Annotated in this window: 35 protein-coding genes; 18 read left to right on the top strand and 17 right to left on the bottom strand. The window is 67.5% G+C overall.

The window, feature by feature from the left end; translation table 11 throughout:
- The first annotated feature begins 156 nt into the window (after nt 1-156).
- On the top strand, nt 157-1,428 hold the full coding sequence (gene pyrC, locus AC1RSI_RS15980; RefSeq protein WP_154726212.1) for a dihydroorotase: 1,272 nt from the start codon (nt 157-159) through the stop codon (nt 1,426-1,428).
- A 191-nt stretch (nt 1,429-1,619) separates the two neighbouring features.
- On the opposite strand, the gene ubiM is transcribed toward pyrC, so the two are convergent.
- The gene (ubiM, locus tag AC1RSI_RS15975; protein ID WP_154726211.1) at nt 1,620-2,801 is read right to left on the bottom strand and encodes a 5-demethoxyubiquinol-8 5-hydroxylase UbiM; all 1,182 of its coding nucleotides are present in this window, start codon (nt 2,799-2,801) and stop codon (nt 1,620-1,622) included.
- A gap of 69 nt (nt 2,802-2,870) precedes the next feature.
- Nucleotides 2,871-3,803 carry a glycerophosphodiester phosphodiesterase family protein gene (locus tag AC1RSI_RS15970; RefSeq protein ID WP_008262939.1) on the bottom strand — a complete coding sequence of 311 codons (933 nt, stop codon included), beginning with the start codon at nt 3,801-3,803 and terminating at the stop codon, nt 2,871-2,873.
- Nucleotides 3,804-3,930: 127 nt separating this feature from the next.
- On the opposite strand from AC1RSI_RS15970, the gene plsY reads away from it, so the two are divergent.
- The 3 genes from plsY (at nt 3,931) to topA (ending at nt 8,402) form a co-directional block, all read left to right on the top strand.
- Nucleotides 3,931-4,569, top strand: coding sequence for a glycerol-3-phosphate 1-O-acyltransferase PlsY (gene plsY / locus AC1RSI_RS15965; RefSeq protein WP_035308749.1), 639 nt, complete (start codon nt 3,931-3,933; stop codon nt 4,567-4,569).
- Complete coding sequence (gene dprA, locus AC1RSI_RS15960) at nt 4,566-5,636, top strand: DNA-processing protein DprA (RefSeq protein WP_008263412.1); 1,071 nt, start codon at nt 4,566-4,568, stop codon at nt 5,634-5,636. The genes plsY and dprA overlap by 4 nt, the downstream gene beginning before the upstream one ends.
- 138 nt (nt 5,637-5,774) lie before the next feature.
- Complete coding sequence (topA, locus tag AC1RSI_RS15955; RefSeq protein ID WP_154726210.1) at nt 5,775-8,402, top strand: type I DNA topoisomerase; 2,628 nt, start codon at nt 5,775-5,777, stop codon at nt 8,400-8,402.
- A 148-nt stretch (nt 8,403-8,550) separates the two neighbouring features.
- Here the strand turns inward: topA and AC1RSI_RS15950 are convergent, their stop codons facing one another.
- The 7 genes from AC1RSI_RS15950 to AC1RSI_RS15920 all read right to left on the bottom strand — a co-directional run bounded on the left by AC1RSI_RS15950 (nt 8,551) and on the right by AC1RSI_RS15920 (nt 20,609).
- On the bottom strand, nt 8,551-11,754 hold the full coding sequence (locus AC1RSI_RS15950; protein ID WP_154726209.1) for a discoidin domain-containing protein: 3,204 nt from the start codon (nt 11,752-11,754) through the stop codon (nt 8,551-8,553).
- A 152-nt stretch (nt 11,755-11,906) separates the two neighbouring features.
- Nucleotides 11,907-12,722, bottom strand: a complete 816-nt coding sequence (locus tag AC1RSI_RS15945; protein ID WP_154726208.1) for a carbohydrate ABC transporter permease — start codon at nt 12,720-12,722, stop codon at nt 11,907-11,909.
- Complete coding sequence (locus tag AC1RSI_RS15940; RefSeq protein ID WP_035308754.1) at nt 12,719-13,651, bottom strand: carbohydrate ABC transporter permease; 933 nt, start codon at nt 13,649-13,651, stop codon at nt 12,719-12,721. The genes AC1RSI_RS15945 and AC1RSI_RS15940 overlap by 4 nt, the downstream gene beginning before the upstream one ends.
- Complete coding sequence (locus AC1RSI_RS15935; protein ID WP_008263473.1) at nt 13,648-14,916, bottom strand: sugar ABC transporter substrate-binding protein; 1,269 nt, start codon at nt 14,914-14,916, stop codon at nt 13,648-13,650. Before AC1RSI_RS15935 ends, AC1RSI_RS15940 begins: the two co-directional genes overlap by 4 nt.
- Nucleotides 14,913-16,397 carry a glucoamylase family protein gene (locus AC1RSI_RS15930; RefSeq protein WP_035308757.1) on the bottom strand — a complete coding sequence of 495 codons (1,485 nt, stop codon included), beginning with the start codon at nt 16,395-16,397 and terminating at the stop codon, nt 14,913-14,915. Before AC1RSI_RS15930 ends, AC1RSI_RS15935 begins: the two co-directional genes overlap by 4 nt.
- A 77-nt stretch (nt 16,398-16,474) precedes the next feature.
- On the bottom strand, nt 16,475-19,495 hold the full coding sequence (locus tag AC1RSI_RS15925; RefSeq protein WP_291753017.1) for a TonB-dependent receptor: 3,021 nt from the start codon (nt 19,493-19,495) through the stop codon (nt 16,475-16,477).
- A gap of 28 nt (nt 19,496-19,523) precedes the next feature.
- On the bottom strand, nt 19,524-20,609 hold the full coding sequence (locus AC1RSI_RS15920; protein WP_230307637.1) for a LacI family DNA-binding transcriptional regulator: 1,086 nt from the start codon (nt 20,607-20,609) through the stop codon (nt 19,524-19,526).
- Between the two features lie 300 nt (nt 20,610-20,909).
- Between AC1RSI_RS15920 and AC1RSI_RS15915 the strand changes: the two genes are divergently transcribed.
- The 3 genes from AC1RSI_RS15915 (at nt 20,910) to AC1RSI_RS15905 (ending at nt 25,071) form a co-directional block, all read left to right on the top strand.
- A complete protein-coding gene (locus AC1RSI_RS15915) occupies nt 20,910-23,555 on the top strand; it encodes a TSCPD domain-containing protein (protein ID WP_154726264.1) in 2,646 nt (881 codons plus the stop codon).
- Nucleotides 23,556-23,610: 55 nt separating this feature from the next.
- Nucleotides 23,611-24,105, top strand: a complete 495-nt coding sequence (locus tag AC1RSI_RS15910; RefSeq protein ID WP_154726265.1) for a pentapeptide repeat-containing protein — start codon at nt 23,611-23,613, stop codon at nt 24,103-24,105.
- 147 nt (nt 24,106-24,252) lie between these two features.
- Nucleotides 24,253-25,071 carry a pentapeptide repeat-containing protein gene (locus AC1RSI_RS15905; RefSeq protein WP_154726275.1) on the top strand — a complete coding sequence of 273 codons (819 nt, stop codon included), beginning with the start codon at nt 24,253-24,255 and terminating at the stop codon, nt 25,069-25,071.
- Nucleotides 25,072-25,131: 60 nt separating this feature from the next.
- Here the strand turns inward: AC1RSI_RS15905 and aspS are convergent, their stop codons facing one another.
- The gene (gene aspS / locus AC1RSI_RS15900) at nt 25,132-26,964 is read right to left on the bottom strand and encodes an aspartate--tRNA ligase (RefSeq protein ID WP_154726266.1); all 1,833 of its coding nucleotides are present in this window, start codon (nt 26,962-26,964) and stop codon (nt 25,132-25,134) included.
- A gap of 160 nt (nt 26,965-27,124) precedes the next feature.
- Here aspS and AC1RSI_RS15895 point away from each other — a divergent pair, with 160 nt between their 5' ends.
- The 4 genes from AC1RSI_RS15895 to AC1RSI_RS15880 all read left to right on the top strand — a co-directional run bounded on the left by AC1RSI_RS15895 (nt 27,125) and on the right by AC1RSI_RS15880 (nt 31,986).
- Nucleotides 27,125-27,412, top strand: coding sequence for a YciI family protein (locus AC1RSI_RS15895; protein WP_154726267.1), 288 nt, complete (start codon nt 27,125-27,127; stop codon nt 27,410-27,412).
- An 85-nt stretch (nt 27,413-27,497) separates the two neighbouring features.
- Entirely contained in the window at nt 27,498-28,190 is a 693-nt protein-coding gene (locus tag AC1RSI_RS15890) for a P-loop NTPase family protein (RefSeq protein ID WP_050771611.1), read from the top strand.
- Between the two features lie 77 nt (nt 28,191-28,267).
- Nucleotides 28,268-30,484: an RNA degradosome polyphosphate kinase gene (locus AC1RSI_RS15885; RefSeq protein ID WP_154726268.1), complete on the top strand. Its 2,217-nt coding sequence runs from the start codon at nt 28,268-28,270 to the stop codon at nt 30,482-30,484.
- On the top strand, nt 30,484-31,986 hold the full coding sequence (locus AC1RSI_RS15880; protein ID WP_008261530.1) for a Ppx/GppA phosphatase family protein: 1,503 nt from the start codon (nt 30,484-30,486) through the stop codon (nt 31,984-31,986). The genes AC1RSI_RS15885 and AC1RSI_RS15880 overlap by 1 nt, the downstream gene beginning before the upstream one ends.
- Nucleotides 31,987-32,031: 45 nt before the next feature.
- Here the strand turns inward: AC1RSI_RS15880 and rnd are convergent, their stop codons facing one another.
- Nucleotides 32,032-33,183, bottom strand: a complete 1,152-nt coding sequence (gene rnd, locus AC1RSI_RS15875; protein ID WP_154726269.1) for a ribonuclease D — start codon at nt 33,181-33,183, stop codon at nt 32,032-32,034.
- Between the two features lie 79 nt (nt 33,184-33,262).
- Here rnd and purM point away from each other — a divergent pair, with 79 nt between their 5' ends.
- Nucleotides 33,263-34,300 (top strand): phosphoribosylformylglycinamidine cyclo-ligase, encoded by a 1,038-nt coding sequence (purM, locus tag AC1RSI_RS15870; RefSeq protein WP_154726270.1) that lies wholly within the window; start codon nt 33,263-33,265, stop codon nt 34,298-34,300.
- 68 nt (nt 34,301-34,368) lie between these two features.
- On the opposite strand, the gene AC1RSI_RS15865 is transcribed toward purM, so the two are convergent.
- On the bottom strand, nt 34,369-35,970 hold the full coding sequence (locus AC1RSI_RS15865; protein WP_154726271.1) for a S10 family peptidase: 1,602 nt from the start codon (nt 35,968-35,970) through the stop codon (nt 34,369-34,371).
- A gap of 144 nt (nt 35,971-36,114) precedes the next feature.
- Between AC1RSI_RS15865 and purN the strand changes: the two genes are divergently transcribed.
- Nucleotides 36,115-36,717 carry a phosphoribosylglycinamide formyltransferase gene (gene purN / locus AC1RSI_RS15860; RefSeq protein WP_230307638.1) on the top strand — a complete coding sequence of 201 codons (603 nt, stop codon included), beginning with the start codon at nt 36,115-36,117 and terminating at the stop codon, nt 36,715-36,717.
- Nucleotides 36,718-36,736: 19 nt separating this feature from the next.
- Here the strand turns inward: purN and AC1RSI_RS15855 are convergent, their stop codons facing one another.
- A complete protein-coding gene (locus tag AC1RSI_RS15855) occupies nt 36,737-37,402 on the bottom strand; it encodes a TetR/AcrR family transcriptional regulator (protein WP_196066376.1) in 666 nt (221 codons plus the stop codon).
- A 134-nt stretch (nt 37,403-37,536) separates the two neighbouring features.
- On the opposite strand from AC1RSI_RS15855, the gene AC1RSI_RS15850 reads away from it, so the two are divergent.
- A complete protein-coding gene (locus AC1RSI_RS15850; protein ID WP_008264123.1) occupies nt 37,537-38,346 on the top strand; it encodes an SDR family oxidoreductase in 810 nt (269 codons plus the stop codon).
- A 127-nt stretch (nt 38,347-38,473) separates the two neighbouring features.
- On the top strand, nt 38,474-40,525 hold the full coding sequence (locus AC1RSI_RS15845; protein WP_035307890.1) for a M13 family metallopeptidase: 2,052 nt from the start codon (nt 38,474-38,476) through the stop codon (nt 40,523-40,525).
- 93 nt (nt 40,526-40,618) lie between these two features.
- Here the strand turns inward: AC1RSI_RS15845 and AC1RSI_RS15840 are convergent, their stop codons facing one another.
- From AC1RSI_RS15840 to AC1RSI_RS15825, 4 genes are all read right to left on the bottom strand, one after another.
- Nucleotides 40,619-40,819, bottom strand: a complete 201-nt coding sequence (locus AC1RSI_RS15840; protein WP_008260739.1) for a YMGG-like glycine zipper-containing protein — start codon at nt 40,817-40,819, stop codon at nt 40,619-40,621.
- A gap of 165 nt (nt 40,820-40,984) precedes the next feature.
- The gene (ndk, locus tag AC1RSI_RS15835; RefSeq protein ID WP_008262562.1) at nt 40,985-41,404 is read right to left on the bottom strand and encodes a nucleoside-diphosphate kinase; all 420 of its coding nucleotides are present in this window, start codon (nt 41,402-41,404) and stop codon (nt 40,985-40,987) included.
- A gap of 77 nt (nt 41,405-41,481) precedes the next feature.
- Nucleotides 41,482-41,889 (bottom strand): type II toxin-antitoxin system VapC family toxin, encoded by a 408-nt coding sequence (locus AC1RSI_RS15830; protein WP_008260634.1) that lies wholly within the window; start codon nt 41,887-41,889, stop codon nt 41,482-41,484.
- Nucleotides 41,890-41,966: 77 nt separating this feature from the next.
- Nucleotides 41,967-42,257 (bottom strand): type II toxin-antitoxin system Phd/YefM family antitoxin, encoded by a 291-nt coding sequence (locus AC1RSI_RS15825; RefSeq protein WP_008258831.1) that lies wholly within the window; start codon nt 42,255-42,257, stop codon nt 41,967-41,969.
- Nucleotides 42,258-42,304: 47 nt separating this feature from the next.
- Between AC1RSI_RS15825 and abc-f the strand changes: the two genes are divergently transcribed.
- The 3 genes from abc-f to AC1RSI_RS15810 all read left to right on the top strand — a co-directional run bounded on the left by abc-f (nt 42,305) and on the right by AC1RSI_RS15810 (nt 46,031).
- Nucleotides 42,305-44,194 carry a ribosomal protection-like ABC-F family protein gene (gene abc-f / locus AC1RSI_RS15820; protein WP_154726273.1) on the top strand — a complete coding sequence of 630 codons (1,890 nt, stop codon included), beginning with the start codon at nt 42,305-42,307 and terminating at the stop codon, nt 44,192-44,194.
- Nucleotides 44,194-44,436 (top strand): DUF2164 domain-containing protein, encoded by a 243-nt coding sequence (locus tag AC1RSI_RS15815; protein WP_035307885.1) that lies wholly within the window; start codon nt 44,194-44,196, stop codon nt 44,434-44,436. Before abc-f ends, AC1RSI_RS15815 begins: the two co-directional genes overlap by 1 nt.
- Before the next feature lie 152 nt (nt 44,437-44,588).
- Nucleotides 44,589-46,031, top strand: a complete 1,443-nt coding sequence (locus AC1RSI_RS15810) for a PAS domain S-box protein (protein WP_230307639.1) — start codon at nt 44,589-44,591, stop codon at nt 46,029-46,031.
- Nucleotides 46,032-46,650: the final 619 nt, after the last annotated feature.

The raw sequence follows: 46,650 nt of genomic DNA, 5'->3' as shown, positions 1-46,650 counted from the left end.
CCCCCCCCCCCCCCCCCCCCCCCCCCCCCCCCCCCCCCCCCCCCCCCCCCCCCCCCCCCCCCCCCCCCCCCCCCCCGCCCCAGACACCCTGTTCGCGGCAGGCCCCCTCCACCACCCTTCGGGCGGTCCCCCTCCCCCAACGGGGGAGGATTTCCGATGAACACGCTCGCCATCACCAACGCCCGCCTGTTGGACCCGGCCACGGACTATGACGGTCCCGGCGGCGTGCTGATCGAGAACGGCCGCATCGTGCGGGTCGTTCACGGCGTATCGCTCATCGACGCCGACCAGACCATCGACGCGGACGGCCACTGCCTCGCGCCCGGCCTGATCGACATTCGGGTCAAGACCGGCGAACCGGGCGCCGAGCCCAAGGAGACGCTGAAGTCCGCCAGCCTGGCCGCCGCAGCCGGGGGCGTGACCACCATCGTGGTCCAGCCCGACACCGACCCCGCCGTCGACGACCCGGCCATGGTCGACTTCATCCAGCGGCGCGGCGCGGCCCTGAACCTGGTCAATGTCCGTGCGGCGGGCGCGGCGACCAAGGCCCTGGACGGCCAGCGGATGGCCGAGATCGGCCTGATGGACGAGGCCGGCGCCCTGTATTTCACCGACGGCGACAAGGTGATCGTCAACAGCCGCACCCTGCAAAGGGTGATGAGCTACGCCGCCGCCTTCAACGCCCTGATCGCCTGCCGTCCATCCGATCCCTGGCTGACCGAAGGCGCCGTCGCAGCCTCGGGCGAACTGGCCACGCGTCTGGGCCTGTCCGGCAGTCCGGCCATAGCCGAGCGGATCGGGCTGGAGCGCGACCTGGCCCTGGTCGAACAGACGGGCGCCCGGTTCCTGGTCGACCAGATCTCGACCGAAGGCGCGCTGGAGACCCTGGCCCGGGCCCGCGCCAAGGGGCTGGAGGTCGCCGTCAGCGTCTCGATCAACCACCTGTGCTTCAACGAGGTGGATATCGGCGACTATCGCACCTTCTACCGGCTGGACCCGCCGCTGCGCTCCGAGGCCGATCGTCAGGCCCTGATCGAGGCGGTGCGCGAGGGGCTGATCGACGTCATCACCTCGGCCCACGCCCCCGCCCCGGCCGAGGACAAGCGCCGTCCCTTCGCCGAGGCCGCGCCCGGCGCCGTCGGCCTGGAGACCCTGCTGCCCGCCGCCTTGACCCTGCACCATGAGGACGGGCTGGACCTGCTGGACGTGCTGCGTCCCCTGACCCAGGGACCGGCGGCCCTGCTGGGCCTGGACGCCGGGGTGCTGGCCGAAGGCGCGCCCGCCGACCTGGTTCTGTTCGATCCCGGCGCGCCGATCATCGTCGATGCGGACAAGCTGCGTTCGAAGTCGAAGAACTCGCCGTTCGACGGGCGCAGGCTGCAGGGCAAGGTGATCGGGACCTGGGTGGGCGGCCGGAAGGTCTTCTGACCCACCCTTCCCTCTCCTATCGGGAGAGGGCTTGAGCGCACGAGAGCGTCAGCGATCGTCCTTGCGCGACCCGAAGGGCGGCGCGAAGCAACCAAAGGTGAGGAGTAAGGTGGTGCGAGTTGGCCCTCAGCCGGTCCCTCATCCGGCCCTGCGGGCCACCTTCTCCCCACGGGAGAAGGAAGAATAATGGCTCACGCCGTCAGCATCCGTTTCACCACCCGTTTGAACGGCGCCGTCGCCTGCCCGGCGCGCAGCGCCACTCCGCGCGCCAGACGGGCCGGGGGCGTCTCCTCGGTGAACAGGCGGACCAGGGCGTTGGTGCCCTGGTACAGGGGCCAGCTGGCGAGGCGGTGGTCGCGTTCATAACGGGCCAGCAGGCGTTCCGAGCCGATGTCCCCGCCGCGCGCCGATCTCACCACCTTGGCCAGCGTATCCTGTCCGCGCAGACCCAGGTTGAAGCCGTGGGCCGTGACCGGGTGCATGCCCACGGCGGCGTCGCCGATCAGGGCGAACCCCTCGCCGGCGAACCGGCGGCTCCAGGTCGTGGCCAGCGGATAGGCGTGACGCGTGTCGATCAGTTCCAACCCGGTCAGCCGCCCCTTCAGCCGCCGCTCCATCTCGACTGAAAAGGCTTCGGGCGACAGGCGCATCAGGTCGGCGATGGCGGGGGCGGCCAGGGTCAGGACGACGGAGGAGACCCGCTCCTCGACGTCCGCGACCGGCAGCAGGGCCACGGTCTGGCGATGGTCGAACCATTCGGTGGCGACATGGCGGTGCGTCTGGTCGTGCCGCATCCGGCAGACCATCATCGAGCGGCCCAGCCGGTTCATCTCGACCCCGACGCCCAGTTGGTCGCGCACGCCCGAAAAGCGCGAATCCGCCGCCACGATCAGCTTCGCCCGGATCGCCGTCCCGTCGTCCAGCACGACCCGCCCGCGCGGGGCGGCGCCCTGGACGGCGCAGTTCGACACCCGCCGCCCGGCCATCAGGGTCACGCCCGGCTGGCCCTCCACGACCTCGAACAGGGCGCGGCGGATCAGGTGATTGGGGATCAGGACGCCCAGCCGGTCGGCGCCGCCGGCGTCGAAGGTCAGGGCGAAGGGCGAGCCGCCGTCCAGCACCCGCGCCTCGCGCAGGTCCGAAATCTCTTCCGCCGGCACCTGGTCCCAGGCGTCCAGGCTCTTCAACAGACGGATGGAGTTGTGGGTCAGGGCGATCTCGCGCCCGTCGAAGGCCGGGTCGCGCAAGGCCGCCTCGGCCTGTCCCTCGATCAGAGCAACCGTCAGCCCCGCTCCGGCCAGGGACCGGGTGAAGGCCAGGCCCGCCGGTCCGGCCCCGACCACGGCCACGTCGAACATCAGATCATCGCGCATGCTGAACTCCTGATCTTCCTCCTGCCCTAACTGCGCCGCCAGGCCCTTGATTCAGCGCAAATCGTCGCGTCAGCGCGGGCGGCGGCAGGTCGCGGCCTTGGCGACCTCCGCCCCCAGCACCGACTGGACCACCAGGGGCGTGTCGGTGGCGATCACGGTGACGCCCTGGCGGACCAGGTCGCGATATTCGGAGACGTCGCCGTCGGCGGCGTAACGGTCGTCGCGGCGACGGCCCTCGGCGCCCAGGGTGCCGAACTGGACCTCGACACCCGCCTGACGCAGGGCCGACCACAGGGCGGGGCGTTCCTCGCGCGTGCCGGTCCAGGCCAGGATCTGCGACGCGTTCAGCCCGTCCAGATCCTCGACGCCGTCCAGACCGGCCGAGATCATCATCTCCGGCGCCAGGGCCGCGACGGCGCGGGCGTCGGCGTCACTATAGGTGATCAGTATGACCCGGTTCTGCGCGCCCGAACGCCGCACCTGGTCGATCACGGCGCGCGCCAGATCGACCGTGGTTGCGCCGTCCGCCGGCTTCAGATCCAGACTGGCGATGGCGCCCACGCGCCCGGCGGCGTCCAGCGCCTCGGCCAACGTCGGGGGCGCGGCGTCGGTCAGGGCGCCGTTCGAGGCCTTCAGCCGGGCGGCCTTGACCTGGGCCAGGGTCAGGTCGGCGACGCGGCCCCGCCCGGTCGTGGTCCGGTCCATGGTCTCGTCGTGCATCAGGACCAGATGGCCGTCCCTGGTCAGGACCGCGTCCAGTTCGAGGACAGCGCCCGGAATGGCCCGTCCGGTCGCCTCGATGGCGGCGATGGAGTTCTCGGGCTGGTCCATGGCCGAGACCGCCCGGTGCGCCGAGATGGCCACGCCGCCGTCCCTCACGCAGTCGAAATAGGCGGCCATGGCCGGTCCGCCCATCGGCGGCGGGCTAACCGGCGCGGCGCCGACGCAAGCCGAGGTGGACAGCAGCAGAATCAGGGCGGCGGCGGCGGGGATTCGGGTCATGGCGCACTCCGGCAAGGCGGGCGGACCTGACCCTGCGGCAATCATTGGGTCAAGAGGTCGGATCGCCCTTGCTCCGCAAGGCGCGCCGACGCATTTTGCCACAGCATTCCGTGGGGAGAGAATCAACGTGCAGGATCTGGCAGGCCCCGCGATCGGGACCTTGGCGCTGGTCGCGCTGGGCGGCTATCTGCTCGGCTCGATTCCGTTCGGCGTCGTGATCACCCGCGCCGCCGGCGCCGGCGACGTGCGCAACATCGGGTCCGGCAATATCGGCGCGACCAATGTGCTGCGGACGGGCCGCAAGGACCTGGCCCTGGCCACCCTGCTGCTGGACGCCGGCAAGGGGGCGGTCGCCCTGTTGATCGCGCGCGCCCTGTTCGACAGCGAGGTCGCGGGCGCCATCGCCGGCGGCGCGGCCTTCCTGGGCCACCTGTTTCCCGTCTGGCTGAAGTTCAAGGGCGGCAAGGGCGTGGCCACCTTCTATGGTCTGCTGCTGGCCGCCGCCTGGCCCCTGGGCCTGATGGCCGGAGCGGTCTGGCTGATCAGCGCCTTCGTCTTCCGCTATTCGTCGCTGGCGGCCCTGATCTCCTCGGCGACCGCGCCCCTGCTGGCCCTGCTGCCGCTCGCCGCCGTCGGCCTGCCGGTGGGCATGCCGATCCTGTGCCTGACCGTCTTCGCCGCCGTGCTGATCTGGGTTCGCCACCATCAGAACATCGCCCGGCTGCTGAAGGGCGAGGAACCGCGTATCGGGGCCAAGAAGGCGTGAGCCTGTCGGCGGACGAACGGTTCGCCCGGCTGCGGCTCGCCCGCACCGACCGCATCGGTCCCGTCGCCTTTTCCCAGCTGCTGGGCCGCTACGGCTCGGCCATTCGCGTGCTGGAGGTCCTGCCCGATCTGGTCCGCAAGTCCGGTGCTGCCTCCATTCCCCCGCCCGTCGCCAAGATCGAGCGCGAACTGACCGATGGTGAGCGGGTCGGCGCCCGCCTGCTGGTGCTGGGCGATCCCGACTATCCCGAGATGCTGGCGGCGCTGGATCCGCCCCCGCCGATCCTGTGGACCCGGGGTCGGGTCGAACTGCTGAACGCGCCCTGCGTCGCCATCGTCGGCGCGCGCATCGCCTCGGCCGGCGGACAGCGGATCGCGCGCGGCCTGGCGCTGCAACTGGGTCAGGCCGGCCATGTCGTCGTCTCGGGCATGGCGCGCGGCATCGACGCCGCCGCCCACGAAGGCGCCTTGGCGACCGGGACCGTCGCGGTTCTGGGCGGCGGTGTGGACGACATCTATCCGCCCGAACACGCCGACCTCTACGCCCGGCTGGTCGATCAGGGCTGCGTCGTGTCCGAAAGCCCGGTCGGCGCTCGCGCCCAGGCGAGAGACTTCCCCCGCCGCAACCGCATCATCTCCGGCCTGTCGCGCGGCGTCGTGGTGGTCGAGGCCGAGATCAAGTCCGGCTCATTGATCACCGCCCGGCTGGCGGCGGAACAGGGGCGCGACGTCTTCGCCGTGCCCGGCTCGCCGCTGGACCCGCGCGCCAAGGGTCCCAACGAACTGCTGCGCCAGGGGGCCATCCTGTGCGAGGGGATCGAGGATATCGAGCGCGCCTTCAACACCCTGCGCACCCTGCGCGCGCCGCCGTCGGAACCCATGGACTATGGCGAGGTGGACGACGCCTTCCTGGACCGGGTCGCCGCCCTGCTGTCCCCCACCCCGACGCCGCGCGACGAGATCGCGCGCGCCCTGAACGCCCCCATGGGCCAGGTCGCCGCCGCCCTGCTGGAACTGAGCCTGGCGGGCCGTGCGGAGCTGCTGCCGGGCGGTCTCGCGTCCATATAGTGAAGTCTCTTCCGGATTCGTCTTCGATCCGTGATAGTCACCCGATATTCCGCAAGTTTACGGGCGTCCGGCGGCCGGTGCATTGACACATGGCTCCGCTCCAACCACGTTCGCGCCCCTTCCCGAGACCGAACACGCATGAACCTCGTTATCGTCGAGAGCCCCGCAAAGGCCAAGACCATCAATAAATACCTCGGCTCCGGCTATGAGGTTCTGGCGTCCTACGGCCACGTCCGCGACCTGCCGTCGAAGGACGGCTCGGTCCTGCCCGACGACGACTTCTCCATGCACTGGGAGGCCGACGCCAAGGGCGCCAAGCGGCTGTCCGAAATCGCCGAGGCCGCCAAGCGCGCCGACCGCGTCATCCTGGCGACCGACCCCGACCGCGAAGGGGAAGCCATCAGCTGGCACGTGTTGGAGGTGCTGAACAAGAAGAAGGCACTGAAGGACACGCACGTCGAGCGCGTCACCTTCAACGCCATCACCAAATCCGCCGTCCTCGAGGCCATGGCCAATCCGCGCCAGATCGACATGGAGTTGGTCGAGGCCTATCTGGCCCGCCGGGCGCTGGACTATCTGGTCGGCTTCACCCTGTCGCCGGTCCTGTGGCGCAAGCTGCCGGGCGCGCGCTCGGCCGGGCGGGTCCAATCCGTCGCCCTGCGCATCGTCGTCGATCGCGAGATGGAGATCGAGAAGTTCAAGGCGCAGGAATACTGGTCCATCGAGGTCGATCTGAACGCCGACAGCCCGCCCTTCACCGCCCGTCTGGTCAAGCACGCCGGCAAGCGAGTGCAGCGTCTGGACATCAAGGACGAGGCGACCGCCGCCGCTGCGCGCGCGGCCATCGACGCCGGCGACTTCACCATCAACTCGGTCGAGAAGAAGCCCGTCCGCCGCAACCCGGCCCCGCCCTTCACCACCTCGACCCTGCAACAGGAAGCCTCGCGCAAGCTGGGCTTCAGCGCCCAGCGCACCATGCAGGCGGCGCAGAAACTGTATGAGGGCGTGGACGAGACCGGCGGCCTGATCACCTATATGCGGACCGACGGCGTCCAGACCACGCCCGAGGGCATCGCCCAGGCGCGAGAGGTCATCGCCAAGGAGTTCGGCCCGGCCTTCGTTCCTCAGGAACCGCGCTATTACAAGACCAAGGCCAAGAATGCTCAGGAAGCGCACGAAGCGATCCGGCCGACAAACATCGCCCGTCATCCGGACAGCCTGCGCCTCGAATCCGATCTTCAGCGTCTGTACGAGCTGATCTGGAAGCGGATGGTCGCCTCGCAGATGGAGGCGGCCCGGATGGACCGCACCACGGTGGAGATCGAAACCTCGGACGGCCTGACCGGCCTGCGGGCCACCGGCCAGGTGGTGACGTTTGACGGCTTCCTGGCCGTCTATGAGGAAGGCCGCGACGAGAAGCAGAAGGGCGCGGAAGAGGACGAGGGCGACGACACCAGCCGCCTGCCCGCGCTGAAGGAAGGCGCCAAGGCCAAGGTTGACGCCATCCGCACCGACCAGCATTTCACCGAACCGCCCCCGCGCTATTCGGAAGCCACCCTGGTCAAGAAGCTGGAAGAGCTGGGCATCGGCCGGCCGTCGACCTACGCCTCGACCCTGTCGACCCTGCGCGACCGCGAATATGTGCGGGTGGACAAGAACCGCTTCTATCCCGAGGACAAGGGACGGCTGGTCACGGCCTTCCTGGAACAGTTCTTCGCCAAGTGGGTCGAATACGATTTCACTGCGGCGCTCGAGACGCGTCTGGACGAGGTGTCGGCCGGCCAGTTGGACTGGAAGGTGCTGCTGCGCGAGTTCTGGTCGGACTTCCACGCCGCGACCCAGGCCGCCGGCGAACTGCGCACCACGGCCATTCTGGATGCGCTGAACGAGTCGCTGGGCGCCCATATCTTCCCGGCCAAGGAAGACGGGTCCGACCCGCGCGAATGCCCCCTGTGCCATCAGGGCCAGCTCAGCTTGAAGACCAGCCGGTTCGGCGCCTTCATCGGCTGCGAACGGTACCCTGACTGCAAATACACCCGTCCTGTCGCCAGCCCTTCGGCTGAAGACGGATCGGCGGAAAGCGGCGACCGCGAACTGGGGATTGACCCGGAGACGGGCCAGCCGGTGCAGCTGAAGATCGGCCGGTTCGGACCCTATGTCGAAATCACGCCGCCCGAGGGCGACAAGCCCAAACGCTCGTCCCTGCCCAAGGGCTGGTCGCCCGCCTCGCTGACGCTGGACCAGGCCCTGCGCCTGCTGGCGCTGCCGCGCGAGGTCGGGGTTCACCCCGAGGACGGCAAGATGATCACGGCGGGCCTGGGCCGTTACGGACCCTTCGTCCTGCACGCCGGCACCTATGCGAACGTCTCGGACATCGACGAGGTGTTCGAGGTCGGCCTGAACCGCGCCGTCGCCCTGCTGGCCGAGAAGCGCGCCGGTCGTCCGGGTCGCGGCGCCGCCACGGCCCCGCTGAAAGACCTGGGCGCCCACCCGGAGACGGGCGAGCCGATCCACGTCATGGCCGGCCGCTTCGGTCCGTACGTCAAGTCGGGCAAGATCAACGCCACCCTGCCCAAGGGTACGGCGCCCGAAGACCTGACCCTGGAAGACGCCCTGCCCCTGCTCGCCGCCAAGGCCGGCGCGGCGCCGAAGAAGAAGGCCCCGGCGGCCAAGAAGGCGGCCGCGCCCAAGAAGGCTGCGGCTGCGAAGAAGCCGGCGGCCAAGAAGGCGCCGGCGAAGAAGACCAAGGCGAAGGCGGAAGACTGACTTCCTTCTCCCCTTGCGGGAGAAGGTGGCCGAGCGAAGCGAGGTCGGATGAGGGGTCGGTCAGTGCATGACCGGCCCTTTTCCGTTGGAGATGGGGCAGCCCCTCATCCGGCCCTGCGGGCCACCTTCTCCCGCAAGGGGAGAAGGATCAGTTGAGGGTGATCCGCCGCGCGCCCACGGGGATCGCCAGTTCGTCGCCGGTCCACTGCGCGGCCCGCCCGTCGATACGGACCCGCTCGGGCCGCCCCTCCCCCGCCGGCCATTGCAGCACATAGCCCCCCGGCGGCGTCGCGCCCTCGCCCAGGGTCAACACATAGGCCGCCCCCTGTTTGCGATAGGCGTAGGTCAGCGAGCCATAGGCGGTGCGCAGATCCTTCACCCCCACGCCCTCCTTCGTATCCAGCCAGGCCTGAGGCACGCCCGCCGCCAGCACCAGGGCGTGGTCGCGGTCCCGTTCGTAGGCGAACAGGTCGAGGGCCGAGCGGATATAGTCGGAGCTGATCCAGGCGTGCGGCATGTCGCCGATGAAGCGGGGCTCGCGCTTGTCGCGCCCCACCACCTCGGCCCAGCCGTTCCAGGCCTCGGGCCGACGGTCGGCCATCAGGAAGTCCAGCACCGCCAGGGCCCGGTCCTTCTGGCCCAGCCGCACATAGGCGCCGACCAGCCGCCATTCGTAGGGGGTATAGTCCTTCCAGGCCGTGCGATTGGTCAGACGGTTCTGGAAGTTTTCCCAATAGCGGTCGAAGGTTCGCGCCATGAGTTCGGGCGGGAGATTATCCTGCTCGCCCGACGGCGACAGGGCGATCGTGGTCGAGGTGGCGTCGAAATCGCCCCGGTCGGCGGCGCCCGCGATCCAGTCGATGTCGTGATGTTCGGCCGTCGCGACGATGGAGGCGCGAATGTCGGCGGCGAACTGATCCCGCGCGGCGGCGTAGCGGGCGGCGGCCTCGGCGTCGCCCAGGGTCTGGGCGATGAAGACCGCGTCCTTGTAGCCCAAGAGGCCCCAGAAATCGTCCCAATAGGAATAGGCCGCCTTGTCCGAATAGCCCTCGTGGCTGATCGTCGGCGGCAGCAGGCCGTACAGATGGCGCTGGTCGGGGGTCTGGAACTCAGGCGTGCGGGTGGAGGCGCGCAGCTCGTCCATATAGGCGACGGCCTTCTGCACCTGAGGCCAGACCTGGCGCAGCAGGGCCTCGTCGCCGGTGTAGCGGTATGTCTCGGCGGCCAGGAAGACGAACTCGCCGTGACTGTCGTTCTCGGGCACCGGATCGGCGCCGCGTGCGTCGACGCAGCACGGGACCTTGCCGTTCTCGAACACATAGGGGGCGTACCAGCGCAGATAGTCAGCCGAATGCTCGGCCATGCCCAGCCGGTTCAGCCCCTCGGCCATCATGGCCCCGTCGCGGATCCAGGAGCGGTTGTAGCTGCGGGTGCCGGGCTGGAGGATCGGCCCCTGACGCGACATCAGCATATGGGCCAGGGACGACTTCAACGCGTCCTCGATCCGCTGGGCGGCGGGCGGCAGGGTCAGGTCCACCCGGTCCAGCTTCTCGCGCCATTCCGCCGCCAGCGCCCGCTCGGCCTGATCCAGCGCGGCGACGCCCTGCCCCGCCTGCGGCGTCTCGCCCGCCAGCGGCGACAAGAAGCCGAAGGTGCGTGTCTCGCCGGGCTGGAGCATCACCTCATACAGCAGGGCGCCGGCCGGCAGGTCCGTGGGGTCGGAGACCATGACCGGTTCGCCGGCGGGCCGTCGCGCCGACGGTAGAATCAATGATTGAGGATCTACCCCTGCATCGAAGCTCGAGGCCGCGACGGCGTCCGGCGCGGTCAGGGGCTGGACCCGAACGTCGTCGTTCAGCGTCAGGCTCGCGCCGTCCCAGGCGATCCGCTCGACCGGCGCCACGCCGCCCGGAATGGCCAGGAACTGTACGGGTCCATTCACCTGCAAGGGTCGCGCCGTCAGGGCCAGGGTCAGGGTGCGGGGCCGATTGGAGGTGTTGGTCAGGTCATAGCGGCCCCACAGACGCGCCTGGTCCGGCGCGCCGTCGGCGAAGCTGGTGATCTTCAGCGTCCAGTCGTCGGCGGTCCAGGTCACGGACGGTATGGGCAGGTCGCCGTCCTTCAGCCCCTGTTCGACATTGACGTCGGCCCAGGTGATCAGCCGCCCGTTGTCGATGACGAAGGGTTCGATGCTGGGGCCGGCGCGGCGCAGTTCGATGGCGCCGTCCTCGCCGATCAGGCCGCTCTCGCCACCGCCGTCGACGCCGACCAGGGTCCAGTAGGGCTGTTCCCCGAAAAAGCCGCGTGGATAGAGGCCGCGACGGTTCTCCTTGGCCACCGCCTCCACAAAGGCCGTGGCGTCCTCGCCGAAGGCCAGGGGTTCGACCTCGATCTCAGTCAGCGCATAGGTCGTCGCCTGCCCTGCCCCCAGCCGCTGTCCGGCGCCGGACGAGCCGACCACGTCCGACGCGGGGACCGGCTTCAGCGGCTCCAGCCGCAGCCAGCGGGCGGTCGCCTCCGGCGTGCGCAGCCAGTCGACGCCGCCGTTCCCGCCCGTGACCGTCGCCAGCTCGCGCCAGTCCCGTCCGTCCGTCGAGGCGGAAATCCGATAGTCCGCCGCCGCCCCCCGCTCGCCCCAGCGCAGGGTCAGGCCGCCGAACTCGCGCTCGTATCCCAGGTCGAGGGTCAGGGCCGAGGGTTCGCCCACCGGCGGGGTCCAGGCCGTCTTCGGGTCCAGATCGACGGCGTTGGCGGCGGTCGTCTGCGGCCGGCCGTCGCCGGCGACCGGCTGCGGCGGCGCGACGGGATCGACCGGCAGGGCGCGCTGGCTCAGTTGGTCGATCTCGACGGCGCCCTTGCCGCCCTCGGCCGCCACCACGACGAACTCGACCCGTTCGGCGCGGCGCAGCACCGTCTCCGGGCTGGGGCCCCAGGCCTTGGACACCTGGCGGCGCTTGATCACGAACTTCGTCCAGCCGTCGGGGAAGTCGTAGCGGGCCGTCTGTTTCCACCAGACGTTCTCGGCTGAGGCGTCGGTCAGCTTGACCTCGAAGGTGTTGACCGGCCCGGCGCCGCGCACCCAGAAGCTGATCTCGTAATTGTCGGGCAGGTCGAACGGCAGGGGCCTGCTTAGCACCGCATAGCCGGCCTTGCCGTCGAAGTCGTAGTCGAGCCGCACGGCGCGGCCGTCATGCCCGGCGACGGCGGAGACGGCGGCGTGGACGTCGGTGGAGGCGCTGGCCTCCCACCGCGACGCGTCGTCCATGCTGTCGAGGACGCGCGTGTCCTGCGCGACGGCGGGGGCGGCCATGAGGGCGGCGCTGAGCGCGAGGATGGAGGTCAGGATACGCATTCGGATTACTCCAGTTTCCTCTGTTGCCGTCATCCTCGGGCTTGTCCCGAGGATCCATACGCCCGGTGTCGAAGGCGTGCGTCCCGTCCTCGACGGAGTCTATGGATCCTAGGCACAAGGCCCAGGATGACGGCGGTGGAGGGCTACAAGGATCACCCCTTCACGCTGCCCGCGAGCATGCCGCGGATGTAGTAGCGTTGCAGGGCGAGGAAGAGGATCAGGACGGGCGCGACTGTGACGACTGCGCCCGCCATCATCAGTTCGATGTCCTGCACGTGTTCGCGCGACAGGGCCGCCAGGGCGACCGGCAGGGTGTAGTTCGACTGGTCCGTCAGGATGATCAGCGGCCACAGGAAGTCGTTCCAGCTGCCCAGGAAGACGAACAGGCCCAGGGTGACGATGATCGGCTGCAGCGTCGGCAGGACGATGCGGCGGAAGATCTGGCCTTCGCTCGCGCCGTCGATGCGGGCCGCCTCCAGCATTTCGTCGGGAATGCTCAGCGCATACTGGCGCACCAGGAACAGGCCGAAGATCGAGGCCAGCCAGGGCGCCAGCGCCCCGGCATAAGTGTTCACCAGCCCCATCCCCTTCAGCATCAGAAACAGCGGAAGGGTGCCGATCTGGGCCGGCACCACCAGGGCGGCGACCAGCAGCTGGAACAGGCGTTCGCGTCCGGTGAACTTCAGCTTGGCGAAGGCGTAGCCGGCCGGGACGGTGAAGCTGAGCGCCAGGATCGTCGCCAGGGTCGCCAGGGCGAAGCTGTTCCACAGATAGCGGCCCATGCCCTGGTTCAGGAACAGGTCCTGATAGTGCTCCAGCGTCCAGCGCGACGGGACCAGGGGCGGCGGGAAGGTCGCCGCCTCGCCGGTGGGCATGAAGCTGACCGACGCCATCCAGATCAGCGGGAACAGGACGACGAGGGCGATCAGGGCGATGGCAAGGTTGAGCAGGACGGCGCGGAGTTTCACTGGTACGCCCCTACCCGCTTGGCCACCGCCAGTTGCACCAGGGTGATGGCCAGGATGCACAGGAACAGCACGAAGGCGACCGCGCTGGCGGAGCCCAGGTTCCACCATTTGAAGCCTTCCTCGTACATGAAATACAGCACCGTCACCGTGCTCTGGGCCGGGCCGCCCTGCGTCATCACATAGGGTTCGGCGAACAGCTGGAAGAAGCTGGCGACGGAGATGATCGAGACCAGCAGCATGGTCGGCGCGATGGCCGGCAGGGTCACATGGCGGAACTGTTTCCACGGCCCGGCGCCGTCGATGCGGGCGGCCTCGTACAGATCGTCCGGCACGGTCTGGAGCACGGCCAGGAAGATCAGCATATTATAGCCGAAGATCTTCCAGACCACGAACATCAGGATGGCGGGGATGGAGGTCGAGGGCTGGCCCAGCCAGTCCACCGCCGGCAGGCCGATGCTCTCCAGCCCCCAGTTGATGACGCCGTAGCGGGTGTGCAGCAGATAGCGCCAGACCACGGCGGTGGCGACCAGGGTGGTGACATAGGGGGCGAAGAACATGACCCGCCAGATCGGCCGCCACTTCACCACCCGCGCATTCAGGATCACCGCCGCGGCCAGCGAGGCCGCAATGGACAGGGGCACGCCCAGGACCGCGAAGGTCAGGGTGTTCTTCATCGCCCCCCAGAACAGGGGATTGGTCATCAGCCGCTCGTAGTTCTGCAGGCCGACGAAACGCAGATTATCGAGGTTCGCCAGGGCGTAGATGTCGAAGTCGGTCAGGCTGAGCAGCAGGGCCGCGATCACCGGAAAGGCGAAGAACAGGCCGATGGCGATCATCGCAGGGGCGACGAAGGCCCAGGCTGCGCGCTCTCTGGCCGCGCGTCCACGCGACGGCTTCACGCGGGCCAATGTCGGATCGGCGACGGTCATACGGCCCTGCCCTGCTCCATCATCCAGCGGCGCTTCTCCAGCAGCCGGTCCGCCCGACGGTCGATCTCCGCTGCCGCAGTCTCGGGGGTATATTCGCCGCGCACCATGCGTTCGGCGACGATCTGCATCTCGGTCACGATCCGCTCCCACTCCGGAACCTTGGGCACGGCCTTGGCCCGCTCCAGCTGGCCGCGGAAGGGCGCCAGCATGGGGTCGCGCTCCACCTGGGCGATGTCCCAGGCGCTTTTCCGCGCCGGCAGATCGCCGACGATGGTGTTGAACCGGGCCTGGACGGCCGGCTCGGACAGATAGCGGACCAGGGCCCAGGCCGCCTCCTGATGCGGCGAGGACTTGAACACCGCCAGGCTGGACCCGCCCGGCGCCGAGGCGCCCAGGCCGTTCGGTCCCGGCACGCCGGCCGTGGCCCAGCTGGATTGAAACGACGCCGGCAAGCGGCTGCGGAAATCGCCCACGCTCCACGGGCCGGAGAAATAGAAGCTGAAATAGCCGCGCGCGAACTCGGTCCAGACGTTGGAGATCTGCGCCGCCGAAGCCAGGGGCGCCAGGCCCTCGGCGAACAGGCTGCGATAGAAGGCCAGGGCCGAGATGAAGCCGGGGTTGGAGAAGTTGCCGCGCGTATTGCGGTCACGCAGCAAGGGCTCCTCGGTCTGAAGGCCGAAGGTCAGAAGCTGCTCGAACTCGTTTAGGGGCAGCAGAATGGCGTAGTTGTCGCCGCCCGCCACGCGCTTGATCCCGTGCATGGCCCGCTTCCACTCGGCCCAGTCCCGGGGCGGGGCGCCGAAGCCGGCGCGGGCCAGAAGGTCGGTGCGATAAAACAGAAGCCGCGTATCGACGTACCAGGGCGTGGTCATGCCCCGGCCGGCCACCTCGTTGGTCTCCAGCACCGCCTCGAACTGATCGGTCAGCAGGTCGGCGGCGGCCGGCGGGGTCGGCGACAGGGCGCCGATGGCGGTCAGTTCCGACACCCAGGTGTTGCCGATCTGGCTGACGTCCGGCAGCGAGGCGCCGGCGTAGGCGGTCAGCAGTTTCTCGTGCGCCGCCGTCCAAGGCAGGGGCTGGACCGCGACGCGGACGCCGGGGTTGCGCCGCTCGAACTCGGGCATCAGCTGGCCCACCGTCCCGCCCTCATTGCCCATGGCCCAGAAGCGCAGCACCGTCTCGCCGTCACGACGCGGCGTGCAGGCCGCCGCCGCCCCGCCCGCCAGCAGCGCCAGGGCGCCCCGCCTGTGCGGGCCAGAGGTCATGCGTTCAGCCAGCCGCCGGTGAAGCCCGCCGTCTCCAGGGCCTTACGGATGTGCGGCTCGCCGCGCATGTAGCGCCAGATGAAGTCGGAGCGATGGTTCTCGGTCATGCCGACAATGGGGCCCTGGTCGATGCCCAGATAGTCGTCGGCGACCCAGCCCACGCCGTCAATGATCTTGCCGTGCTGCAAGGGCCCGTCGCGCTGGGTCAGGGTTGGGTTGAAGCTGTCGAGGAAGCCCCACTCAGTATAGATCCCCGCGCCGAACCGGCTCTTCATCGCCTTGATGCAGGGCACGACGATCTCGGGCGCGAAGGCGATGGAGCTGGCCGCCGCCGTGGGTGCGATGGTGCCGTCGTCGCGCTCGCCGGGACCGCGCGCCGAATAGCTGAAGAACTCGCGCTCGACCCCGTTGATCGTCTGCTTGAAATCGCCCGGCCCGTCGCAGGCCGTCAGGCCCCAGGTCTCGGACGAATAGCCGGCCCACTGGCCCGGATTGTCGTGGGCGTATTTCTGCTGGGCGTAGACGGCGCGGCGGCTGTTTTCGAAATAGTCCAGATACTCGCCCATCTGGGCCGTCTGGCCCCGCATCCAGGCGTCCTGGATGCCGCGGAAGTCGACGTACATATGGCTGTACTGGTGGCCGAAGATCGGCGCGAAATTCAGGTGCCAGCTGCCCCAGCGGTCGGTCCAGCTCTGGTCATAGCTTGCGGCCCACTCATGCCAGACGTTGACCGAGACCGAATGGGTCGGGCTGCCGATGGCCAGGAGCAGCAGCAGCATCCCCTCGTTATAGACATGCCAGTCGGACGGGATGAAGCCGCTCTCCGGATGCCAGCCCATGGTGATCCGGTTGTCGCGCACGACGGCCCAGTCCCATTCGATCCGCTCGTACAGGGCCTGGACCCGGCTGCGGATCTCGACCTCGTCCGGATGGTCGCCGTCGAAATAGCGGGCGGCGAACAACATGCCGGCGATCAGCAGGGCCGTATCGACGGTCGACAGCTCGTTGGTCCGGTAGCGAAGCCCGGTCTCCATATCCAGGAAATGATAGAAGAAGCCCTTGTGCCCCGCCGTGCCGGTCGGCTCCGGTCCCTGGGGCAGGCTGTAGAAATAGCGGACGGTGGTCAGGGTGCGTTCGCGCGCCTCGTCCCGGCTCATCCAGCGCCGCTCGACGCCGATGGGCCAGCAGGTCAGGGCGAAACCGACCGCAGCGATGGAGCAGAAGGACGGCGTGGGCCAGCGATCGGGCGTCAGGCCGGTGCGCCGGTCCGTGACCTTCTCGAACCAGCGGAAGGTGCGTTCCTGAAGCTCGTCGATCTCGCGGTCCAGCCGCAGGGGGCGCCGTTGCGTGCCGTTGACCGCGCCGCTTCCCTGCTGAGCCGCCTGCTCCTGTTGCGCCGCCGCCGGCCCCGCGACGACGCCGCCCACCGCCAGGGCCGCAGCCCCCGCAGTGGTTCGCATCAGGAAGTTCCGGCGGTTCATGGGCACGCTCACTGGGTCTGTATCAAGAAGAAGGCCGCCTCCCGCGCAAGCGGAAGGCGGCCCAGGCTCAGGGGGAGTTAGAAGGAGTAGCGCAGACCGACCTGGAAACTGCGGGTCGGCAGGTAAACCTCGGTGCCCGCGCCGTAGCGCGCGCTATTGAAGCCTGTGTCGAAGGATTTGTAGTTGGTGAAGTTGAAGATGTTGATCGCGTCGGCGATCAACTCAACCCGCTGTCCGCCGAAGACGTCGAAGCCCTTGGTCAGGCGAAGATCGATCTGGCGGTAGGCGAAATTCAGCCCCGGCAGGAAGGCGCGCTTTTCCGGATTGCCCGCGTTCCAGCAGATATTGGGGCCGGTGCTCGGCGCACTGGGGCAGTCGTTGATGTTATAGGGCAGGCCCGAACCTAGGGTGACGATGCCCGACAACAGGAAGTCGGCGGGTAGGCCCAGGGTGCCGGACGCCACAATCCGGTGACGTTCATCCGTAGACGAACGATATTCAGGCGACAGCTCTGGCGTGTTGTAGTCGAAGTCAAATGCGCCGTAGCCGTTGTCGCGGCTGCCGTTCTGGGTCGCATCCATGTAGGTATAGGCGAGGTTGAAGCCCCAGCGATCTGCAGAGTTATACGGCTTGTCAGCGGTCAGATAGATCGCCTTGTAATCCCGCTCCTTGTCCGTGTTCTGGAAGAAGATCGTGTTGCGGAACTGAGAATAGCCGACCGAAGTCGGGCTAGGCCCGTTAAATCGGCCACCTGTCTCGGTCAGTGCGTTGGCGATGTACCAGGCCGACTCTCCCTCGGTATGACCGGCGGCGAAGGTCAAAGCGGTCTGCCAGCGTCCAAACTTCTGACGCACGCCGATATTGAATTGGTCGGTGCGAGGCGGCTCGAAATCGTTCTTGACCAAGAAGACTTCCCCAGCTCCGGGGCTGGCGGCCAGCAGAGGATCCAGGCCTTCAGGGGTCAGATACGCAGGGTTCCAGGCGATCGTTTCCTGTCCGCCGGCTGGACCACCGGTGTTGGAGAAGTAGATGGTCTTGTTGAACTGGAACGGCTTGAATCGTTCATCAAAGGCGAAGTTGAAGCCAATACGGTCGTAATAGCGGCCGGCGCCGCCGAAGATCACCGTCTGCTCGTCGCCAAACACGTCATACGAGAAGCCGAAGCGCGGTTGGAACGCCCCCTTGAAAGCCTTGCGATCGCCGTCCGACACGTAGTCCGACGGGTTGAAATAGGAGGGGAAATCGTAGTTCGGCAGGTTCTGGATCGCCGCCAGCATGTCCCGAATGGAGTCAGGCGTACGGTAGTCATTGTTAACGGCGTTGTCTTCGTAGTCCCAACGGATGCCGAGGTTGATTTCCAGCTTGTCCGTAATCTGCCAGTCGTCCTGTATATATAGACCCAGGACGTTGTTATCGACATCGGCCGGCGGGACGGCGACGCCCAGGTTCACGGCGACGGGGACCGTTCGGCTGCCGTTGATCTCGGAGCGGCCCTCGATGTCGTAGATGAAGGTCGGATTGCGTCCGAAATCCTTCTGTACGAAGTAGTTCTGCATCGAATATTTCGCACCCATCTTGATGGTGTGCATACCCATCCATTCCAGGTCCGGAATAGTCAGGTCGTTGCGGATCGTCGTGCTCTTCTGCTCCAGGAATTGGGCGTCAGCCCGCCCGCCAGCCGTGAAGACCGTGGAGTCGCGGTTATTGACGTTGTACTGGAATCCAAGCGTGCTTGGATCATCCTGATCGTCGGGAACATCATCGCGGAAGATGACGTACTCTCGGCCATAGTCCGAGCCATTGATCACAGACTGTTCGTAGCTCGACTTCAGATAATCAATCGAGAACTCGTTCAGGAAGTGCGTGCCTTGGAACTGGTGGCGCAGATTGAAGGCCTGGGTTTCCCCATTGTTGCGGGCCGCACGGCTGGGCGCGTTCTGGCCGCCGGCGCCGCGGATGTCCTCTTCCGTCTTGTACTCGGTGCTGAGTTCGACGCGCTGACGATCATCGACCTGCCACGACAGCTTGCCGAAGAAGACGTCCTGTTCATAAGGCGTCGAGACGGTGCCTAGATCGCCCGCGAAGAAGTCGTTGTACTCTGTGCGGTTCAGGAAGGACTGAGAGATGCGGTCCTCATCCTTGCGCTCATAGGCGCCGAAGAAATGCAGCCGATCCTGGATGATCGGACCGCCCAGGCTGGCGCCGTACTGCAAGCGCTTGACCGGGGCCTTCTCGGCGCCGCGGCGCTCGGAAATCTCATCCTGAGCAACCCAGTCCGGGTCTTGATAGAAGACGAAGGCGTCGCCGTGGAACTCGTTGGTGCCCGAGCGGGTCACGGCGGTGATGATGGCCGAACCGGCCTGTTCATACTCGGCCTTGAAGTTCTGGCTGATGACGCGGAACTCCTGCACGGCGCCCTGCGGGAAGGGCGTGCCGCGGCTGTCGTCCTGGCCGGCGACGCCGCCGTCGTTGATCAGAGACTTGCGGTTCTGGCCATCGATGAAGACGTTGATGGCCTGGGCCGTCTGGCCGCCGGCCGAGATGGTCCGTTCCGTGTCGTCCTCAGTCACGCGCAGGCCGGGCGCCAGGGCGGCGAAGTTCAGGAAGTTACGGCTGATCTGCGGCAGGTTGTTGATCTGCTGCTGGGTGACGTTGGTTGCGACCTCTGGCGTGCGCACTTCGAACACCCGACGGCCGGTGACGACGATGTCGCCCAGTTCGGTCGCGCCCGAATCCGATGCAGCGGTGGTCGGCGCGGCTACGTCCAGGTTCAGCGTACCGACCTGTCCCAGCGAAAGGGTGACCGTCTCTTCAGCAGTTTGACCATCGTCGCTGGTCACTTGGACGCGATAGGTGCCTGGGCGCAGCCCTGAGAAGACGTAACGGCCGTCCGCTCCGATACGGGCGCGAGTGACATAGCCGGTCGAAACCTCAGTCGCGGTGACGGCGCCGCCAGCTTCGGCGGTCGGTCCGTCATATACGGCGCCACGAAGCGTGGTGGTGGCGTTTTGCGCCGTCGCCGCGCCGGCGAAGCCTGCGGTGATGGCGAAGGCGGATACGGCGGCCAGGGCCGCGCTACGCGTATTGAACTTGATCATCCTGATGTCCCCTCCTGATGGGTCCGATTCACGACAGCGACGCCGCCGTCTGATCGGGGTTTGACCCGGCGGTTGCGGCCGCCGCGGTGGATTGACGAACGACCAGGGCCGGTCGAACGATTTCACAAGCGGTGTCCGCCTCGGCGTTCGCGCCGGCCTGGACCAGGCCGATGAGGCGTTCGACGCCCCGGCGGCCCATTTCCGCAATATTCACTCTGAGCGTGGTCAGCGTCGGCCGGACCAGGGCGGCCAGCGGCACGTCGTCGAAGCCGACCACCGCCACGTCCTCGGGGCAGCGCACGCCCGCCTCCTGGAAGGCCAGCAGGGCGCCCAGGGCCATCATGTCATTGGCCGCGAACACCGCGTCCGGGCGCTGGTCCAGCGCCATCAACTGTGTGGCGGCGCGATGCCCGGCGGCCTGGGTAAAGTCGCCCTCGACGATGATCGGGTCCTGGCCGACCAGGGCGCTGGCGTAGCCTTCGGCGCGAATATCGGCTTCCAGGTTGCCGGCGGCGCCCCGGATATGGGCGATGCGGCGACGACCGGTGGCGATCAGATGTTCGACCGCCGCCACGGCGCCCCCGTGGTTGTCCACAGCGATCGCCGGCCGGCCGCCCTCGTCCAGACCGCCGTTCATGACCAGCACCGGAGTCCGGCCCGCCACGTCGGCGGCCAGATTGGCGGCCCGCACATGGGGCGACAGCACGATCATGCCGTCGACCCGGCCCCGCATCGACCGCAGCGCCGCCATGGTCTCTTCGGTGTCGCCGTGGGAGCTGGAGACGATCAGGTGCTTGCCGTGCGCCCGCGCGGCCAGGTCCATGCCGCGGATCAGTTCGGAGAAGAACTCGCCGTACAGGTCCGGCAGGATGACCCCGATGGTGTCCGTCCGGCTGGTGGACAGGCTGCGCGCCCCGACATGGGGGACGTAGTGAAGATGCGCGACCGCATCCAGCACCCGCTGGCGCGTGGTTTCGGTGATGGCGTCCGACCCGTTCAGCACGCGCGACACCGAGGCCACGGACACCTTGGCCCGTTCGGCGACGTCGCGGATCGTGGCGGCCTTGGCGGCGGGCGCACGTCCGTTCACGGCTGATGAGGCGGCGATATCCAAGTGTTTCCCTCTGAGCGTCATCGCGCCAGCCTTCTTGTCGAAGGTCTGTCGATAACCTGATGTAATCGGTTACATGACACAGGAGCAATGTCGGCCGCAAGCGGCGCAATGTCGCTTTGTGTCGATTTCTGGCCCGCCGGCGCCCGCGCCTCGCCTGATGACCACCGGATCGAGCGGCGTCCGCCCCAAAGGCGCTGAATGACCGTCAAATGGATTCAGCGGTTGATAACTACTACATATAGTGGCGCGCCTTGATGGATCGCCGTAATCTGGTGGCAGGCTTACCGGGAGATGCGGCCCATGCGCTTTCAATCCGGCTTCGTGGATCTGGCCCGCCGGGTCACGATGGAGACCCGCGCTGTCGAGCGCGCCGCCACAGTCCAGGAGATCACGGCGCCGGCCGCATGGTCGGACGCCCGGATCGAATCCTGGCTGGACTGGAGCGAATCCCTGGTCCCCGACCTGTCCCCGACCGGCGGCTGGCTGAACGGCGCCGTCGACGCCTGGGCCGAACGCCTGGCCGGCCGGGGCCTGGCCGAGGGCGTCTTCACCGATCGGGCCGAGGCCTATGTCTTCGCCGCCGAACTGGCCGCCACCATTCAACTGGGCCTGGCCACGCCTGTGGGCGCGCCCGAGGCTGGCGCAGGCTCCGCCGACATTCTCGACCTGTCCGATCCCGCCGCGCCGGCGCATCTGGCCGAACACCGCGCCGACCGCATGACCGCCCGACTGGCGCTGCAGTCGGCCGAGGCCCTGGCCGACGCCCTGTGCGCCGTCGCCGACGCCGTGGACCGTTGCGAGGGGCCGGACGGCCACTGCGCCGACCCGTCGCGCAACCCCGCCCTGGGCCGCGCCGCCGCCACCGCGCGGCGTCGCGGCGCCACCGACGCCGACATCCTGCGCGCCGTCGATGGCGAACGTCCGGCCCTGGCCCTGCGCCCCTTCCACGAAACCCCGCCCCTGATCGCCCTGGCCGACAGCACCCAGATCGCCGCCGGCGCGCCCGAGGCCCTTCTGGCCGCCGAATCGGCTCTGGACGGCGGCCTGATCGCGATCTTCTCTCCCCGCGACGCCGAAGCCCTGGCCGAGGGCGCGGTCGGTCGCGCCCTGCTGGACCTGTCCGCCGTCGCCGCCCTGGACGGCGGGACCTTCGACCGCCTGCCGGATCTGGTGCGTCTGTGGACCGTGGCCCTGGATCTTCAGGCCGCGAGCGTCGCCATTTCCCTGGGACTGGAGGGCCTTTCGGCCGCCCTGATCCCGGCCGGCGGCGATCTGGCCGCCCGGGCCGAGGCCCTGGCGGGCCTGACAGCGGTGGTGGCGGCTCAGACCTCGGTGGAACTGGCCCAGTTGCGTGGCCCCTGCGCCGAATGGGACGCCCTGAAGAGCCAGGTCGCCGACGCTGACCGCGCCCGCCGCGCCCGCCTGAAGTCCAATCCGGATCCTCTCGCCGCCGTCGCCCTGAAGCGGATCGGCAAGCTCGGCGCGCCCCGGCGTCATGCAACCGTCGGCCTGTTCATGGACGACGCCGAGGCCCGGCTGCGACTGGGCCTCGGCGGCCCTTCGGTCATTGATGTCTTCCAGACCGCCGACGGCCAGATCGGCCGTCGCCTGGCCGCACCCCTGGCCGCCGCCCTGGCCCGCACGGGCGGCGACGTCCAGGCGGCCGAGCGCCGGCTGTTCGGCCGTCGCACCCTGGTCGAGGCGCCGGGCGTCGATCACGCCGCCCTGCGCGCCTTCGGCTTCACCGACATCGAACTGGCCGCCGTCGAACAGGCCCTGGCCGGGGCCGACGGCTTCGACGCCGTCTTCACCGCCCCGGTGCTGGACCCCGGCTTCATCCGCGACGTCCTGGGGCTGGAAGACGGCGACGGCCCGTTGCTGAACCTGCTGGGCGTGCCCGAAGAGGCCGAGTTCGCGGCGGCGCGCTGGGTCTTCGGCCACGGCGATCTGACGGATTGGGCCGAGGCGCCCGCCGCCGTCGCCGCCCTGCTGGCCGATCCCGCAGGCGTCGAGGCCGACCTGCGCCGCGCCGTCGAACCGTTCAGCGACGCGCCGGACACGGCCGTGGACCTTCTGGACTGGCGCGCCACCGCCGCCCAGGCCGCCCGTCGTCTGGCCCAGGCCGCCGCCGAGGGCCGCCGCGCGGTGCGGCTGCGTCGCGCGCCTCCGCCCCCAGGCCCCTTGCTGACCCTGCCGAAAACCGATGCGGCTCCACGCCTCGAAACGCCCCGCCCCGCTCCCACGCCCGCCCCGCAGGAGCGCGTCGTCGAACGGGTGGTCGAACGCGAGCGCGCCCGCCGCAAACTGCCCGACCGGCGCAAGGGCTATATCCAGAAGGCGGCCGTCGGCGGGCACAAGGTCTATATCCACACCGGCGAATACGACGACGGCGAACTGGGCGAGATCTTCATCGACATGCACAAGGAAGGCGCCGCCTTCCGAAGCCTGATGAACAATTTCGCCATAGCCATCTCGATCGGGCTTCAGTACGGTGTGCCGCTGGACGAGTTCGTCGACGCCTTCGTCTTCACCCGGTTCGAGCCGGCGGGGCGGGTCACGGGCAATGACTCGATCCGCTCGGCCACCTCGATCCTGGACTATATCTTCCGCGAGTTGGGCGTCTCATATCTGGACCGCCACGAACTGGCCAACGCCGGCCCCGATGAGTTGAACGCCGACGGTCTGGGTCACGGCAAGGCGGAGGGGGGAGAGGCCGTCCCCGCCGCCCGTTTCATCTCGAAGGGCTTCGCCCGCGGTTCCGCGCCCGACAATCTGGTGGTCCTGCCCTTCGGCAAGAAAGCCGAGCCTGAACCGAAGGTCGTCGCCAACACCGAGGCCGTCGCCTGTCCGTCCTGCGGCGATTTCAGCCTGCAGAATCGCGGCGGCGTCTGGGTCTGCGACACCTGCGGCGACGCCCGGGCGGTTCACGGCGGCGATCAGGGCTAAGTTAACGGCTGGGCTCTAGAGTGCCGCCACGCGACGTTTTCGCTGGAGCGACCCCATGTCCCGCCTGACTGCCCTGTCCATCGCCGTCGCCGTATTTGCGACCGCCGCCACCCCTGCCCTGGCGCAGAACGCCAGCCAGATCGCCAGCGTGAAACGCGGCGCATCCTGCGCCGGCTGCAACCTGTTCCAGGGTGATTTCTCCGGTCTTGAGGCGCGCGGCCTGAACCTGTCCGGCGCGCGCCTGCGCCAGGCGGACCTCAGCCTCAGCGTGATGAACCGCACCCGTTTCTCCAACGCCGACATGCGCGACGTCGAGGCCTACGGCGGGGTCTTCTCCAGTTCCAACTTCTCGGGCGCAGACCTGACCAACGCCAGCTTCGTCGGCGCCTATCTGCAAGGCGCGAACTTCGCGGGCGCAAAGCTGATCGGGACCAACCTGTCCGGCGCCGACCTGTCGCGCGCCGCCGGATTGACCCAGGGTCAGCTGAACCGCGCCTGCGGCGACGGCTCGACCATTCTGTCCGGAAACCTACGTATTCCCGCCTGCTGACGGCCATCCGTCTTGCCGGGATTTAACGAAATTACCTCGATTTAAGTAGGTATGGCCGGTGTTTCGGGGCATTCAGACTGCGTGAAACAGATCGCCCGCCCAACCCCCATCCGATTGAAATCCGCGCTGATCGCGGCGGCGGGCCTGATGCTCGCCACCCCCGCCTTCGCCGGGATCGAGATGACGGTCCAGGATCGCGACGTGGCCCGGTCGGTGTCCCTGGGCGGTTCGTGCAATCGCTGCGAACTGTCGGGCCGAAACCTGTCGGGCGCCACCTTCACCGGCGCCAGCTTCATGAACGCCACCCTGGTCGGCGCCAATCTGCGCGGCGCGGAAATGGTCGGCTCCAACTTCACCGGCAGCGACTTCAGTCGCGCCAATCTGACGGGGGTCGAGATCGTCGGGGCCAACTTCACCTCGACCAATTTCACCGGCGCCGTCCTGACGGGGGCCGAGGCCCAGGGCTCGTCCTTCGTGCGCGCCAACCTGTCGCGGGCCGACCTGTCGGGGGCCGAACTGCACGGCGTGAACTTCAACGGCGCGACCCTGGCGGGCGCGAATTTCTCGAACAGCGAACTGTTCGGCGCCACCCTGGCCAATGTCCACGCCATCGGCGCAAACTTCTCCGACGCCGAGATCAACGCCTCCAACCTGTCCGGCGGCGACTTCTCGAACGCCTCCTTCCGTGACGCCAGCCTGGACGGCGCCCGTCTGACCGGGGCGACCTTCACCCGCGCCGACTTCAACGACGCCTCGCTGCGCCGCACAGACATCCGGGGCGCCGACCTGTCCGGGGCGCGCAACCTGACCCAGGATCAGGTCAGCGAGGCCTGCGGCGACGGCGCCACCCGCCTGCCCGGTCGTCTGACGCCCCAGGCCTGTCGCGGAACCATCCGGGTGATCCGCACCCCGCCTGCACCGCCGGCTCCCCCGGCCGTGCGCCACTTCGTGTCCGCCGAACACTGAACAGCAAAAAGGGGACGCCGCAGCGTCCCCTTCTTCGTTTCGGCGATCAGGCGTGGCCGATCAGACCTTGATCGGCACGGCCGTGCGGATGTGGACGTCCTTCAACTGGCGTTCCTCCGCCTCGGTCGGGGCGTTCATCAGCAGATCCTCGCCCTGCTGGTTCAGCGGGAAGGCGATGACCTCGCGGATGGCCGTCTCGCCGGCAAGCAGCATGACGATGCGGTCGATGCCGGGGGCCAGGCCGCCGTGCGGCGGCGCGCCGTAGCGGAAGGCGTTCAGCATGCCGCCGAACTGCTCCTCAACCACAGACGCGTCGTAGCCGGCGATCTCGAAGGCCTTCAGCATGATCTCGGCCTTGTGGTTCCGGATCGCGCCCGAGCACAGCTCATAGCCGTTGCAGACGATGTCGTACTGGAAGGCGCGGATGGTCAGCGGATCCTGGGTCTCCAGGGCCTCCAGCCCGCCCTGCGGCATCGAGAAGGGGTTGTGGCTGAAGTCGACCTTCTTCTCTTCTTCCGACCATTCGAACATCGGGAAGTCGACGATCCAGCAGAATTTGAACTGGTTCTCGTCGATCAGCTTCAGCTCCGTGCCCACGCGGGTGCGGGCCAGGCCGGCGAACTTGGCGAAGACCGACGGCAGACCGGCAGTGAAGAAGGCGGCGTCGCCCTTGCCCAGACCCAGCGAGGCCATCAAGGTCTCGGTCGGCTCCTGACCCAGGTTCTTGGCGATGGGGCCGCCCCAGGCGCCCTGGTCCTCCGACCAGAAGATATAGCCCAGCCCCGGCTGGCCCTCGCCCTGCGCCCAGGAGTTCATACGGTCGCAGAAGGCGCGCGATCCGCCGGTCGGCGCCGGGATGGCCCAGACGGCGTTCTTCTCGTCCGCGCCCAGGATCTTGGCGAACAGGCCGAAACCGCCGTCGCGGAAGTGGTCGGAGACGACCTGCATCTTGATCGGGTTGCGCAGGTCCGGCTTGTCCGAACCATACCAGGCCATCGACTGGGCGTAGGTCAGGCGCTCGAAGCCCTTGTGCTCGAACGTTTCGCCGAAGTCGTTGGTGAAGGTGTGGACGCCGTCGATGGGCGACACCGGCTTGCCCTCGCCGAACTCCTCAAACACGCCGTGCATCAGCGGCTCGATGGCGGCGAAGACGTCTTCCTGGGTCACGAAGCTCATCTCGACGTCGAGCTGGTAGAATTCCAGCGAACGGTCGGCGCGCAGGTCCTCATCGCGGAAGCAGGGGGCGATCTGGAAATAGCGGTCGAAGCCCGAGACCATCAGCAGTTGCTTGAACTGCTGCGGCGCCTGCGGCAGCGCATAGAACTTGCCCGGGTGCAGACGCGACGGCACCAGGAAGTCGCGCGCGCCTTCCGGCGACGAGGCGGTCAGGATCGGCGTCTGGTATTCCAGGAAGCCCTGGGCGACCATGCGCTGGCGGATCGAGGAGATGACCCTGGAGCGCAGGACGATGTTCTTGTGCAGCCGCTCGCGACGCAGGTCGAGGAAGCGGTTGGCGAGGCGGATGTCTTCCGGATACTCCTGATCGCCAAAGACCGGCATCGGCAGTTCGGCGGCTTCCGACAGGACCTCGACGCCCTGGACGCGAACCTCGACCTCGCCGGTCGGCAGGTTCGGGTTCACCACCCCCGCCTCGCGCGCGACGACTTCACCGTCGATCTTGATCACGCTTTCGGCGCGCAGACGTTCGACCGCCGCGAAGCCCGGCGTCTCCGGGTGCAGCACCAGTTGCGTCAGGCCGTAGTGGTCGCGCAGATCGATGAACAACAGGCCGCCGTGATCGCGCTTCCGATGCACCCAGCCGGACAGGCGGACGGCGGAACCGGCGTCGGAGGCGCGCAGGGCGCCGCAGGTGTGAGAGCGATAGGCGTGCATGAATGGACCGTCTGGAATTCTGCGGTGGAATCTGACGCCTCAGGCGCCTGAAATCGAAGCGGCGTAGGGCGCATTATCCCCCCCGAAAGTCAAGGTTTCAGCCGTTGCAAACCCCGCCTCGCCGCGCGATAGCGGTTCCAGTCACCGCGCAAGGCTGCCCATGTTCATCGTCACCATCACCTACACCCAGCCCATCGAAGCCATCGAGGCGAAGACGGTGGAGCATCGCGAATGGCTGGACATCCATGTCGCCAGCGGCCTGATCATCGCCGCCGGCCCCATGGTTCCGCGCACCGGCGGCATACTCGTTGTCCGCAGCGGGGGCACGAAAGAAGAGCTCGAGACCCTGCTGAAGGACGATCCTTTCCAGGTCCACGGCCTAGCCGACTACAGGATCACCGAGTTCAAGGCAGGCAAGTTCAACCCCGCCCTGACCGAATTCGCCTGATTCCGTCCACAGGGCGGGCCTTCGCTCCCCTGTACCAACAGGATGCGCCTGCGCAGTTCGTCTCCGCCTCTGCTATGACAGGCTCATGCCCGCGCAGAGCGCCATGATCCGACCGAACGCCGAACAGCTGCGTCTGCCGCTGGAACGCCCGCTTGCGGGCGAGGCCTTTGTGTCGTCGGACAGCAACGCCGAGGCCGTCCGCGTATTGTCGCGCTGGCCGGACGGCGCCGGTTCGGTCCTGGCCCTTTACGGACCGGCGGGTTCGGGCAAGAGCCGGCTGGCCGCCGACTGGGCCGAACGGGTCGGGGCCGTGCCGCTGAACGGCGTCGAGGCGGCCCTGGTCGATCCGCTGGAGCTGGAAGGGCGGCCGGTCCTGCTGGATCGCGCGCGCGATGCGGACGACGAGAGCCTGTTTCACCTGATCAATCTGGCCCATACGGGCGGCGGCGCCCTGCTGCTGGTGTCGCGCGCGGCCCCGCGGAACTGGTCCGTCGCCCTGCCCGATCTGCGCTCACGCCTGGACGCGGTCCGGACCGTCGCCGTCGAGGCGCCGGACGACCGGGTCCTGTCCGCCATTCTGCGCGCCCGGTTCGCCGAGCGCAGCATCGCCCCGACCGACGAGGTGATCGCCTATCTGGTGCGGCGGCTGGACCGTTCCGCCGACACTGCGGCGACTGCGGTCGAACGTCTGGACGCCCTGCACCGCCCCGTCACCCGAGCCCTGGCCCGGCAGGTGCTGGACGAAATGAGCGCCGCCGTCGAGGTCGAGACCGACTGAGGGCCGGGGCGAATGGCCGCCCATGAAAATGTCGATGCCCGCTTGCGGCCGTCACAGTCGCGCGCGAGAACCGGGCCATGACCGACGCCGCGATCCACGACGCCACCCTGGGCGAGGAAGTCCCCGCTTCCCGCGCCCCCCAGCTTGCCCTGAACGAGGACCTGATCGCCTCGCCCACGCGGTTCTTCAACCGTGAAATCTCCTGGCTGGCCTTCAACGAACGTGTGCTGGAAGAGGCCGCCAATCCGAACCACCCGCTGCTGGAACGCCTGCGGTTCGTGTCGATCTCGGCCAACAATCTCGACGAGTTCTTCATGACCCGCGTCGCCGGCCTGAAGGGCCAGTTGCGCGAGCGGGTGCGGGTGCTTTCGGCCGACGGCCTGACCCCGGCCGAACAGCTCGAGCGGATCAATATCTCGGCGGGCGAACTGATGGCCGAACAGCAGGTGCGCTGGCGCCAGCTGAAGAAGGAACTGGCGACCGTCGGCATCGAGGTGGTCGACCGCAACCGCCTGACCAAGACCGAGAAGGAGCGGTTGGAGCCCGAGTTCCTGAACCAGCTCTTCGCCGTCCTGACGCCCCTGGCCATCGACCCGGCCCATCCCTTCCCCTTCCTGCCCAACCTCGGCTTTTCCCTGGCGCTGAAGCTGAAACGCAAGGGCGAGGCCAAGACCTTCTACGCCCTGGTGCCCGTGCCGACCCAGGTGCGGCGCTTCTGGGAACTGCCGACCGACGGCCGCTCGGCGCCCGGTCGCAAGCGGTTCATCACGCTTGAAAACGTGCTGCTGCTGTTCATCGACCACCTGTTCCCCGGCTGTGACATCCTGGAGAAGGGCCTTCTGCGCCTGATCCGCGACAGCGATATCGAGATCGAGGAAGAGGCCGAGGACCTGGTGCTCGAGTTCGAGGAGGCGCTGAAACAGCGTCGCCTGGGCTCGGTCGTGCGCATCAAGATCGAGGCCTCGATGCCGACCGACCTGCGCGACTTCATCGTCGGCGAACTAGAGGCGACGCCCCAGGACGTGGTGCTGGTCGACGGCATGCTGGGCCTGGCCCAGCTGTCGGATCTGATCCCCGGCGGCCACCCCGACCTCAAGTTCAAGGGCTATGAGCCGCGCTATCCCGAGCGGGTCCGCGACAACGGCGGCGACATCTTCGCCGCCATCCGCGAGAAGGACATGCTGATCCACCACCCGTTCGAGAGCTTCGACGTGGTGGTGCAGTTCCTGCGTCAGGCGGCGCGGGACCCGAACGTCATCGCCATCAAACAGACCCTGTATCGCACCTCCAAGGACAGCCCCATCGTCGCCGCCCTGATCGAGGCGGCCGAGAACGGCAAGAACGTCACCGCCCTGGTCGAGCTGAAGGCCCGGTTCGACGAGGAGGCCAATCTGCGCTGGGCCCGGGCCATGGAGCGGGCCGGGGTCCACGTCGTCTTCGGCTTCGTCGAATACAAGACCCACGCCAAGCTGAGCGTCGTCGTGCGGCGTGAGGGCGAGGCCTTGCGCACCTACTGCCACTTCGGCACCGGCAACTATCACCCGGTCACGGCCAAGATTTACACCGACCTGTCCCTGTTCTCGTGCGACCCGGTCCTGGGCCGCGACGCCAGCCGGGTGTTCAACTACATCACCGGCTACGCCACCCCGGACGAGCTGGAGGCCCTGGTGGTCTCGCCGCTGAACATGAAGTCCACCCTGATCGAACTGATCGGCAAGGAGATGTCGGCCGCCGCCATGGGCAAGCCAGCCGCCATCTGGGTCAAGCTGAACTCGCTCGTCGACCCCGAGATCATCGACGCCCTGTACCGGGCCAGCCAGTGGGGCGTGCGCATCGATCTGGTCGTGCGCGGCATTTGCTGCCTGCGGCCGGGCGTCACGGGCCTGTCCGAGAACATCCGCGTCAAGTCCATCGTCGGCCGCTTCCTGGAGCACAGCCGCATCGTCTGTTTCGCCAACGGCAAGGACCTGCCGCACGACAAGGCCAAGGTCTTCATCTCGTCCGCCGACTGGATGACGCGCAACCTGGACCGCCGGGTCGAGTTGATGACCCCGATCCGCAACGCCACCGTCCATGACCAGGTGCTGGACCAGATCATGGTCGCCAATCTGAAGGACGACGCACAAAGCTGGGTGCTGGACGCCGAAGGGCGCTATACCCGCCTCATCCCCGCCGATCCGGAGCGGCCCTTCTCGGCCCACAAATATTTCATGACCAATCCCAGCCTGTCGGGCCGTGGACGCAAGGTGAAGACCCTGCCGTCCGTTCTCAGCTACGAGCGTCCCGGCCGCTGATGCCGGATCTGGCGCTTACCGGCCGCGACGTCGCGGCCATCGACATCGGGTCCAACTCGGTCCGTCTGGTTCTTTACCGGCTGGAAGGTCGGGCGATCTGGACCGTGTTCAACGAAAAGGTCCTGGCCGGTCTGGGCCGCGACCTGCCGACCACCGGCAAGCTGTCGCCCGAGGGGGTCGTCATGGCCATGACGGCCCTGCGCCGTTTCGCCGCCGTGCTGGAGGGGGTTCGCCCCGACGCCACCCTGATCGCCGCCACCGCGGCCGTGCGCGAAGCCAGGGACGGCCCTGAATTCTGCCAGCGCGTCGCCGCCGAGACGGGCTTGCAGATCCGTGTCCTGTCCGGCGAGGAAGAGGCGAAGTACGCCGCCATGGGCGTGCTGGCCGGCGCACCCGACGCGCAAGGCGTCTCGGCCGACATGGGCGGCGCCAGTCTGGAGCTGACTCGTCTGGACGGCGCGCCTGGCGCGGCGCGCAGCGTCGAACAGGGGCTGACCCTGCCGCTGGGCCCCTTCGCCCTGGCCGAGGGCAAGGGATTCGACGCCGACCGGATCAAGGCCCGCATCGACCAGAGGCTGAAACCCGTCGCGGCCCAGTTCCAGACCGACCGCCTCTACGCCGTCGGCGGCGCCTGGCGCACCCTGGCCCAGGTCCATATGGCGCTGAAATCCTATCCGCTGAAGGTCGTGCACCAGTACGAGATCACGGCGGACGAGGCGCTGGAGACCGCGCGTCTGGTTGCGCAACAGTCGGCCGCCAGCCTGGCGAAACTGCCCAGCGTGTCCAAGAAGCGGGCCGAAACCCTGCCCTACGCCGGCCTGGTGCTGGAAGGTCTGATCAAGCACCTGAACTTGAAGCGGATCGAGATGTCCGCCTGGGGGGTGCGCGAGGGCCTGCTGTTCGAAACCCTGGACGAGGCGACCCAGGCGGCCGATCCGCTGCTGGCCGGATGCGCGGCCCTGGGCGGACGGCAGGGGATCGACCCCGCCCTGCCCGGCGCCCTGAACGGCTGGATTTCAGACGTCGTCTCGGCCTTGCCGTCGGCCTTCGGCGCCGCGCGCGACGGCGTCCTGTCCGCCGCCGCCTGCCGCCTGTCGGACCTGGGCGCCCGCCTGCATCCGGACCACCGTCTGGAACTGGTCTTCGATCAGGTTCTGCGCGCGCCCGTGGCGGGCGTCAGCCATGCGGAGCGCGCCTTCCTCGCCTGCGCCATGAACGCTCGCTACGGCGGCGGTCCGGCCACGCCCCAGCCGGACATCATCAGCCGCCTGTTGAACGAGGACGCCGCCAAGCGCGCCCGCGCCCTGGGCCTGGCCATCCGCCTGGCCTGCGATCTGTCGGGTCGGTCGTCGCAACTGCTCGCCAACGCCACCGCCACGGTCGGCAAGACCGAACTGAAGCTGACAGCCACTGAAGGCTACGCCGACGTCCTGCTGGGCGAACAGACGAAGAAGCGCGCCAAGGCCCTGGCCGAGGCGATGGGACTGGGTCTGAAAATCTAGGGAGACGAAGGTCTCCTCCCCCCGCAGTGGGAGGAGACAGGAAATCTACCCCTCGATCTCGACGACCTCGACCCGCGATCCGCTCAGCACCAGGGCGATCTCGCCGCGCTTCAGCTTCAGCGCGTCCTCGCCGAAGATCTGGCGGCGCCAGCCCTTCAACGCATCCACATCGGCGTCGTCGGTGACGGCGATCTTTTCCAGATCGGACACGGTGGCGATCAGCTTGGACGCCACCCCGGCGTTGTCGCTCTTGGCCTTCAGCAGCACCTTCAGCAGCTCCACCACCGACGGCGGCGCGGGCTGGCGATGGGCCGGCCGCTCCATCTCGGGCGCATGGGATTCGGGGTCGGCCAGGACGCGCTTCAACTGCTCGGCCAGCTCCAGGCCCAGGCGCGATCCGCCGAAGCCCTTGGGCACCGAACGCAGACGGTTGAAGGCCTCGGGGTCGGTGGGGGTCTGTTGCGCGACCTCGTCGATGCCCTCGTCCTTCAGGATTCGGCCGCGCGGCTGGTCGCGCTCCTGGGCGGCGCGCTCGCGCCAGACGGCCACGGCCTTGAAGGCCGCCAGGTATTTGGCCGAGAATTTCTTGGGCTTCAGCCGCTTCCAGGCGTTCTCGGGATTGGTGTCGTAAAGGGCCGGATCGATCAGGCTCTCCATCTCCGACATCACCCAGTCCAGCCGGCCTTCCTTCTTCAGCCGGTCGCGCAGCTTGGGATACAGGGCCGCCAGATGGGTCACGTCGCCCAGGGCGTAGACCAGCTGGCTGTCCGACAGCGGGCGTCGCGCCCAGTCGGTGAAGCGGCTGCCCTTGTCCAGTTCGACGCGCAGCATCTGCCGCACCAGCGAATCATAGGCGACCTGTTCGCCGAACCCGGCCGCCATGGCTGCGACCTGGGTGTCGAACATCGGCCTGGGCATGGCGCCCAGACGCACGAAGATTTCGACGTCCTGTCGGCAGGCGTGGAAGACCTTGATGATGTTGGGATCGCGCAACAGGTCCAGGAAGGGCTCAAGGTCCAGGCCCTCCGCCATCGGATCAATGATCCCGGCGTGATCGGCGGACGCGGCCTGGATCAGGCACAGCCTGGGCCAGTAGGTCGTTTCCCGCATGAACTCGGTGTCGACCGTGATGAACGGGGCGGTGGCGAGGCGGGCGCAAAAATCGGCCAGCGCCTCATTGGTGGTGATCGGCGTCATTCCGATGCTATAGCCCCCCGCAACCCACCTGTGGCAAGAGCCGCGCTGCATTTCCGCCCCGATTCCAGGCCCGAACACCATGAGCGACACCCAAAAGCCTCTCGAAAACGGCCTGACCTACGCCGATGCGGGCGTGGACATCGACGCAGGCGAGATGCTGGTCGAGCACATCAAGCCCCTGGCCAGGTCCACGGCGCGCCCCGGTTCGGAGCCGTCGCTGGGCGGTTTCGGCGCCCTGTTCGACCTGAAGGCCGCCGGGTTCGAGGACCCGCTGATCGTCACCACCACCGACGGCGTCGGCACCAAGCTGAAGATCGCCATCGAAACCGGCCGTCATGACGGCGTCGGAATCGACCTGGTCGCCATGTGCGTCAACGATCTGTTGGCGCAAGGAGCGGAGCCCCTGCTGTTTCTCGACTATTACGCCACCGGCCGGCTCGAGATCGACGCCGCCCGCCGCGTGGTGGCCGGCATCGCCGAGGGCTGCCGCCAGGCCGGCTGCGCCCTGGTCGGCGGCGAAACCGCCGAAATGCCCGGCATGTACACCGACGGCGACTATGACCTGGCCGGGTTCAGCCTGGGCGCGGTCGAGCGCGGCCACGCCCTGCCCTATCTGGATCGCCAGGCGGCCGGCGACATCATCATCGGCCTGGGCTCCACGGGTCCGCACTCGAACGGCTATTCCCTGGTCCGCAAGGTGGTCGAGAAGTCCGGCCTGGCCTGGGGCGACGACGCCCCCTTCGCCAAGGATCGCTCGCTGGCCCAGGCCCTGATGGAGCCGACCCGCATCTATGTGGAGCCGGTCCTGCCGCTGATGAAGGCGGGCCTGGTCAAGGGCGCGGCCCACATCACCGGCGGCGGCCTGATCGAGAACCCGCCCCGCTGCATCGCCGAGGGGCTGAAGGCTTCGTTCGACTGGAACAGCTGGCCCATGCCCCACGTCTTCCAGTGGCTGGCCGAAACCGGCGGCATCAGCGACCACGAGATGCGCCGCACCTTCAACTGCGGCGTCGGCTTCATCCTGATCGTCTCGCCCGAAAACGCCGAGCCGGTTCTGGCCGCCCTGCTGAACGCGGGCGAGGTCGCCTTCGTCTGCGGACAGCTGGAAGCGGCCTGATCCTTCGACGCGCCGGTTTCGCATGAAACAAGGGCCGGAGGCGGCGACGCCTCCGGCCCTCTTGCGTATCAGCGCGCCCCGCCGTTCGCCGTTTCGCTGTAGAAACGCGACAGGTCGGCGTGCAGCTTCACCAGGGCGTCGTGGCTCAGGTACATCATGTGCCCGCCCTCATAATAGGTGAACTCCAGGTTCGGCCTCAGGCTGGGCTCCAGCATCATCTGGGCCAGGTCGAACTCGGTCGAGAAGAAAGGGGTGGCGGCGTCGTAATAGCCGTTCAGCGCCATCACCTTCAGATACGGATTGCGCCGCATCGCCGTGGCCAGATCGACCGCCGTATTCGGTGTCGTCTGCGGCCCGCCGACCGGCGGACGGTGGTTCCAGTTCCAGTTGAAGCCCGGCAGGCCCCGCGCCGACATCCGGTATTCGACGTCGGTGTCGTACTTCAGCTCATTGGCCACATAGTCGCGGAAGATGCCGAAATAGGCCCCCGTCACGGCCGAGCTGGAGGGATCGTCCTCGGGCGAATCCCCAGAGGCGTCGTCGTCCAGACCCAGATAGCGGGTGTCCAGTCGCCCGATGGTCTGGCGCCGGTCACGCAGCAGTTCCTTGCGGAAGCTGCTCAGCTCGACCCGCAGATTGGCGTTGTCGACGAAATTGGGCGACAGGCCGGTCAGTTCGCTCATCTGACGCACGATGTCGGCGCGCTCGGCGTCCGAGATCATATGCCCCTTGGCCAGGGCCGAGGCGTAGGGTCCGAGCGCGAAGTCGCGCGCCCGCTGCACCTGTTCCTCCACCGTCGCCGCCGGATGGGCCAGCTTGCGGTGATACCAGGCCGTCGCCGCATAGGTCGGCAGCAGGGTGACGAAATTCTGCGGATAGCCCGGCTGACGCACGCCGTAGTTCATGATCGACGACAGCAGCACCACCCCGTTCAGCGACATGCCCCGGTCTTCCAGCTGGAAGGCCACGGCGCCGGTGCGCAGGGTGCCGTAGGATTCGCCGATGATGTATTTCGGGCTGGACCAGCGGCTGAACTTGGTCGTGTAGCGCATGATGGCGCGGGCGAAGGCGTCGGCGTCCTGATCCACGCCCCAGAAGGCCGAACCCGCCGTCTCGCCCAGCGGCCGCGAGAAGCCCGCCCCCACCATGTCGATGAAGACCAGATCCGTCTGGTCCAGCAGGGTCATATCGTTGGGACCAAAGGCGAAGGGCGCGGGCCGCACCACCGTCGGCTCGTCGGTCTGGACCCGCATCGGCCCGAACGAGCCCATGTGCAGCCACACCGTCGGCGAGCCCGGCCCGCCGTTGTACAGATAGGTCACCGGCCGCGTCCCCACCGGCTGACCGTCCAGCGTATAGGCGGTATAGAACAGGCTGGCCGTCGGCATGCCCGCGTCGTCGCGGATCGTCAGCGTCCCCGCCGTCGCGTGATACCGCAGGGTCTTGCCATGGGCGTTGACCGAATGGGCCGTCGTGACCTCGGCCTCCTTGACCGGCGCGCGCGCCCAGTCCTTTTCGATGGCGTCGGCGTTGGCGTTGCGGAACCGGTCGGTCGCCGAGCGCATCGCGCCGCCGCTGGCGCCGCTGTTCGAACCGCTCTCCTGAGCGAAGGACGCTGCGGGCGCGCCCAGCATCGCAGCCATGGCCGCGAGGCAGATCAGTCTCTTCATGCGATAATCCCCTGTACCCGCCGCCCCTCAGGCCCCCTCGTCGGATGGGCGACGTTACACGGTAACGTCCGAACACGGCGGACAACAAGAGCGGATCGCGTTTGATCCTTGCCAAGCGTCGCCCGCCCCGCCATGGGGGCGGCCATGTCGTCCCGAGCCGTTTCTCCCGTCCGCGTCGCCGTCCTGATCTCCGGGACCGGCTCCAACATGGCCGCCCTGATCGACGCCGGTCAGGCCGCCGACAGCGGCTATGAGGTCTCCCTGGTCCTGTCCAACATCGAAGATGCGGGCGGCCTGGCCATCGCCTCGGCCAAGGGCGTCGCGACCGTCTCCATCCCCCACAAGCCGTTCGGCAAGGACCGCGAGGCCCATGAGCGGGCGGTTGACGAGGCCCTGCGCGCGGCCGGCGTCGAGGTGGTCGCCCTGGCCGGCTATATGCGGATCCTGACGCCGTGGCTGGTGCGCGCATGGGAGGGCCGGATGCTGAACATCCACCCCAGCCTGCTGCCCCTCTATCCCGGCCTCGACACCCACGCCCGCGCCATCGCCGCCGGCGACGCCGAGGCCGGCTGCACCGTTCATCTGGTCACCGAAGGCGTGGACGAAGGTCCGATCCTGGGCCAGGCCCGCGTGCCGGTCCTGGGCGACGACACGCCCGCCGCCCTGGCCGAGCGGGTGAAGACGGCGGAACATGGATTGTATCCTCAGGTGCTGACGAGCTTCTGCAAGGGTTTGGCGCGGGCCTGAACCTCTCCATGCTGCGCCGTCAGGCCCGGTCCGAAGGCGCATAATCCGGCGTCAGGTACCGGGTCAGCATCAGGGCGGTTTCCTCGATAAGCCGCACGCGTTTGTCAGGCGTCAGGGCGCAGGCCTGAACCACCAGGGCATGCGCCGCCTCGACCACTGTGGTGGCGTGCCATTCGCGGTCCTGGGGCAGGACATGCCGTGCGCGGAGCGCCAGCAAGCGATCGACGACGACCCGGGTGTGATCGAGCAATACGGTGCTTTCCGGACTGCTGGAGCCGCGCACGGCCCGATAGACGTGTTGATAGGCGGGATGGGCCTGATGAAAGTCCGTCAGCGCATGCAGGACCCATTCGACCGCCTGACGCAGGGGCCAAACCGCAATGCCCGCCTGCTCCTGACGGCTCAGAATCTGTTCGGTCTCGTGCACATAGCGCGCCGCCAGCATCTCGATGATCGCGCGCTTGTGGGGGAAGAAGCGATAGAGCACCCCGACCGACGTACTGGCCCGCGCAGCGATCATATTGGTCGTGGCGTTGTCCACGCCCATTTCGCCGATCACTTCGGCGGCGGCGTCGAGGATCTGCTCAACCCGCCGACGGCCGCGATCCTGGACCGGCGGCCGCCGCACAGGCCCGCTTCCGGTGGGCCCGGGACCGTCCTGAGCATCCGTCGGGTTGGCGGCCATGGGTCTCCCTGTGACTTGGACTTCGCCCGGCCTCATTCGGCGACGACGGAGCGAAGGGCTTCCTCGACTACCAGTCTTGTCAAATGAGAGCAAATACTCCAGTTCTTGAGTACTGCGGACACGGATGGACTCTCATGAGCAGGATTGGCGGCAAGACGGTTCTGATCACCGGCGGGGCGTCCGGGATCGGCGCGCTGATGGCGCGGAGGTTCGTCGCTGAGGGCGCCGCGCATCTGGTCCTCTGGGATATCCAGGCGGAGGCCATGGAGCGACTGGCCCACGACTTGGCCGGGGACGGCGTCGCCGTGTCGACCTATCTGGTCGATCTGGCCGACCCCGAACGTATCCGCGCCACGGTTCAAGAGATGAACGAGGCCGCGATCAAAGTGGACATACTGGTGAACAACGCCGGCGTGGTGACCGGTCGGCCCTTCGTCGCCCACAGCCCCGACGACATCGCGCGAACCATGGATGTGAACGCGCTGGCGCCGATGTATGTGGCGCACGCCGTCCTGCCCGGCATGATCGCCCGGGGCGGCGGCCATATCGTCAACATCGCCTCCGCAGCCGGCCTGGTTTCCAACCCCAAAATGTCGGTCTACTGCGCCAGCAAATGGGCCGTGATCGGCTGGTCCGATTCCCTGCGCATCGAAATGGAGCAAGAGGCGACCGGCGTGAAGGTCACGACCGTCATGCCCTATTACATCGACACCGGCATGTTCCAGGGCGTGCGTTCGCCCGTCATCCCCATCCTCAGACCCGACAAGGTCGTCGATCGGATCGTCGCGGCGATCAAGACGGACAGGATCGTTCTGCGACTGCCGTGGATTGTGAACCTTTTGCCCCTGGTCCGCGGTCTTCTGCCGGTACGATGGTTCGACCTGATCGGCGGGCGCTGGCTGGGCGTCTATCATTCGATGGACGACTTCCAGGGAAGGCGATGAGGTTCAGGCGTGGGCCGCTGACCGCATCCACCGAGAACCACCTCTCGCCGGATTACGAAAACTTCATGCGACAGGCCGCCGCACCGGCGCAAAGGTGCGGCCGACAAAAATCGGGACCCTATCCTTCATGAATCGTATTCGCCTTATGGCCGCCTGCTCGGCCTGTATCGTCGTCGCCCTGACCGGCGGCGCCTCGGCCCAGGACCATTCGCACGACGCGCACGGCGCCCCCGCCCCCTTCGGCGCCTGGGGCTTTGACCTCGCCGGCCGCGACACCAGCGTCAAGCCGGGCGACGACTTCAACGAATACGCCAACGGAACCTATCTCCGCACCACCGAGATCCCCGCCGACAAGGCCCGGTTCGGTCCCTTCGACGTCCTCTATGAGAACGCCCAGGCCCAGCTCCGCTCGATCATCGAGGCCAGCGCCGCCAATCCGGTCAACGCCAACGCCCAGAAGGTCGGCGCCCTCTACGCCAGCTTCATGGACGAGGCCCGCGTCGAACAGCTGGGCGCCGCGCCCATGGCCGCCGACCTCGCCGCCGTGAAGGCCGTGACCGACCACGCCGCCATGGCCCGCCTGATGGGCGCCAGCCATTCCGGCTTCGGCGGCTCCCTGTTCGGCGTCGCGGTCTTCGAGGACCTTCAGAACCCGAACATCAACTCGGCCTATCTGGCCCAGGGCGGGCTCGGCCTCCCCGACCGCGACTATTATCTGAAGCCGGACTTCGCCGCCCAGCGCGAGGCCTATCTGGCCTATCTGACCCAGACCCTGACGGCCATCGGCTGGACCAATCCGGCCCAGAGCGCCGCCGACATCCTGGCCTTCGAGACCAAGGTCGCCGAGAAACACTGGACCACGGTCGAGCGTCGCCAGATCGACAAGCTCTACAACCCCACCAAAGTCGCTGACTTGGCGACGTTCGCTCCCGGCTTCGATTGGACGGCCTTCCTCGACGGCGCTCAGGTGGGGAACCTCGACACCCTGGTGCTGATGGAGAACACGGCCTTCCCGGGCATCGCCCAGGTCTTCGCCGAAACCCCGATCGAGACCCTGAAGGCGTGGGAGGCGACCCAGATCGTCGATCAGGCCAGCCCCTATCTGTCCAAGGCCTTCGTCGACGCCCGCTTCGACTTCCGCGGCAAGACCCTGCGCGGCCAGCCCGAGAACCGTCCCCGCTGGAACCGCGGCGTGGCCCTGGTCGACGGCCAGTTGGGCGAAGTCCTGGCCCAGGAATATGTCCGCCTGCACTTCCCCGCCTCGTCCAAGGCCCAGATGGAGACCCTGGTCGACAATATCCGCGCGGCCATGACCGAACGGCTGAAGACGCTCGACTGGATGAGCGAGGCGACCCGCGAACAGGCCCTCTACAAGATGTCCAAGTTCGGGGTGAAGATCGGCTATCCGGACAAGTGGCGGTCCTATGACGGCCTCGAACTGACCGCCGGCGACCTGTACGGCAATGTCGAACGCTCCTCGGCGTTCGAATGGGCGTATCAGCGCGGCAAGATCGGCAAGCCGGTCGATCCGCTGGAATGGGGTATGACGCCCCAGACGGTGAACGCCTACTACAACCCGCCGCGCAACGAGATCGTCTTCCCGGCCGCCATCCTGCAGGCGCCCTTCTTCGATCCGAACGCGGACCCGGCCGTCAACTACGGCGGCATCGGCGCGGTCATCGGCCACGAGATCACCCACGGCTTTGACGACCAGGGCCGCAAGTCCGACGGCGACGGCGTGCTGCGCGACTGGTGGACGCCGGAAGACGCCGCCCGTTTCGAGGCGCGGGCCAAGGTTCTGGGCGACATCTACAACAGCCTGGAGCCCCTGCCCGGCGTTCACGTCAACGGCGACCTGACCATGGGCGAGAACATCGCCGACCTGGGCGGCCTGCTGCTAGCGCTGGACGCCTACCACAAGTCGCTGAACGGCCAGCCGGCTCCGGTGATCGACGGCCTGTCGGGCGACCAGCGCGTCTTCCTGGGCTGGGCCCAGGTCTGGCGCGAGAAGTCGCGCGAGGCGGCGCTGAAGGAACAGCTGACCACCGATCCGCACTCGCCGGGCTCGGTCCGCGCCGCCACCTCGCCGCGCAACATCGACGCCTGGTACGCCGCCTTCGGCGTCTCGCCCGACCAGAAGGCCTACATCGCCCCCGAGGCCCGCGCCCGCATCTGGTAAGCGGTCACGCAGCCCGAACGGAAAAGGCCCGGAGCATCGCTCCGGGCCTTTCTTTTTCAGCCGTTGGGCTTTTTCAGCACAGGGCTGAAGGTCTTACTTCGGCGTGGTCGCTGCACCGGCGACAGCGCCGATCGCGGCGCCCGCCACGGTCGAACCGGTGTTGCCGCCAACGACCTGGCCGGCGACAGCGCCACCCAGGGCGCCGGTGGCGGCGCGTTGTTCCATGGTCTGGCCACAGGCGGCCAGTAAGGCCACGGCGCCGATGACGGGGGTCAGTTTCAGCAGGGTTTTCATAAGGCTACTCCGGGGGGACTGAGACGAGACTGACCCAACGAAAAGGCCCGCGTCCGGTTCCGGACGCGGGCCTTAATGTCTCAGTCGCTGTTGCGAGCTGCGGAACGCGACTTGAGCGCCGACTTTGCGCTAGGTCGGGACGCGGTCCCTCGCGACTTGAGCGCCTTAGCCGACGATCTGGTCGTCGGTGAAGAACTGGGCGATCTCGATCTTGGCGTTGTCCTGGCTGTCCGAACCGTGGACCGAATTCTCGCCGATCGACAGGGCGAACAGTTTGCGGATCGTGCCTTCGGCGGCCTGTTCCGGGTTGGTGGCGCCCATGATTTCACGATAGGCGGCCACGGCATTCTCGCCTTCCAGCACCTGGACAACGACCGGCTCGGCGGTCATCTGCTCGACCAGCTCGCCGTAGAACGGACGCTCGGCGTGGACTTCGTAGAACTTCTTGGCCTGGTCGGTCGACAGCTTGACGCGACGCTGGGCCACGATGCGCAGGCCGGCGCCTTCGATCACGGCGTTGATCGCGCCGGTCAGGTTGCGGCGGGTCGCGTCGGGCTTGATGATCGAGAAGGTGCGTTCGGTCATGGGAGTTGACTTCTTGTTAGGGAGAATAAGGTCGCGGGCTTATAGCGACGCCCCGCCCCCGCGCCAAGCCCGTCTTATCAGCAGGCGATGGCGCGCACGTGACCGGCGGCGGCATAGTCGAGGATGGCGCGGTCGCGGGTGATCAACGGTACGTCAAGTTCGCGAGCGATAGCGATCATCAGTCGATCCGCTGGATCGCCGTGGATCGGCTCCGGGAGGTTCCACGCGGCAAACGCAATCTGGTGGTTCATCGGAGCCATCCAGACGCCCGGCGCGCTCAGGACATTGTCGAACCATGTCGCGGCGTCGGGTTGAAACAGTCGTCCCGTCGGGCTTTGCCGATTTCGCGCAAGCAGACCGATCTCCCAAGCGGAGACCACCGACACGAGGATTCCGTCTTCGGCCTGCGCGGCCTGTATCGCGGCACGGGCCTCAGGTCGCAAATCGCGATCCAGTTGCGCCCGAATGATCGCGTTGGTGTCCAACAGTATCGCCGCTTTGGACTGCCCCGCCTTGGACAGAGCCCCCAGCCCTCGCCCCACGGCCCTTGTCGGCTTCAAGCTCAACGCAGACCGCTCATCGGATCACAGACGCCATCCACTTCGGGGTCATAGATTGGACCATCGATGTCCAGATCGTCCGGCAGATCGACGCTTCCAGCCTGCCAGCCGATGAAGTCGCCTCTATCCTCTGGCGCAGCGGAACCGGCGACCACCGCCACCTCCTTGCCGCGCTTGGTGATGCGAACCCTGCGGATCTCGCCCGAGTTCACGCGATCCAGCAGGTCCAGGCACTTGGCCTTGAACTCCGTGGCCGTTATGACGACCTCGCCGCTAACAAGATCATACGTCATGACTGGTCATATAGAGATGACCGGTCAGAAAGTCCATTGCGCCTCCCATGCTCCAGATCACCGACCTGACCTTCAACGCCTGGGGCCGCAAATTCCTCGTGGACGCCTCCGTCAGCCTGCCGCCCGGCGCCAAGGTCGGCCTGGTGGGCCGCAACGGCATCGGCAAGTCCACCCTGTTCAAGCTGATCCTGGGCGAGTTGAACGCCAACGGCGACGAGATCAGCCTGCCCAAGACCGCCCGCATCGGCTCGGTCGACCAGGAGCACCCGGCCACCCCCGTCAGCGTCATCGACACCATTCTTGAGGCCGACGTCGAACGCCACACCCTGCTGGGCCGGCTGGAGACGGCGCCCCCCGAACAGATGGGCGAGATCTGGGCCCGCCTGATCGAGATCGACGCCGACGCCGCCCCCGCGCGCGCCGCCGAAATCCTGGTCGGCCTGGGCTTCGACCAGGAGAACCAGGCCCGGCCCATGTCCGAGTTCTCGGGCGGCTGGCGGATGCGCGTCGCCCTGGCCGCCGCCCTGTTCGCCGAGCCGGACATGCTGCTGCTCGACGAACCGACCAACTACCTCGACCTGGAAGGCGCCCTGTGGCTTGAGGCGCGGCTGAAGAAATACCCGCACACGGCCCTGATCATCTCCCACGACCGCGAGATGCTGAACGAGGTCTGCACCCATATCCTGCACCTCGCGAACCACACCCTGACCCTCTACACCGGGAACTACGACGCCTTCGAAAAGGCTCGCGCCGAAAAGGCCCGGCTGCAGCTGTCGGCCAAGGCCAAGCAGGACGCCGAACGCGCCCACCTCCAGGCCTTCGTCGACCGGTTCAAGGCCAAGGCCTCCAAGGCCGCCCAGGCCCAGTCGCGGATGAAGCGGCTGGAGAAGATGCAGCCCGTGGCCACCACCATCGAGGAGCGCGTCGCCCCCTTCACCCTGCCCTCGCCGCCGCGCCCCCTGGCCCCGCCGCTGATCCGGCTGGAGCGGGCCAATGTCGGCTATGACGTCGGCAAGCCGATCCTGCGCAATCTGAACCTGCGGATGGACCTGGACGACCGTATCGGTCTGCTGGGCGTCAACGGCGCCGGCAAGTCCACCTTCGCCAAGATGATCGCCGGCGCCCTCGACGTGTCCGAGGGCGAACTGCACCGCGACCGCAAGATGCGCGTGGGCTGGTTCCACCAGCATCAGATCGAGGCGATGGACCCCACCGACACGCCGCTGGAGATCATCCGCCGCGCCATGCCGGACGCCCCCGAAAGCGCCCGCCGCTCCAAACTGGCCCAGTTCGGCCTGGGCTATGAAAAACAGGAGACCACGGTCGACAGCCTGTCGGGCGGCGAGCGCGCCCGCCTGCTACTGAACATGGTGGCTATGGATGCGCCCCACGTCCTGATCCTCGACGAACCGACCAACCACCTGGATATCGACAGCCGCCGCGCCCTGCTGGACGCCCTGAACGACTATTCCGGCGCCGTCATCCTGATCACCCACGACCGTTCGCTGATGGAGATGGTGGCCGACCGGCTGTGGCTGGCCGCCGACGGCACGGTGAAACCCTTCGACGGCGACATGGACGACTACGCCAGGTTCGTGCTGGACCGCGCCAAACAGGCCATCGCCAAGCCCAGCCAGATCAAGAAGGAAGAGGCCGCCGCCGCTCCCGCCGCCCAGAACAACAAGGGCAAGAAGAACGACCGCAAATCCGGCCCTTCGCCCTCGACCCTGCGTCACGCGGTCAAGAAGGCCGAAGAGACCATGGCCCGCCTGACCGCCGAGATCGCCCGCATCGACGACGATATGGCCAACGCCGCCGTCAACAACCCCAAGGCCCTGGAAGGCCTGACCCGCGCCCGCGCAAAGACGCAAGCCGACCTGGACGCCGCCGAGGTGGCCTGGGTCGCGGCGGAAGAGGCGCTCGCCGAGGTGGCGTGATGAAGCCGATCAACTTCAGTCGGGAGGAAACCGCCGCGATAGCGGCGAAGCTGCGACCCTATTTTCGGGACGAACTGGACGTCGAACTGCGCGACCTTCAGGCCCAGATGCTGATCGACTTTCTCAGTTCCGAGATCGGGCCCTTCTTCTACAACCGCGCCCTCTACGACGCTCAGGCGGTGCTGAAGAAAAAGGCCGACGACATCTCTGAGGCTATCGCCGGGCTGGAACGCAGCGAGTGATCGCGTCCCCCCTCTCGGTTTAGGGCGGGAAAGACACCCTGACCTTCATTCGCCGACGCGGAGTGAGGCGGCGGGTCGCCGTCGTTCGGAAATATCGGTTCTCGCAGAAGAGTTTACTTCTTCCCTCCTGATCACCGGCTTCAGACGAAAGCTTGACCATTGCTGGTCGCATCAGCCCATTGCCACGGGTCGAGCGACTATCTACGGTCATGCGCCCGTCGGAAGCAGATTTGGTCATGAATAAATCTATCGGTGTGACCAGCGAGCGCCTCGGGCGCATCGTCGAAGAAGCTGCGAGCGAAGTCTATATATTCGGCGAGCCCGACTTCTACTTTCGACTCGTCAACAGGGGCGCCCGCGACAATCTCGGCTATAATTCCGAAGAACTCTCACGGCTGACACCCTGGGATCTGAAGCCGAACATCAGTCGTGCCGATTTCCTGAGACTGATCAAACCCCTCCAATCTGGCGAGGTCGACAGACTTGACTTCGACACCCTCCACCAACGCAAGGACGGCAGCACATACAATGTGTCCGTCAAGCTTCAACTCTTTGACGACGGCGATGACGCGGTCTTCTATGCCGCCATCAAGGATACGACGGATTATCGACGTGTTGAGGCCGCGCTGCGAGAAACAGCCACCCGGCTTGATGTCATATTGAGCAACACGACCATGGCCGTCTTCCTCATGGACGAACGCCAGCACTGTGTATTCATGAACAGGGCGGCGGAGAAACTCACGGGCTTTGCTTTCGCAGAAACGACCGGACGCCCCCTCCACGACGTGATTCATCACACCTATCCCGACGGCTCGCCCTTTCCTCTCTCGGAGTGCGCCATCGACCGCGCCTTTCCGGAACAGGCCGGGACGCAGGGCGAGGAGGTCTTTGTTCATAAGGACGGCTCCTTCTACCCTGTCGCCTTCACGGCCAGCCCGATCTACGACAGCGAGGCGAAGGTCATCGGCACCGTCATCGAAGCGCGCGACATCAGTGAGGAGAAGCGCAACGAGGAGGCCCGCCAGCTGCTGATGAACGAGGTCGATCACAGGGCGCGCAATGTTCTCTCGATCGTCCAGTCGCTCACGCGACTGACCCGCGCCGACGACGTCGCGACCTACAAGGACGTCCTCGCCGGGCGGATCGGCGCCCTCGCGCGCGCTCAGACCTCCCTGGCCAGTCGGCGTTGGGAGGGCGGCCGGCTGGAGGATGTGGTCAGGGAAGAGCTGGAAGCCCTTTGCCCCAGGGACACCGTGGACACCCACGGCCCCGAGATCGGGCTTTCGCCCGAACAGGTCCAGCCCCTCAGCATGCTGCTCCACGAACTGGCGACCAACGCCAACAAATACGGAGCCTGCAGCAATGGCGGCGGCCGTGTCTCGGTGACCTGGACGCTGAAGGAGGGTCAGGTGACGCTCCAGTGGCGCGAAACCGGCGGCCCCACGGTTGTTCCGCCGACCCGGGAAGGCTTCGGATCCTCCCTGAAGGCCAGCGTGGTCCGTCAACTGGGCGGCGCCCTGACCCGCCAGTGGGCGACCGACGGGCTGATCGTCGAAGTCGCCTTCCCGCTCGACCCGCTGCAAACGCCGGCCTGAACGCAAGCCTTCCGGTCGCGAGCGGAGGCGCTCGGGGGCCCTCCTCGACGAATACAGGCCTGGCGAACCCCTGTCCGCTTTCCGGACCGCACCCCAGGTCACAGTTCGACCCATTGCGGACGTTGGCGGATTGAACCTAGGAGAGCTGATGATCATCGCCACGATGTTGTTCGCTGTTTATCAATCGGAACCGCCTACCGCAGCGCGGCCTGAACCTGCCGTCTGTGAACTATCCGAGCGTGACCTAACGACAGGATCTCGGCTTTGGTGCCCTGCCGAGCTCCGGAGGCAAGTGCCGCAAAGCCTAATGACGACGATGCCCATCGATGGGATCGGCAAGGGATGGGCGCTGTTGAAATGCGACCTCGGTGAAGGTGGCGTGACGACGGCGTGCAGTCTTGTCGCCGAGTCGGAACCGGGTTCTTCGTTCGGCGCATGGGCAACACGCGTTCAGCTCAGGGCGACCGCGCAGGGCACCGATGGTAGTTTTCCCCCGGCTGGCGATAGCTACTACGCCTTTGCTCGATGGGAAGTTCGCTAGCGTCTGCTTCCCATCTGTGGACGCCCCCTTCAGCGCAAGAGTGATTTTCGGGAATTTCTGACACGTAGTCGGATGCTG

It is taken from the genome of Brevundimonas sp. GW821-FHT10E09, assembly GCF_058809375.1.
This window is presented reverse-complemented; position numbering and strand designations above follow the sequence as displayed.

Bases quoted from the DNA above. Each gene is read 5' to 3' on its own strand.
- purM (WP_154726270.1), top strand. From the start codon at position 33,263: ATGAGCGACACCCAAAAGCCTCTCGAAAACGGCCTGACCTACGCCGAT.
- AC1RSI_RS15935 (WP_008263473.1), bottom strand. From the start codon at position 14,916: ATGACCTCTGGCCCGCACAGGCGGGGCGCCCTGGCGCTGCTGGCGGGC.
- AC1RSI_RS15940 (WP_035308754.1), bottom strand. From the start codon at position 13,651: ATGACCGTCGCCGATCCGACATTGGCCCGCGTGAAGCCGTCGCGTGGA.
- abc-f (WP_154726273.1), top strand. From the start codon at position 42,305: ATGCTCCAGATCACCGACCTGACCTTCAACGCCTGGGGCCGCAAATTC.
- AC1RSI_RS15910 (WP_154726265.1), top strand. From the start codon at position 23,611: ATGTCCCGCCTGACTGCCCTGTCCATCGCCGTCGCCGTATTTGCGACC.
- AC1RSI_RS15840 (WP_008260739.1), bottom strand. From the start codon at position 40,819: ATGAAAACCCTGCTGAAACTGACCCCCGTCATCGGCGCCGTGGCCTTA.
- aspS (WP_154726266.1), bottom strand. From the start codon at position 26,964: ATGCACGCCTATCGCTCTCACACCTGCGGCGCCCTGCGCGCCTCCGAC.
- AC1RSI_RS15815 (WP_035307885.1), top strand. From the start codon at position 44,194: ATGAAGCCGATCAACTTCAGTCGGGAGGAAACCGCCGCGATAGCGGCG.
- ubiM (WP_154726211.1), bottom strand. From the start codon at position 2,801: ATGCGCGATGATCTGATGTTCGACGTGGCCGTGGTCGGGGCCGGACCG.
- AC1RSI_RS15905 (WP_154726275.1), top strand. From the start codon at position 24,253: ATGCTCGCCACCCCCGCCTTCGCCGGGATCGAGATGACGGTCCAGGAT.
- AC1RSI_RS15845 (WP_035307890.1), top strand. From the start codon at position 38,474: ATGAATCGTATTCGCCTTATGGCCGCCTGCTCGGCCTGTATCGTCGTC.
- AC1RSI_RS15970 (WP_008262939.1), bottom strand. From the start codon at position 3,803: ATGACCCGAATCCCCGCCGCCGCCGCCCTGATTCTGCTGCTGTCCACC.
- AC1RSI_RS15825 (WP_008258831.1), bottom strand. From the start codon at position 42,257: ATGACGTATGATCTTGTTAGCGGCGAGGTCGTCATAACGGCCACGGAG.
- AC1RSI_RS15925 (WP_291753017.1), bottom strand. From the start codon at position 19,495: ATGATCAAGTTCAATACGCGTAGCGCGGCCCTGGCCGCCGTATCCGCC.
- AC1RSI_RS15885 (WP_154726268.1), top strand. From the start codon at position 28,268: ATGACCGACGCCGCGATCCACGACGCCACCCTGGGCGAGGAAGTCCCC.
- AC1RSI_RS15880 (WP_008261530.1), top strand. From the start codon at position 30,484: ATGCCGGATCTGGCGCTTACCGGCCGCGACGTCGCGGCCATCGACATC.
- AC1RSI_RS15930 (WP_035308757.1), bottom strand. From the start codon at position 16,397: ATGAACCGCCGGAACTTCCTGATGCGAACCACTGCGGGGGCTGCGGCC.
- AC1RSI_RS15915 (WP_154726264.1), top strand. From the start codon at position 20,910: ATGCGCTTTCAATCCGGCTTCGTGGATCTGGCCCGCCGGGTCACGATG.
- AC1RSI_RS15850 (WP_008264123.1), top strand. From the start codon at position 37,537: ATGAGCAGGATTGGCGGCAAGACGGTTCTGATCACCGGCGGGGCGTCC.
- AC1RSI_RS15855 (WP_196066376.1), bottom strand. From the start codon at position 37,402: ATGGCCGCCAACCCGACGGATGCTCAGGACGGTCCCGGGCCCACCGGA.
- pyrC (WP_154726212.1), top strand. From the start codon at position 157: ATGAACACGCTCGCCATCACCAACGCCCGCCTGTTGGACCCGGCCACG.
- topA (WP_154726210.1), top strand. From the start codon at position 5,775: ATGAACCTCGTTATCGTCGAGAGCCCCGCAAAGGCCAAGACCATCAAT.
- ndk (WP_008262562.1), bottom strand. From the start codon at position 41,404: ATGACCGAACGCACCTTCTCGATCATCAAGCCCGACGCGACCCGCCGC.
- AC1RSI_RS15865 (WP_154726271.1), bottom strand. From the start codon at position 35,970: ATGAAGAGACTGATCTGCCTCGCGGCCATGGCTGCGATGCTGGGCGCG.
- AC1RSI_RS15895 (WP_154726267.1), top strand. From the start codon at position 27,125: ATGTTCATCGTCACCATCACCTACACCCAGCCCATCGAAGCCATCGAG.
- purN (WP_230307638.1), top strand. From the start codon at position 36,115: ATGTCGTCCCGAGCCGTTTCTCCCGTCCGCGTCGCCGTCCTGATCTCC.
- rnd (WP_154726269.1), bottom strand. From the start codon at position 33,183: ATGACGCCGATCACCACCAATGAGGCGCTGGCCGATTTTTGCGCCCGC.
- AC1RSI_RS15890 (WP_050771611.1), top strand. From the start codon at position 27,498: ATGCCCGCGCAGAGCGCCATGATCCGACCGAACGCCGAACAGCTGCGT.
- AC1RSI_RS15950 (WP_154726209.1), bottom strand. From the start codon at position 11,754: ATGCGTATCCTGACCTCCATCCTCGCGCTCAGCGCCGCCCTCATGGCC.